Annotated in this window: 50 protein-coding genes (2 of these 50 cut by a window edge); 35 read left to right on the plus strand and 15 right to left on the minus strand. The window is 56.3% G+C overall.

Annotated features, from left to right (window positions below):
- The 15 genes from H7C19_RS22520 to H7C19_RS22590 form a co-directional block, all read left to right on the plus strand.
- Nucleotides 1-703, plus strand: the final stretch of a protein-coding gene (locus H7C19_RS22520; RefSeq protein WP_185671317.1) for a cache domain-containing sensor histidine kinase. It extends 1169 nt beyond the left edge of the window; only the last 703 of its 1872 coding nucleotides appear in the window; its start codon lies beyond the left edge, outside the window; it ends in the stop codon at nt 701-703.
- 72 nt (nt 704-775) lie between these two features.
- A complete protein-coding gene (locus H7C19_RS22525; protein ID WP_185671318.1) occupies nt 776-1750 on the plus strand; it encodes an ABC transporter permease in 975 nt (324 codons plus the stop codon).
- Nucleotides 1751-1767: 17 nt separating this feature from the next.
- Nucleotides 1768-2640, plus strand: coding sequence for a carbohydrate ABC transporter permease (locus H7C19_RS22530; RefSeq protein WP_185671319.1), 873 nt, complete (start codon nt 1768-1770; stop codon nt 2638-2640).
- A 128-nt stretch (nt 2641-2768) separates the two neighbouring features.
- Nucleotides 2769-4319 carry an extracellular solute-binding protein gene (locus H7C19_RS22535; RefSeq protein WP_185671320.1) on the plus strand — a complete coding sequence of 517 codons (1551 nt, stop codon included), beginning with the start codon at nt 2769-2771 and terminating at the stop codon, nt 4317-4319.
- A 144-nt stretch (nt 4320-4463) separates the two neighbouring features.
- Nucleotides 4464-5822 (plus strand): FAD-dependent oxidoreductase, encoded by a 1359-nt coding sequence (locus H7C19_RS22540; protein ID WP_185671321.1) that lies wholly within the window; start codon nt 4464-4466, stop codon nt 5820-5822.
- A 113-nt stretch (nt 5823-5935) separates the two neighbouring features.
- Nucleotides 5936-7063, plus strand: a complete 1128-nt coding sequence (locus H7C19_RS22545; RefSeq protein ID WP_185671322.1) for an ROK family transcriptional regulator — start codon at nt 5936-5938, stop codon at nt 7061-7063.
- Nucleotides 7064-7284: 221 nt separating this feature from the next.
- On the plus strand, nt 7285-8160 hold the full coding sequence (locus tag H7C19_RS22550; RefSeq protein ID WP_221469408.1) for an ROK family protein: 876 nt from the start codon (nt 7285-7287) through the stop codon (nt 8158-8160).
- Nucleotides 8161-8176: 16 nt separating this feature from the next.
- Complete coding sequence (locus H7C19_RS22555; RefSeq protein ID WP_185671324.1) at nt 8177-8902, plus strand: glucosamine-6-phosphate deaminase; 726 nt, start codon at nt 8177-8179, stop codon at nt 8900-8902.
- A 76-nt stretch (nt 8903-8978) separates the two neighbouring features.
- Nucleotides 8979-10310: an ABC transporter substrate-binding protein gene (locus tag H7C19_RS22560; protein WP_185671325.1), complete on the plus strand. Its 1332-nt coding sequence runs from the start codon at nt 8979-8981 to the stop codon at nt 10308-10310.
- Nucleotides 10311-10392: 82 nt separating this feature from the next.
- Nucleotides 10393-11313, plus strand: a complete 921-nt coding sequence (locus H7C19_RS22565) for a carbohydrate ABC transporter permease (protein ID WP_185671326.1) — start codon at nt 10393-10395, stop codon at nt 11311-11313.
- Nucleotides 11314-11322: 9 nt separating this feature from the next.
- Nucleotides 11323-12156 carry a carbohydrate ABC transporter permease gene (locus H7C19_RS22570; RefSeq protein WP_221469409.1) on the plus strand — a complete coding sequence of 278 codons (834 nt, stop codon included), beginning with the start codon at nt 11323-11325 and terminating at the stop codon, nt 12154-12156.
- 22 nt (nt 12157-12178) lie between these two features.
- Complete coding sequence (locus H7C19_RS22575; protein ID WP_185671328.1) at nt 12179-13564, plus strand: family 4 glycosyl hydrolase; 1386 nt, start codon at nt 12179-12181, stop codon at nt 13562-13564.
- A gap of 20 nt (nt 13565-13584) precedes the next feature.
- Nucleotides 13585-15708 (plus strand): glycoside hydrolase family 3 N-terminal domain-containing protein, encoded by a 2124-nt coding sequence (locus tag H7C19_RS22580; RefSeq protein ID WP_185671329.1) that lies wholly within the window; start codon nt 13585-13587, stop codon nt 15706-15708.
- Nucleotides 15709-15847: 139 nt separating this feature from the next.
- Complete coding sequence (locus H7C19_RS22585; RefSeq protein ID WP_221469410.1) at nt 15848-16954, plus strand: ABC transporter permease; 1107 nt, start codon at nt 15848-15850, stop codon at nt 16952-16954.
- Nucleotides 16951-17643 carry an ABC transporter ATP-binding protein gene (locus tag H7C19_RS22590; RefSeq protein WP_185671331.1) on the plus strand — a complete coding sequence of 231 codons (693 nt, stop codon included), beginning with the start codon at nt 16951-16953 and terminating at the stop codon, nt 17641-17643. Before H7C19_RS22585 ends, H7C19_RS22590 begins: the two co-directional genes overlap by 4 nt.
- A gap of 84 nt (nt 17644-17727) precedes the next feature.
- Here the strand turns inward: H7C19_RS22590 and H7C19_RS22595 are convergent, their stop codons facing one another.
- Nucleotides 17728-18930, minus strand: a complete 1203-nt coding sequence (locus H7C19_RS22595) for an ABC transporter substrate-binding protein (RefSeq protein ID WP_246469679.1) — start codon at nt 18928-18930, stop codon at nt 17728-17730.
- On the opposite strand from H7C19_RS22595, the gene H7C19_RS34935 reads away from it, so the two are divergent.
- Complete coding sequence (locus H7C19_RS34935; protein ID WP_246469680.1) at nt 18907-19248, plus strand: hypothetical protein; 342 nt, start codon at nt 18907-18909, stop codon at nt 19246-19248. The genes H7C19_RS22595 and H7C19_RS34935 overlap by 24 nt on opposite strands.
- Nucleotides 19249-19258: 10 nt before the next feature.
- The gene (locus H7C19_RS22600; RefSeq protein ID WP_313731943.1) at nt 19259-20212 is read left to right on the plus strand and encodes an aldo/keto reductase; all 954 of its coding nucleotides are present in this window, start codon (nt 19259-19261) and stop codon (nt 20210-20212) included.
- A 169-nt stretch (nt 20213-20381) separates the two neighbouring features.
- Here H7C19_RS22600 and H7C19_RS22605 read toward each other — a convergent pair whose 3' ends face one another.
- The 3 genes from H7C19_RS22605 to H7C19_RS22615 form a co-directional block, all read right to left on the minus strand.
- Nucleotides 20382-21764, minus strand: coding sequence for an ADP-ribosylglycohydrolase family protein (locus H7C19_RS22605; RefSeq protein WP_185671334.1), 1383 nt, complete (start codon nt 21762-21764; stop codon nt 20382-20384).
- Nucleotides 21765-21982: 218 nt separating this feature from the next.
- Nucleotides 21983-22846, minus strand: coding sequence for an AraC family transcriptional regulator (locus H7C19_RS22610; protein WP_185671335.1), 864 nt, complete (start codon nt 22844-22846; stop codon nt 21983-21985).
- 39 nt (nt 22847-22885) lie between these two features.
- Nucleotides 22886-23068, minus strand: a complete 183-nt coding sequence (locus H7C19_RS22615) for a hypothetical protein (protein WP_185671336.1) — start codon at nt 23066-23068, stop codon at nt 22886-22888.
- A gap of 398 nt (nt 23069-23466) precedes the next feature.
- Here H7C19_RS22615 and H7C19_RS22620 point away from each other — a divergent pair, with 398 nt between their 5' ends.
- Nucleotides 23467-24228, plus strand: coding sequence for a hypothetical protein (locus H7C19_RS22620; RefSeq protein WP_185671337.1), 762 nt, complete (start codon nt 23467-23469; stop codon nt 24226-24228).
- A 369-nt stretch (nt 24229-24597) separates the two neighbouring features.
- On the opposite strand, the gene H7C19_RS22625 is transcribed toward H7C19_RS22620, so the two are convergent.
- Both H7C19_RS22625 and H7C19_RS22630 read right to left on the minus strand, forming a co-directional pair.
- Nucleotides 24598-26094: a putative glycoside hydrolase gene (locus tag H7C19_RS22625; protein WP_185671338.1), complete on the minus strand. Its 1497-nt coding sequence runs from the start codon at nt 26092-26094 to the stop codon at nt 24598-24600.
- Nucleotides 26095-26454: 360 nt separating this feature from the next.
- Nucleotides 26455-27684, minus strand: a complete 1230-nt coding sequence (locus H7C19_RS22630) for a serpin family protein (protein ID WP_185671339.1) — start codon at nt 27682-27684, stop codon at nt 26455-26457.
- 193 nt (nt 27685-27877) lie between these two features.
- Between H7C19_RS22630 and H7C19_RS22635 the strand changes: the two genes are divergently transcribed.
- The gene (locus H7C19_RS22635; RefSeq protein WP_221469411.1) at nt 27878-28687 is read left to right on the plus strand and encodes a hypothetical protein; all 810 of its coding nucleotides are present in this window, start codon (nt 27878-27880) and stop codon (nt 28685-28687) included.
- A gap of 20 nt (nt 28688-28707) precedes the next feature.
- Here the strand turns inward: H7C19_RS22635 and H7C19_RS22640 are convergent, their stop codons facing one another.
- Nucleotides 28708-29619: an ArsR/SmtB family transcription factor gene (locus tag H7C19_RS22640; protein ID WP_185671341.1), complete on the minus strand. Its 912-nt coding sequence runs from the start codon at nt 29617-29619 to the stop codon at nt 28708-28710.
- Between the two features lie 171 nt (nt 29620-29790).
- Entirely contained in the window at nt 29791-31542 is a 1752-nt protein-coding gene (locus tag H7C19_RS22645) for a glycoside hydrolase family 2 protein (protein ID WP_185671342.1), read from the minus strand.
- A gap of 186 nt (nt 31543-31728) precedes the next feature.
- On the opposite strand from H7C19_RS22645, the gene H7C19_RS22650 reads away from it, so the two are divergent.
- Nucleotides 31729-34827: an ATP-binding protein gene (locus tag H7C19_RS22650; protein WP_185671343.1), complete on the plus strand. Its 3099-nt coding sequence runs from the start codon at nt 31729-31731 to the stop codon at nt 34825-34827.
- Nucleotides 34828-35005: 178 nt separating this feature from the next.
- Nucleotides 35006-35986: an AI-2E family transporter gene (locus H7C19_RS22655; RefSeq protein ID WP_246469681.1), complete on the plus strand. Its 981-nt coding sequence runs from the start codon at nt 35006-35008 to the stop codon at nt 35984-35986.
- A 144-nt stretch (nt 35987-36130) separates the two neighbouring features.
- Here the strand turns inward: H7C19_RS22655 and H7C19_RS22660 are convergent, their stop codons facing one another.
- Both H7C19_RS22660 and H7C19_RS22665 read right to left on the minus strand, forming a co-directional pair.
- Complete coding sequence (locus H7C19_RS22660; RefSeq protein WP_185671345.1) at nt 36131-37024, minus strand: SMP-30/gluconolactonase/LRE family protein; 894 nt, start codon at nt 37022-37024, stop codon at nt 36131-36133.
- Between the two features lie 106 nt (nt 37025-37130).
- A complete protein-coding gene (locus H7C19_RS22665) occupies nt 37131-37760 on the minus strand; it encodes a GntR family transcriptional regulator (RefSeq protein ID WP_185671346.1) in 630 nt (209 codons plus the stop codon).
- Nucleotides 37761-37853: 93 nt separating this feature from the next.
- On the opposite strand from H7C19_RS22665, the gene H7C19_RS22670 reads away from it, so the two are divergent.
- From H7C19_RS22670 to H7C19_RS22695, 6 genes are all read left to right on the plus strand, one after another.
- Nucleotides 37854-38483: a GntR family transcriptional regulator gene (locus H7C19_RS22670; RefSeq protein WP_281384934.1), complete on the plus strand. Its 630-nt coding sequence runs from the start codon at nt 37854-37856 to the stop codon at nt 38481-38483.
- A gap of 81 nt (nt 38484-38564) precedes the next feature.
- Nucleotides 38565-39713: a mandelate racemase/muconate lactonizing enzyme family protein gene (locus tag H7C19_RS22675; protein ID WP_185671348.1), complete on the plus strand. Its 1149-nt coding sequence runs from the start codon at nt 38565-38567 to the stop codon at nt 39711-39713.
- Between the two features lie 19 nt (nt 39714-39732).
- Complete coding sequence (locus tag H7C19_RS22680; protein WP_246469682.1) at nt 39733-40737, plus strand: galactitol-1-phosphate 5-dehydrogenase; 1005 nt, start codon at nt 39733-39735, stop codon at nt 40735-40737.
- Between the two features lie 14 nt (nt 40738-40751).
- Nucleotides 40752-41594 (plus strand): fumarylacetoacetate hydrolase family protein, encoded by an 843-nt coding sequence (locus H7C19_RS22685; RefSeq protein WP_185671349.1) that lies wholly within the window; start codon nt 40752-40754, stop codon nt 41592-41594.
- A 16-nt stretch (nt 41595-41610) separates the two neighbouring features.
- A complete protein-coding gene (locus H7C19_RS22690) occupies nt 41611-42378 on the plus strand; it encodes an SDR family NAD(P)-dependent oxidoreductase (RefSeq protein ID WP_185671350.1) in 768 nt (255 codons plus the stop codon).
- 774 nt (nt 42379-43152) lie between these two features.
- Nucleotides 43153-45243, plus strand: a complete 2091-nt coding sequence (locus H7C19_RS22695; RefSeq protein ID WP_185671351.1) for a hypothetical protein — start codon at nt 43153-43155, stop codon at nt 45241-45243.
- 81 nt (nt 45244-45324) lie between these two features.
- Here H7C19_RS22695 and H7C19_RS22700 read toward each other — a convergent pair whose 3' ends face one another.
- The 3 genes from H7C19_RS22700 to H7C19_RS22710 form a co-directional block, all read right to left on the minus strand.
- Complete coding sequence (locus tag H7C19_RS22700) at nt 45325-45729, minus strand: helix-turn-helix domain-containing protein (protein ID WP_246469690.1); 405 nt, start codon at nt 45727-45729, stop codon at nt 45325-45327.
- Between the two features lie 125 nt (nt 45730-45854).
- On the minus strand, nt 45855-46856 hold the full coding sequence (locus H7C19_RS22705) for a hypothetical protein (RefSeq protein WP_185671353.1): 1002 nt from the start codon (nt 46854-46856) through the stop codon (nt 45855-45857).
- A 186-nt stretch (nt 46857-47042) separates the two neighbouring features.
- The gene (locus H7C19_RS22710; protein WP_185671354.1) at nt 47043-47636 is read right to left on the minus strand and encodes a TetR/AcrR family transcriptional regulator; all 594 of its coding nucleotides are present in this window, start codon (nt 47634-47636) and stop codon (nt 47043-47045) included.
- A 224-nt stretch (nt 47637-47860) separates the two neighbouring features.
- Between H7C19_RS22710 and H7C19_RS22715 the strand changes: the two genes are divergently transcribed.
- The 4 genes from H7C19_RS22715 (at nt 47861) to H7C19_RS22730 (ending at nt 50571) form a co-directional block, all read left to right on the plus strand.
- Nucleotides 47861-48598 carry a DUF3153 domain-containing protein gene (locus tag H7C19_RS22715; protein WP_185671355.1) on the plus strand — a complete coding sequence of 246 codons (738 nt, stop codon included), beginning with the start codon at nt 47861-47863 and terminating at the stop codon, nt 48596-48598.
- Nucleotides 48599-48909: 311 nt separating this feature from the next.
- A complete protein-coding gene (locus tag H7C19_RS22720) occupies nt 48910-49317 on the plus strand; it encodes a MarR family transcriptional regulator (protein ID WP_221469417.1) in 408 nt (135 codons plus the stop codon).
- 17 nt (nt 49318-49334) lie between these two features.
- The gene (locus tag H7C19_RS22725; RefSeq protein ID WP_185671357.1) at nt 49335-49727 is read left to right on the plus strand and encodes a DUF6220 domain-containing protein; all 393 of its coding nucleotides are present in this window, start codon (nt 49335-49337) and stop codon (nt 49725-49727) included.
- Nucleotides 49728-49749: 22 nt separating this feature from the next.
- Complete coding sequence (locus H7C19_RS22730) at nt 49750-50571, plus strand: alpha/beta hydrolase (protein ID WP_185671358.1); 822 nt, start codon at nt 49750-49752, stop codon at nt 50569-50571.
- A gap of 130 nt (nt 50572-50701) precedes the next feature.
- On the opposite strand, the gene H7C19_RS22735 is transcribed toward H7C19_RS22730, so the two are convergent.
- Complete coding sequence (locus H7C19_RS22735; RefSeq protein ID WP_185671359.1) at nt 50702-51580, minus strand: LysR family transcriptional regulator; 879 nt, start codon at nt 51578-51580, stop codon at nt 50702-50704.
- A 121-nt stretch (nt 51581-51701) separates the two neighbouring features.
- Here H7C19_RS22735 and zwf point away from each other — a divergent pair, with 121 nt between their 5' ends.
- The 4 genes from zwf to H7C19_RS34410 all read left to right on the plus strand — a co-directional run bounded on the left by zwf (nt 51702) and on the right by H7C19_RS34410 (nt 56228).
- Nucleotides 51702-53234, plus strand: coding sequence for a glucose-6-phosphate dehydrogenase (gene zwf, locus H7C19_RS22740; RefSeq protein WP_185671360.1), 1533 nt, complete (start codon nt 51702-51704; stop codon nt 53232-53234).
- The gene (tkt, locus tag H7C19_RS22745; protein ID WP_185671361.1) at nt 53212-55206 is read left to right on the plus strand and encodes a transketolase; all 1995 of its coding nucleotides are present in this window, start codon (nt 53212-53214) and stop codon (nt 55204-55206) included. The genes zwf and tkt overlap by 23 nt, the downstream gene beginning before the upstream one ends.
- Nucleotides 55207-55241: 35 nt before the next feature.
- Nucleotides 55242-55907 carry a fructose-6-phosphate aldolase gene (gene fsa / locus H7C19_RS22750; protein WP_185671362.1) on the plus strand — a complete coding sequence of 222 codons (666 nt, stop codon included), beginning with the start codon at nt 55242-55244 and terminating at the stop codon, nt 55905-55907.
- Nucleotides 55908-56054: 147 nt separating this feature from the next.
- Nucleotides 56055-56228: a hypothetical protein gene (locus H7C19_RS34410; protein WP_221469414.1), complete on the plus strand. Its 174-nt coding sequence runs from the start codon at nt 56055-56057 to the stop codon at nt 56226-56228.
- A gap of 211 nt (nt 56229-56439) precedes the next feature.
- Here H7C19_RS34410 and H7C19_RS22755 read toward each other — a convergent pair whose 3' ends face one another.
- A protein-coding gene (locus H7C19_RS22755; protein ID WP_185671363.1) for a glycoside hydrolase family 127 protein crosses the window boundary here: on the minus strand, nt 56440-57671 show its 3' portion. The gene runs 751 nt beyond the window's last position; only the last 1232 of its 1983 coding nucleotides appear in the window; its start codon lies beyond the right edge, outside the window; the stop codon is at nt 56440-56442.

The raw sequence follows: 57671 nt of genomic DNA on the forward strand, positions 1-57671 counted from the left end.
GATGGAGGAAACGTACAAAGCGAAGGTTCACGAGCGCGAAGCGCAATTGCGAGCTCTTCAGGCGCAGATCAATCCGCATTTTCTCTACAATGCGCTGGACATGATCAATTGGTCGGCGATCGCCCACGGAGCGGAGGACACCAGCCAGATGATCGAGGCGCTGGCCCGTTATTTCCGCCTCAGCCTGAGCAAGGGGCAGGATACGGTCGGCATTGCCGACGAACTCGAGCTGGCCCAAGTCTACCTGGACATTCAGCAGAATCGCTTTCCCTCCACGTTCGCCTACGAGATCGAAGGAGGCGCGGAGCTGGACGGCTACCGCATTCCCAAGCTGACGTTGCAGCCGCTGGTGGAGAACGCACTCTTGCACGGCATTCGCAAATCCCCGGCCATGACCGGAACCATCCGTATCCGAGCCTGGCTCGACGGAGACGACATCCGGCTTACGGTCGCGGACGACGGGACGGGGATGGACCCGGCCTTCGCCCGGCGGCTGCTAACCGAGCCTCGCCCCGATCGGCGCACGGACGGCTCGGGCACATCCTACGGCCTGTACAACGTGAACGAGCGGATCCGCTTTTTCTGCGGCGACGGGTACGGCCTGTCCATCGAGACCGCTCCGGGGTCGGGTACGACGGTCACGGTTCATTTGAAAGCGATTCCGGCGGACAGCGAAGAAGCAGTAGCCATAGACCAGAAATAGTAGGTTTACCCTCTACAGAGGGCCCGGACAGCTCCGTATAATGAGGCCATAAGCCAGCGGAGGTGTGACCCGATGAATACGGAAGTTCAAGTCATCACGGAAAGCGGCGTCGGCCCGATTGGCCGAAAGCGTGCGAGAAAGCGCGAGGGCAGGTGGAGGTTCGCGTGGCGAAACCGCGATTACTATCTTCTGCTTGTCCCCGGGCTGATCTTCCTGTTCCTGTTCAAATACGCTCCGATGTACGGGATCGTGATCGCCTTTCAGGACTTCAACATCTTCGACGGAGTCCGCGGCAGCGAGTGGGTGGGTCTGGAGCATTTTCAGAAGCTCCTGCATTCCGAGGAATTCGCTACCGTCTTCACCAACACGCTGCTGATCAGCGTCTACAAGATCGTCATTCTCTTCCCGATTCCGATCCTTATCGCGCTCATCCTGAACGAGGTCAGGCTGATGATCTTCAAGCGAACGATCCAGACGATCGTCTACCTTCCCCACTTTCTCTCGTGGGTCATCATTTCCGGCCTGTTCGTCACGATTCTGTCCCCGTCCGGCGGGCTGGTCAACCAGCTGATCGAAGCGCTCGGGGGCAAGCCGGTGAATTTCTTCATGAGCAACGACTACTTCCGCAGCCTGGTCGTCTTCACCGCCGGCTGGAAGGAGGTCGGCTGGAACGCCATCGTCTTCATCGCCGCCATCGCCGGCATCGAGCAGGAGCAGTACGAATCCGCCGCGATCGACGGGGCGGGACGCATCCGCCGGATGATCCACATCACGCTGCCGGGCATCCTGCCCACCATTGCTCTAATGTTCATCCTGCGTCTCGGCTCGGTGCTGGACGCCGGTACGGAGCAGATTCTCACCATGTACAATCCGGTCGTCTACAATACCGGCGACGTCATCGGCACCTACGTCTACCGGGTCGGCCTCGGCAAGATGGACTACAGCTTCAGCACCGCCGTCGGTCTGTTCAATTCGGTGGTCGGCTTCATCCTCGTGGTCGCCGGGAACTTCATCAGCCGCAAGCTGCTGAACCGCGGCATTTGGTAAGGGGGGGCACATTCGACATGAAACGAACCGCCAACGACTGGTTGCTTGATACTTTTGCTTATTTCTTCTTGATCGCGATCGGCCTGATGATGCTTCTGCCGCTCCTGAACGTCTTCTCGAAGGCTGTGAGCGAGGAATGGGCGATCGTTTCCGGTAAAGTCGGGATCTTCCCGGTCGGTTTTCAGCTCGATACGCTGCGCGAGGTCGTCACCTCGTCCACGTTCAGCCACGCCTTCCTGCTGTCCGTCGGCGTCACCATCGTCGGAACGGCGCTGTCGATCCTGTTCACCGCCGTCACCGCGTACCCGTTGTCCAAGCGGTTCTTGCCGGGAATCTCCTTCGTGATGGTGTTGTTCGTCTTCACGATGCTGTTCAGCGGCGGGCTGATTCCGAATTACATGCTCATGCGCCAGCTTCATTTGATCAATAACCTGTGGGTGCTCGTCCTGCCCGGCCTCATCGGCGTCTTCAACCTGCTCGTCATCAAAAGCTACTACGAGAGCCTGCCGGAAGCGCTGGAGGAGTCGGCCCGAATCGACGGCGCCAGAACCTACACCATCCTGTTCCGCATTATTCTCCCGCTGTCCATGCCGGTCATCGCCACGATCGCTCTATTCTACGCGGTCGGTTACTGGAACGATTACTTTGGTCCGATGATCTATATCAACGACACGACGAAGCAGACGCTGCAACTTTATCTGCAAAGCGTAGTCATGGAAGCCAACACCTCGACGGCGCTCACCAAGAGCGTGGAAGATATGATGAACATGTCGCCGGAAGGCATCCGCTCCGCGACCGTCATCGCCTCCACAGTTCCGATTTTGGTCGTCTATCCCTTTTTGCAGAAGTACTTCATTAAAGGCGTTCTGATCGGCTCGGTCAAAGGCTGATTCCGCCCGAGCCGTTTCGCTCGAACGACCGTTTCTCCGATGAACACGCTACCGCGGAGCGTTTCATATATCAGGCAACAGGTAAGATCACCGAACCATATGGAAAGTTACAGGAGGGGTTTAATAAAATGGCAATGGAGAACAAGAAGTGGCTGACCTCGCTGCTGTGCGCCAGTCTGGCAGTCTCCGTAAGCGCTTGCGGACCATCCAAGGGAGCATCCCCGTCCGCCGATCCGTCGGCCTCCATGGGAGCCTCCGCCGCCGCAACTACCGGCGGCAAAGAAGCCAAGCCGCAGCTTCACGCGCTGAACATCTGGATGAAAGACGACTACAACACGTATCCGGTCGCCAAGCTGATCGAAGAAAAGACCGGATACAAGGTCAAGTACGACATGCTGCCCCAGGACAAGGCGAACGACAAGCTCAACCTGCTGATGGCCTCGGGAGAGTCATACGATCTGGTGACGATCGGCGGAGACCGTTCCCTCTACGGCGATTATGCCAAGAAGGGCGCACTCGTGGATCTCGGTCCGCTCATCGAACAATACGGGCCCAACATCCAAGACAAACTTTCGCAGGATTCGCTGGACGCCCTCAAGATCGACGGCAAGATTTACGGCATCGGCAACCGGTCCTCGGCTTTCGCGAGCTACGGGCTGATGATCCGGACCGACTGGCTGGAGAAGGTCGGCATGCAGGCGCCCGCTACGGTCGACGAGTTCACGCAGGTTTTGAAAGCGTTTAAAGAGAAGGACCCGGGCGGCAACGGCGACAAGGGGTACCCCTTCACCATCACCGGCGACAGCCCGATGGTGACGGATCTGATGGGGGCCTTCAACCTGGCCAATTACTGGACGGACATCGACGGAAAGCTGGTTCCGCCGCCGCTCAATCCGGGCTTTGAAGGCTACCTGAACTATATGGCCGGCCTGTACAAGGACGGTCTGTTGGATAAGGAGTTCGCCGTCAACAAGGACGCGACGATGAAGGAGAAATTCACCAGCGGCAAGATCGGCGTGGTGTCGCTCGGCTGGTGGGACATTCCGACCGTGACGGACGCGCTGCAAAAGAACTTCCCCGATGCCAAGATCGCCTATCTGCCGGCCCTCAAAGGACCCGACGGCAAAATGGGACTCGGCATGGGAGGCGGCTTCGACCGAATTTCGTTCATCCCCAAATCCTCCAAGCATCCCGAGGACGCGATCAAATGGATCAACGCGAAGCTGGACGACGATCTGTTCAAGGAAATTGCCATCGGAGAGGAAGGCAAGCATTACACCGTGAAAGACGGCGCCTATAGCCCGATCCTGCCGGCGTTCAACGATGAGCGCAACCAGGCCAACAACTACCTGACCGGGGTCGACGAAAAGAACTACCCGATCTACTGGCAGGCGCGGGTGAAGAAGGACATGCGGCTGTACGAGGGCTTCAATTACCTGAACAATGTGCTTCCCGCCGAAGCCCGGCTGGTCGATCCGCTCGCCCTGGCTCCCTCCATGCCGATCAATTCGAAGAACAGCGCGGCGATGACGCAATTGCTGAACGATTACATGGTCAAGGTCTTCGTCGGCGAGGAGCCGGTCTCGGGACTGCCGGATTTCATCAAGAAGTTCAATGCAACGGGCGGTCAGGAAAACGAGGTCGAAATAAACGCTTGGTATGCCACCGTGAAAAAGTAAGGCAGGATTCCAGCAGATCCAATCAAACGGCTGAAACGCGCTCCCCGGACAGGTACGGCTCACGTCGCCCGCCCGGGGAGCCGATGTTGAAAAGGAAAACCGGATGCCGATGATAGGGAAGCAAATCCATTGGAGGTGGTCAGAATGGCCGATACGGTACCAACGATCCGAATACCGGAGCGCGATATTCCTGTCTACGCGGAAGCGGACGTCGTGGTCGCGGGAGGAGGACCGGCAGGAGTCGGGGCTGCGCTCGCTGCCGCAAGAAACGGGGCATCCGTATTGCTGATTGAGCAAAGAGGGTATTTAGGAGGCATGGCGACGGTCTCGCAGGTTCCCGCATTTTGTCCTTATACCGATCATATCAAGCCGGTGATCCGCGGCATCGGGCTGGAGATTCTGAACGATATGAAGAGCAGAATGGAGAACGCGTTCCAGGACGAATGGCGGGAGCGGCTCGATTGGGTGCCGATCGATGCGGAAATTTTAAAGCGCTTGCTGGACGAGAAAATGGCGGACGCCGGCGTTAAAGTGCTTTATCATACGTTCGTTGGACACGTGCTTCAGCAGGACGGCGCCATCGAAGCGGCGGTCATTCACAACAAGACCGGAACGCAGGCGGTGAAGGCAAATATTTATATCGACGCTACGAGCGATGCGGATTTGACGTATCTTGCGGGGGGGCGGTTCGCCATCGGCGGAGATGAAGGCGAGCTCCAACCGGGTACGATGTGCTTTGTGCTGAACAATCTAGACCGGAACAAATTTCTCTCCAGCTCCGAGATTCACGGCCGCGATCTAAAACATGCGATCAACAAGGCGAAGAGCGAAGGGCGATTGCGCGTGGCAAGAGATTGGGCGGGCATCTCTTGGCTCAACGACCATACGGCGGGCTTCAACTTCGGGCACATCTTCGGGATCGATGGCTCGAATGCGGACGATCTAACCCGCGGAGCGATCGAAGGCCGAGCGCTTGTCGAGCACATTACAGGCTGGCTGCGGGAAACGATCCCCGGCTTCGAGAATGCATTCCTCACGTTGACGGGAGAACAGATCGGCATACGCGAAACCCGCCGAATCGTCGGCGATTATATCATCACCGCGGACGATTTCCTGAAGTGCCGTTCGTTCCCGGACGACATCGCACGCAATGCCTATTTCATCGATATTCATATGGCTAAGCCTACTAGCGGCATGACGATGGTTCATCTGCCGCCCGGAGAGTCGCACGGCATCCCTTATCGCGCGCTGCTTCCGGTCGGAATCAAAAACGTGATCGTGGCCGGGAGAGCGATATCGACCGACAGAGCGACCCAAGGCTCCACTCGGGTGATGCCGAATTGCTTCGCGATGGGCGAAGCCGCCGGCACGGCTGCGGCGATCCTGGCCGAGCGAAGCTCGCGCGAAACGCGCAGCATCGATGTCGCGGCCTTGCAGCGCAGGCTTGTCCGTCAGGGGGCCTGGTTAGGAGATGCGATTAATGAGGGGTATCGGGATTTATAGCGACTCGAATGCAAACGCGTCCGGGGATAACGCTGGTAACGCACCTGCCCATTTGACGAGTTTAATCCCTTCGATTAAATTTAGTTTAAACGAGACGCAGGGAGATTGGGATTGTGAGAAAAGGAAACTTGGAGCTTCTGAAAAAAATAAACCGGGATCTCGTACTGGAAACGATACGCTCCCAGCAGCCGATCAGCCGCGCTAAAGTCGCGCAGCGCTTGAACTTCAGCCGTTCGACCGTCTCGTCCATCGTCGACGAATTGATCGCCAAGAAGTTCGTCGAGGAGACCGGGCTCGGGTCTTCGACCAAGGAAGGCGGGAGAAGGGCGATCGAGCTCGGGTTCAATCCGAGGTCCGGCTTCGGCGTCGGCGTCGAGCTGATGGCGAACGGGCTGCTCATCTGCATCACGGATTTGGACGGGAACGTCGTGTGGAAGGAACGCTCGGACGCCGGCAACGACTTCAAGACGATCTACGAGTGCATCCTTGCGAGCTTGGATAAAGCGTCGATATCGATGGATGCCGTGATCGCGATCGGGTTCTGCATTCCCGGACTCACAGACAGCAAGAAAGGAATCGTCGTGGATGCGCCGGAGTTCGGCTGGAAGGACCTTCCTTTCGTCGATGAGATGAAGAAGTATCTGGCCAAGCCCATCTACGCGAACAACGACGTGAACTGCGCGGCTCTCGGCGAACGTTGGATCGGCGGGGCCAAGGACCTGGAGGACTTCATCTACATCTATATCGGACTGGGCTCCGGCGTCGGGAGCGCGATCGTCGCGAACGGGAACTTGGTGCACGGCAAAGATTTCATGGCCGGAGAAATCGCCTATCTGATCCAAGAGGAAGACGTGTCCCGCAATCAAGTGAACGTGGCCGGACAATTCGGGGTCTTCGAGAAAAAGATTTCGGGCAAATCGCTCGCCGAGAACGATAGCTCGGTGCAAGTTCTTTTTCAGGGATATGCGCAAGAGGAGCCCCGTTCCGTTCAAAAGGTGAACCGCTTCGTCACCCACCTGTCCATCGGGATCGCCAACATGGTCAGCCTGCTAAATCCCGAGAAGGTGATTCTCGGCGGCGAAGTGGCCGAATATCTGAATCCCGTGTTAGAAGAAATCCGATCCAACGTTGGCCGGATGACCCCGATTCAAACGACGGTGGAGATTTCGCGAATGGGGGCGGAAGCGGGTGTCCTCGGGGTGATCGCTTACGCCTTCGATCAGGAACAGAACGTCATTTAGGGTACGGCTCGCTCATTCGATTGATTCATAGCGCGATCGGTTCGTATTTCCAATACGAACCGATCGCGTTTTTATATTGACATCGCTATGAAATCGGTTTATTATTCGATTTAGTTAGTACGTACCACGTACAAACTAACTTCAAAAAGCTGAAATTGGGGTGCCGACGGAGTGATTATACGGTGAAAAGGAACGATGCACAGCCGCTTCCAGCTGAACAGTTGTACGGTGTCGGAGTCGATATCGGCGGAACGAAGATCATGATTCTGATCGCCGATCAAGCCGGCGAAATCATCTTCAGGAAGAAAGTGAACACCTCCGGCGAATTCGACGTCATCTCCGGGCACATTACGGAATGTCTGCGTGCCGCGGCCATTTCGCTGGATCAAGTGGCTGCCATGGGCTTCGGCGTTCCGGGCATCGCCAACAGCGAGGAAGGCACCGTTATAGAAGCGCCTGCGCTTCAGTGGAATCACGTTCCGTTTCGGGAACGAATGCAACGGTACTTCGACAAGCCGATCTTCGTGGACAACGATGTCAATTGCGCGGCCCTGGGCGAGAGATGGATCGGTTCCGCTCGGAACTCGAACGACTTCGTCGTCGTGGCGATCGGAACGGGCGTGGGAAGCGCGATCATGGCGAACGGTTCGCTGGTGAAAGGCAACGATTACATGGCCGGGGAAGTCGCTTATATGGTCGTGGAGCAGGACGTTCTTGACAACCGCGCCAACGCTTTCGGCGACTTTGGGTTGTTCGAGAAAAAAATCTCGGGAGTGGCCTTGTCGCAGCACGGCACGCTGGCTCACGAATTGTTCGAGCAGTACGCTCGCGGGGACGAGAAGTCGATCCCGATCATTCATCAATTCGTAACGGATTTGTCGATCGGCATTGCCAATATGGTGAGTATGCTGAATCCCCAGAAGGTGATCCTCTGCGGAGGCGTCTCTCAATCGTTGTCGGCGGTGCTCGAACTCATTCGCTCGACGGTGGCAAGCTTGACGCCGATTCCCACGACGATCGAATTGACTTCCATCGGGGAGGAAGCAGGGGCGATCGGAGCAGTCGCTCTCGCGTTCGAAAAGGTTGGCGTGATCTAAAAAAGAGGGGGTTGACATGAACACTCACATCGCAAGCAATTACTATGAAATGTCGTTGCAAGCCGCCGAATTGATCATTCGTCAAGTCAGGCAAAAGCCCGACTCGCTGGTGTGCTTCGCAGCGGGAAATACGCCGCTCGGCACGTTCTCCTGCTTGGTGGAAGCGGTTCACGCCGGAAGGATAAGCTTCGATCAGTGCCGCTTCATCAGTCTGGACGAATGGGTCGGCCTCGGCGCTTCGGATGAAGGCAGCTGTCGGCAGACGCTCGACCGCCATTTCTTCGAACCGTGCGGAATTCAGGAGCAGAATATCCACTTCTTCAACGGAACCAGCGACGATCTGGAAGCGGAATGCAAGGCGATGGATGACTTTATCGGGGCTCACGGGACGATCGATCTGCTGCTGCTCGGCGTCGGCATGAACGGCCACTTGGGCTTTAACGAACCCCATGCCGACTTTGAACGGTATTCGCACGTTACGGAGCTCGACTCCGTCACGAAGCAGGTTTCCGTGAAGTACTTTCCGGAACAGAAGAACGTGCAGAAGGGCATTACCCTCGGGATCAAACACTTGATACAGGCGAATATGGCGATTCTGATCGCGGACGGAGAAAAGAAAGCGGACATCATGAGACTAGCGCTGCAACACGAGGTTACGAACGAAGTACCGGTCACGGTCCTGCAACGCCACCCGAACGTCCATGTCTGCATGGACGAAGCGGCGGCGGCGCTCGTTCGCTAAAGCGTTTGCTGCGATCATACATCGAATGCAACGAATCCGAGAATACCTAAATTCGAGATGAGAAGGGGATACTCCCATGTCCAAAGCGAAAGCAGCTCTGTTGTTCGGCAGTTTGTCCGTCATGCTTGTCAGTGTTGTTGGTTGCGGTTCCAATGCGAGTAACGCGGGCGATTCGGCCGGAGCTTCTTCCGGCGCTTCGTCCGGTTCCGGCAAAATCACGCTGACCGTCACTTCCTCCATGACCGACGAAGCCCGCGTCAACATCATGAACGAAACGATCAAGATCTTCAACCAAACGCATCCCAATGTCACCATTCAATACAGCCCGAACCCGTGGTCCGAATACGCCCAAAGCCTGAAGCTGGCGTTCAATTCCGGGTCGGGACAAGATATCGTCTACGTGGACGACACGATGCAGCAGATGCTGCAAAAGAACAACTACCTGATGGATATTACCGAAGACGTGAAGAGCCGGGGCTGGATCGACAAGGAAGTGGACGGAGCGATCGACTTCCAGAACGCCAGAACGCCCGGCAAGTACTACAGCGTTCCATATGCGACGGCTCCCGTCGTCGTCTACTACAACAAGGACATCTTCTCCAAGCTGAATCTGACGGCGCCGAAGACGATGGACGAGTTTAACGCCATTCTGGCCAAGGTTAAGGAAGCCGGCTACGTGCCGATGGAGAACGGCGGCATGTCCAATAATTCGAAGATGTGGTCGGTGTTCCACATGCTGTACAATCAAGCGCCGATGGACGACATCAAAAAGTTTTACTTCCAGCAAGGGATTACGCCCGAATTCGAAAAAGCGTTCGTAGCGGCTCTCAACCAGGTCAACGATTGGCAGAAAAGCGGGTATTACCGGAAGGAAGATGCTTCGATCGACGGCGCCGCGGTGCCGACCTATTATGCGAAGGGTCAGTCCGCGATGGTTCTGGGCGGCAACTGGGACATCCCGACTTACGAGGGCACGAACGTGCCGACCGGCGCGTTCGCGTTCCCGCAACAGGATGCGAACAGCCAGACGCACCCGATCGTCAACGCGACGGACGGCGGCTGGGCGCTGAACGCGAAGCTGAGCGACGAGAAGAAGCAAGCGGCGCTGGACTTCATCGACACGTTCATGAACCCGGATGTCGTCAAGCTCTGGTATGAAGGCGGTTCTACGCCAACGATCAAAGCGGACATGTCGGGGGCCCAAGCTTCAGACTTGAAGAAAGAAGTCGACCAAGCGATTCAAGGCACTCAGATGGGCTTCTTCCTCGACAATGCCGTTCCGGGACTGTTTGATATTATAAACAAGCAGCTGCAAATGATGTTCTTCCAGAAAAACACGCCTGAACAGGCTTGGGAAGAGATCAAGAAAGAATACGACAAGCTGTCCGCGGCCGCCCAGGGACAGTAGGCATCGAATCCAAGGTATGACCGATGTCCTTTAACCCTCTATGGGTTAAAGGACATCCATCCTGTATAATGAGGCGATTCTTGTGAGACAAGCAGCCATACCTCGGCAGAAGCGCACGTTCAAACGAAGGAGCGCGGAGAAGACCAATCCGCTCGCGTACTTGTTCCTTCTTCCGGCGTTTGCGATGTTGGCCTTCTTCATGATATGGCCGGCCCTGCAAACGTTCTATATCAGCATGACGAACTGGGACGGGATCAGTCCGAAGAAGTTCGTCGGATTGCAAAACTATATCCATCTGTTTACCGACGAGCCGATGTTCTTGCAGGCGATCAAGAATACGCTGCTATGGGTCGTCGGCGGCGCGACGATCCCCGTAGGTCTGGGCCTGGTTTTTGCCAATTTTCTCGTTCGCGGCAATATTCGATTCACCAAGTGGTTTCAGATGGGTTTTTTCTTCCCGCAAATTATCTCTTCCGTCATCGCTGCCGTCATCTGGAAGTGGATATACGACCCGAGCTTCGGTCCGCTGTCCGCGATTCTGGATCAGCTGGGCATCGGCCGGCCCGTCGCAGGCTGGCTCGGCAATCCCGATCTTGTCATGTACGCGCTGTTCGTGATTTTCGTGTGGGGCAGCTTCGGCTATACGACGATGCTCTTCACCGCGGCGCTGCAGGGCGTGGATACGCAGCTGTACGACGCCGCCAACATCGACGGCTGCGGCGCATGGGGCCAATTCCGGCACGTCTCGATCCCCGGCCTCAGGCAAACGATCACGACGGTCGTCATCCTGATGACGATCGGTTCCTTCAGCGTATTCGATATCGTCATGGCTACAACCAAGGGCGGTCCGGGATACAGCTCGTACGTCATCTCGTATTATGTCTACACGCAAGGCTTTATCGTCAACCGGCTGGGCTTCGCTGCGGCGGCTTCCATCGTGCTGACGTTGTTCGTTCTTCTCGTTTCGAGAACCATCATATGGATCAGAGAAAGGGATCAATAGCTTATGACCATGACCCGATCTTTGCTCATGCGACGCACGCTCGTTTATGTCATCATGATCTGTACGGTTTTGCTGACGATTTTCCCGTTCCTGCTCGTCATCAACACGTCCCTGAAAACGATGAGCGAAATCAACATCGAAGGTCCCTTGGCTCTGCCGCATATTTTCCACTGGGATAATTATTCGCGCATTTGGGACGTCGGCAATTTTGTGACCTACTATAAGAATAGCGTGATCGTGACCGTTGTCGTCGTCGCGTTCGTCGTCCTGCTATCCCTGCTCGGCGCTTACCCATTCGCATATATGAAGTTCAAGGGCAGAGGGATTTTTTTCCTGATCGTGCTCTGGGGACTTACGGTTCCGTTGGATTTGATCATCATTCCGCTTTTCAACAACTTGAAGTCGATGGGTTTGCTAAATACGATCTGGTCGCTCATCCTGCCGCAAATCGCGCTGAACATCCCGTTCTCGATTTTCCTGCTGAGAGGGTTCATGAAGGATATCCCTTACGCCCTGCTGGAATCGGCTCGGATCGACGGCTCGACCGAAGCGAAAAATTTGTATTATATCATCATGCCGATGTTGTATGCGCCCATGGTGTCCCTCATCGTCTTTACGGCGATCGGCACCTGGAACAACTTTATGCTGCCGACGATCCTGATTCAGAACGACCAATTGAGGACGCTGCCGGTCGGCCTGAACTATTTCCAAACCAAGTTCACGATGGATTATCCTATGATCGCCACGGCGGCCGTCGTCTCGGCATTCCCGGCCGCCCTCGCGTATATCGTCTTCCAGCGGAACATCCTCTCGGGCGTCATGGTAGGGGCATTGAAGGAATAAATCACAAAGGAGTTCGTTAACGATGAAAAAGATGAAGATTGCGTTAATCGGAGCGGGAAGCGTGTCGTTCGCGCTGGGAGCCTTGCAGGATCTCGTGCTATCCCCGCGGCTCCGAAACGAAGCGGAGCTCGAAATCGCGCTCATGGATATCAGCGAAGACAACGTCAACCGGACTTATCGGTATGCGAAGGAAATGTTCGATTCGTTCTCCCATCCGGCCGCCATCTGGCAGTCGACGGACCTGGAGCAATCGCTGCGGGGCGCCGATTTCGCCATCGTCGCAATCGAGGTCGACCGGTACTTCTACTGGTCCCAGGATTTTCACATTCCGCGCCGTTACGGCAGCAAACAAATCTACGGGGAGAACGGCGGGCCGGGATCGATGTTCCATACGCTCCGCAACCTGGGCCCGATGCTCGAGATTGCCCGGACGATGGAGAAGGTGTGCCCGGACGCTTGGTTCATCAACTACACGAATCCCGAAGCGAAGCTGGTCGAGGCCGTGTCCAAGCTGACTTCGATCAAGATCGTGGGCCTCTGTCACGGCTTGGATATGGGCATCCATCAGCTGGGCGAGTTTCTGGAGCGGAAGCCGGAAGAGATCGGCATCGAAGGCGGCGGTTTGAACCATTTCGGCTTCTTCACGAAAGTATGGGACAAAGAGACTGGCGAGGACCTGTACCCGCTGTTCCGCGAGAAGGAGCGGAAGGCCAATCGGCTGGCGCAATTCGACCATATCGGGCTGTCCAGAACGATGTATCAGATCTACGGCTATTATCCGTACCCGGGGACGAACCATTGCGGCGAATACGTCTCGTATGCGGACGATTTTTACGCGGGGCTGTCGCTGCAATACCGCTATGATCCGATCCGGGAGCAGCTGTGGAAGAAAGGCGCGAGAACGCCGGAGTTCGTCTATAGCGCGAGCGGCAACAGCTTGGACAAAGGGCTGTTCGACAGCGTGCAGACGCAAGAGAGCTGGGTCGAGCAGGCCTATGCATTCGATAAAGCGAAGGTTTGCCCCAGCCAGGAATACGCCATTCCGATCATCGAAGCGATCTTCTTCGACGACGAGGTGCAGCTCAACGCCGTCAACTTGCCGAACAAAGGCGCTATCCGGGGGCTGCCCGACGATATGGTGGTGGAGACGCAAGCAATCGTGAATGGCCGGGGGATCGCCTTGAAGCCCATGACCGTCGATTTGCCGACGGCCGTGATCGGCACGATCCATATTCAGGGGACGATTCACAAGCTATTGATCGAAGCCTTCGTCGAGAAGTCGAAGACGAAGCTGCTGCAAGCGATCTTGCTCGACCCTCAGGCACCGACTTACTATCAGGCTTGCGCGATGATCGACGAGATGTGCGAGCTGCAGAAGGATATTTTGCCCGCCCTCGAATGGGTGTAATCCGGAAGAGAGGCCTGACGATGGATAACGATCGATTGCAAGCGTTGCTGGCGTCGATGACGCTGAAGGAGAAGTTCGGACAGCTGACGCAAATTACGGGAGAGCTCTACGTCGGCAAGGTCGATGACGAAATGGTCGAGACCGGCCCTTCGTACCCGGGGCATATTCTGGAAGAGGAGACGCTCTATGCGATCGGCAGCGTCATTGGCGCGTCCAGCGCGAAGATGACCAACCGGATTCAAGCGGAGTATTTGAAGAGGTCCCGGTTGAAGATTCCTTTGCTCTTCATGCACGACGCGATTCACGGCTACAGGACGATTTTCCCGATTCCATTGGGACTGTCCTGCAGCTGGGACGACCGGCTCGTGCAGCGGGTGGCGGAGGAGACGGCGTCCGAGCTGCGGGCGGCCGGCATCCACGTCAATTTCTCGCCTATGACGGATCTGGCGCGGGACGCCCGATGGGGCCGCGTGATGGAATCGTTCGGCGAGGATCATCTGCTGTCCGGCGATCTGGGCAGGGCCATGATCCGGGGCTATCAGAAAATCCGCGAGGGGCAAATCCCGACGGACGGCGTGGCGGCATGCCTGAAGCACTTCGCCGCTTACGGAGCGGGAATCGGCGGGAAAGATTACAACACCGTCGACATGTCGATGCGGGAGTTCTTCGAATACTACGGCAAGCCTTACGAGATCGCGCTGCAGGAACGGCCGAAATTCGTCATGAGCTCGTTCAACGCGTTCAACGGGGTTCCGGTAACGGCCAGTCCGTGGATGCTCAAGGAGATTTTGCGAGACCGTTACGGTTTCGAAGATCTGGTTATCTCCGATTGGGGCGCGGTGACGGAGCTGCAGAGGCACCGCGTGGCCCGGGACGGCCGGGAAGCGGCCGAATTGGCGCTGGGCGCGGGCGTCGACATCGAGATGGTCTCGACCCATTACCTCGAGCATTTCGAGGCAATCATGGATAAGAGGCCGGAATTGCTGGAGGACGTGGACGCGGCCGTTCTGAAAGTGCTGCGGCTCAAAACCGAATTGGGCCTGTTCGAAAATCCGTACGCGGACGAAGCCGCGGAAGATGCGGTTCTAATGAATTCCGCATCCCTGGCGCTTGCCGAAGAGGCGGGCATCCGAAGCTGCGTCTTGCTAAAGAACGAGAACGAGACGCTGCCGCTTCGCCCGGAGCATCGGAACGTCGTTCTCGTCGGGCCGTTCGCCCGCACGCGCGAGCTGCTCGGTAACTGGGCCTGCAAAGGACGCTTCGGAGATGTCGTAATGCTGGAGGAGGGCTTGAAGCAGGCCGACGGCTCGCTATCGGTCGCCGCCTTTGGCAAGCTGGAGGATTGCCCGGAGGACGTGCTGGCCCGGTGCGATTACATTGTCGTCGCCGTCGGCGAGTATTGGGAACAAAGCGGAGAGGGACACAGCAGCGTCAAGCTCGAACTGGATGAAGAGCAGAAGCGGCTGATCCGGGCCGTGAAGGATACCGGCCGGCCGTATGCGTGCGTCTGCTTCTCCGGCCGACCGCTGGCGCTGCAGGATATCGTCGACGACATGCCGGCGTTGCTGTGGTGCTGGTACCCGGGGACGAGGGCGGGGGCGGCCGTCGCGAAGCTGCTTACCGGCCAAGCGACGCCGTCCGGGAAGCTGACGATGTCGTTCCCGCGCGATTCGGCGCAGACGCCGATCTATTACAACGAGTACAGCACGGGCCGGCCGGCCAACGCGTCCAGCTACAGCAGCCGGTATCAGGATTGCGACATCGGCCCGCTGTACCCGTTCGGTCATGGGCTAACCTACGCCGGAGCGACCTACTCGGACTTCGATATATCGGGACGCCGCATCACGGAGACCGAGGATTTGAAGGTGACCTTCCGGATTCATAATCCGAGCCGGTACGACTACTCGGAGATCGTCATCCTTTATATCGAAGATGCGGTATCCAAGGCAGTTCGTCCGGTACGGGAGATGAAAGCTTACCGGGTCGTTCCGGTTTCGGCCTATGGTTCCGTGAACGTCGAGCTGTCCATCTCCTTGGAAGATTTGGAATATTTGGATGCCGATTTGCGGCGGACGGTCGAACCGGGAGAATTCCGGATCTACGTGAACGATCTCGAACGTCCGGTGTTTACGATCGAATATTGAGCCATGAAGCGTCGGAGACGGATTTCTGTCTTTGGCGCTTTTATTTTTGTAATGGGCTATTCACGCGCCGTTCATATTCGCTTCCTAAACTCAAATTATCAAGAGGGAGGGAAGCACCGTGTATTTAGCCATACGAGAAATGAAATTCGCCAAGGCCCGTTATTCGCTGATCGCCATCATTATGCTGCTTGTTGCCTTTTTGGTCCTGTTTGTCACGGGATTGGCGAAGGGACTCGCATATGACAATGCGGCCTCGATTCAGAACATGAACGCTACGCACTTCATGATGGAGAAGGGATCGAATCATCGCTTCACCCGGTCTCAACTCGGCGAAGGTGATCTGGCGCAGGCCGGTTCCATAGTAGGGGAAAAGAATGCGCAGCCGGTTGGCGTCAAAATGACAACGGTGACGACCGGAGGGGCCGCCCACAAGCTAGATGTGACGTTGCTCGCCGTTAGACCGGAGGGCTGGCTGATGCCTTCCGTCACCGAAGGAACGGCAATTACCTCTCAGACGGAAGGAAAAGTGCTCGTCGACGACCAATTGAAGGATTCCGGAATCGGTATCGGTACCGAGATCTTCGATCAAGCTTCGGGGATGAAGTGGATCGTCAGCGGGTTCGTGAGCCATGAATCGTTCAGTCACTCTCCAGCCGTGTTTCTAAACGAGCGGGATTGGCAGCAGCTTCAGTCCAAGTCGTCGGCGTGGAAGGGAGCCAGTGGAACAGCATCCGGCATCTCCTACAGTGCGATCGCCGTAAAGGCGAATAAGGACCAGGCCAAGCAATTGGCCGCAGCACTGCCGGATACCGAAGTCGTTACGAAATCGGAGGCCGTCTCGGCCATACCGGGCTACAAGGAAGAGCAGGGCTCGCTTCTCATGATGATCGTCTTTTTATTTGTCATTTCCGCGTTTGTCTTGGCCGTGTTCTTCTACGTCATCACGATCCAGAAAAGCAGTCAGTTCGGTATTTTGAAGGCCATCGGCACGCGTACGGCCTATCTCGTACGAAGTGTTGCCCTGCAAGTGCTGCTTTTGTCGTCAGGCAGTCTCGTTGTCAGCGTGCTTCTCGTCCAAGGGATGAAGGCGGTCTTGCCAAGCGGGATGCCCTTTCAGCTAGACGTTACTACGCTGGCGAGTACATGCGGAGCTTTTATCGCGATGTCGCTCGTTGGATCGTTGTTTTCGGTTTGGCAAGTGACCAGAATAGACGCGTTGGATGCGATCGGGAGGACGGCGGCATGAGACATAGACTCCTATTGGACCATATTAAGCGCACCTTCGAGGACGGCGGCATGCAGCGGACGATTCTGGACAATCTAAACCTACAGGTAGCGGAAGGCGAGCTGGTTGCCGTTATGGGGCCATCCGGTTCAGGGAAGAGCACGTTCCTATCGATCGCGGGCGCTCTCCTTGAACCAACGAGCGGGGATGTGCTGCTCGATGGGGAATCGATAACCGGCAAAAACAAGAAAGAACTGACGGACATACGGCTGCGTCGACTGGGATTTATATTCCAGAGCGCGAATCTGATCCCTTACTTGAAGGTGGAAGAGCAGCTTGTGCTTGTCGCCAAGATGGGCGGGATGAACAAATCGACGGCGGTCAGACGTGCGAGGGAGCTTCTGAATAAGCTGGGCTTGACCCATCGCCTCCATGCTTATCCGGAGAAACTATCAGGGGGCGAACGCCAGCGCGTCGCCATCGCCAGAGCGCTCATGAACGATCCGGCGGTGCTGCTGGCAGACGAACCGACGGCGAGCCTGGATGCCTCGCGGGGAATGGACGTCGTGCGTTTGCTTGCCGGCGAAGCGAAAGAGAGGGGCAAGAGCGCTGTAATGGTCACGCACGACGAACGCATTCTGTCGCTGTGCGACCGCGTACTCTATTTGGAAGACGGACGGTTGGTCGAAAAACAAATGGTGTTGCGCTAACGTCAACAACAGATTCCATCTTCCGATCCCAAAAAGCCGACGGCCGTTTTCCGGGCGTCGGCTTTTGCGTTGGGTCCATTCCTTTCACGATCCGGTTTGCGCAAGCATCTCTTTCTTGATCCATAATTTCGAGAAGTCGATCCAGCCGAATGAATCAAGCGTTACTCCATGCAGCGCCGGATGATACTGCGTGATCTTGTTCATATGGTAGCCGAACAAGACCCAGTCCTCGTCCCGCATTCTCCGTTCGATTTGGTCCAGGATCCGGGCCCGTTGCTCCGGCGAGATCAACATGGCGAGGCTGCGAATGGACCTGTCCAGCCATGCATGCTGTTCGCGATCCAACAAGCGGCGGATAAAGCACGCTTCGTCCTGAAACAAGCGAAGATATCCCCACTCCGTATCCTCTTCCAACGATTCGCAGATGACCAGCATGTCGGCCTCTTGATCCGCATCGGTCGTATAGTAGTCGGTCAGGTGGACGGGATGGAGGGACAGGCGCAGCCCAACGGCTTCGCCGCGATTCCGTATCCACCGGGCATCGTCATGAAATTCTTTTTTGTTCCAATAATAGAGCTTTAGCTCTTCCGCGGCATATCCGCTTTCTCGCAGCAGCGCCTTTGCCTCTTGTAGCGTTGCTTTCTCCACATCCGTTTGCTTACTGTTCTCGGGAAAAAAGCTGTCGGCAGGAGAAATGCGATTGCCTTTCAATTCTTCGATGATCGCGGCGCGGTCGAAAACAAGCCTCATCGCTTTGCGGAACGAACGATGGCGTTGAACGCCCTCTTTTCGAAAGTTGAAAACGATAAACTGGCAGCCGTCCATGACAGATTCGATTTCGCCGTTGTCGCCGTGACCGTCCAGCTTGGCGGGGTTCGCATCGGGAAGCTGATACAGATCCTTTTCCATGTGTACCGGCATGAACCAAAATTCGACCCGATCCAGAAAGGGTCTCTCCCGGAAGTAATCATCATATGCTTCGAGAACCAGAACCCGATCCGTGAATTCGGCCATGCGAAACGGTCCCGTGCCAATTAAATTTCTTTCCGAAAAGGCCACGTCATGGGGGAGGATAGACATATAGAACGAGCTGAAAAAATGAAGAAACAATCGATTGGGCTGCAGCAAATAAAAGGAGATCGCAAAATCGGAAACGATCTCGACACGTTCAATCTCTTCATATTGCCAACGCGACGGAGAGTTCACGTCTCTCAGCCGCTGCACCGTATACAGGACGTCCTTAGTGGTCAGCGTTCGACCGTGATGAAAGCGCACCCCTTTTCTCAAATAAAAGGTCCAATTGCTGCCGTCCTCGTTGTTTTCCCAAGCTTGGGCAAGCGACGGAAGGTGCGTCTTCTTCCGAGGGTCGAAAACCGTCAACGTATCGCAAATGCGCTGAAGAAGAAAGGCTTCCGTCGAGGTGGATACGAAAGCGGGATCGAGGCAAGCGGACGCGCAGCCCATCGTAACCCGGAGGATGTCCGCCGTGGCGGCGTCCGACCGTTCCCGTTGAAAACCGAACCGATCCTCGAGCAGTTGGCGAAGCTTGTTGCGTTGAGGCAGGGGCAGATTGGGATGATAGAAAAGATCCATGGCTTCATTTAACTTGTTGGTCGTGTCCGAATTAGCTTTGGGCACGATGATGTTCGGAGATCCGACGAGCGAAGAGGAATCGATTCGAATGGTGTATCATTTTCTGGATGCAGGCGGAAACTTCGTCGATACGGCCGACTACTACGGCGAATCCGAGCAGATTGTCGGAAAGGCGATTCAAGGGCGCAGATCGGAGGTCGTCCTGGCGACGAAAGTGGGACTGGCGATTGGTTCGCATCCGAATGACAGAGGCAGCTCCAGGAAGCATATGATGGACGGCATCGAGGCCAGCCTTCGCCGGTTGAATACCGATTACATCGATTTGTATCAGCTGCATTCGTGGGACCAGGTGACGCCGATCGAAGAAACGCTCCGGACGCTTGACGATCTGGTCGCGTCCGGCAAAGTCAGATATGTAGGCTGCAGCAATGATCTGGCTTGGCAATTGATGAAATCGCTGGCCTTTAGCGACGCGAAAAGCTATGTCCGCTTTGTCTCCATCCAACAGCAGTACAGCCTGGTGAGCCGGGAAATGGATCGCGAGCATCTATCGTTGTGCTTGGAAGAGAAGGTGGGCATTCTCCCCTGGGGGCCTCTTGGAGGCGGCTTGTTGACCGGGAAATACAAGACCCAAGAAAAGCCGGAAGCCGGCCGATTCTCTTGGGGTTTGACAGGAGAATTCGACGTGAACGCCAAATTTACGCCGAAAAATTTTGAAATTATTGAGGCGGTTAACGAGATTTCCCGCGAAACGGAAAAAACGCCTTCCCAAGTGGCTTTGAATTGGCTGCTGGAGAAAGAAGGGATCACTTCCCCGATTATCGGCGCCACTTCCCTATCCCAATTGGAACAAAATATGGGGGCGGTCGGTTGGTCGCTGTCGCCGGAGCAATGGGAGCGTTTGGACAGGGTCAGCTGTCTGCCCAGCGAATATCCGGCCCGCATGCAAGAGAGATTCAAACGCCCTCTTTCGTAAGCAGAAGAGGAGGCGGGGCACTGCCTGAATTTGAGAGCGGCAGACGGACGATGATTCTTGAGTCTGGACTGTAGCAGCAGATACGGCGTCGTTTACAGGGCTCAATATTCAATGACAAAGCAGCCTTAGTTCGGTTTTCGACCGGACTAGGCTGCTTTTTTTTAACCCATCAGCGACGCAGGTACGGATTGTGTTCGATGACCGCAGCCGTCCGTTCGGCGAGCTCGGAAATCCGCACGAGTCCGAAGCCGTCCACGCCGGACTTGATGAGGTCGTTCAGCGGAGCGGTCCACTTCTCGGGCAGCGCCGCCGCGCCCCTCAGCATGCCGACGATCGAGCCGGCCGTCGCGCCGTTGCAGTCCGTATCGAACGCCGCGGCCACGGCGATGCCGATCGTGCGTTCGAGGTCGCCTTCGCCGAACAACAGCGCCAGCGCCACGATCATCGCGTTCGAAATCGCATGGCACCAATGATGCGAACTCGATTCGTCGTACCGCCCGTGAATGCGGACGATGCCTTCCTCCCAGGAGATGCCTTCGCGCCGCCAGCCGATGACAAGCTTGACCGCCTCCGCCAGCCGGCTACGCTCCGGGATTTCGTTCAGCCCGTCCAGGACGATCTGCTCGATGTCCGTTTGGACGGCAGCGGAGGCCAGCATGGCCGCTACCCACATCTCGCCGAATATGCCGTTCTTCACGTGAGATATCGCGGCGTCGCGCCAGGCCATCTCGGCGGCTTTCTCCGGATGGCCGGGATTCGCGTAGCCGAACATATCCGCGCGGATCTGCGCCCCGATCCATTCCCGGTAAACATTCCGGAACGAAGCGGAGCGAGGTGGCTCGACGAGATTGACGAGATTCCGGTAAGCGACCCGCTCCGCGGTACAGACATGCAGAATCGGCAAATTCATCAGCCACGATTCCGCGACGTCGTCCGGCGTGAAGTCATAGCCGTACCGCTCGAGCACAGCAAGCCCGACGATCGTATAGTTCGTGTCGTCGTCCTCGACCATATGCCGGACATTGTTGATCCAGTTGATATGCGAGCTGCCGTAAACTTGACCCTCGTTCGTCAGCCCGTAGCGGTCGATGATCGATTGCGGCTGTTCGGACGAAAGATAGTACGAGATCGGGTAATTGTCCGTATCCCGCAGCAAGCCGGTCAGACGTTCCCGCTTCCAACCTTCGACGGGCTGTCCGAGCAGGCAGCCCGCGCAGCGGCCAAGCCAAGCCCCGTACACTTTGTCGTAGACGGTCGCCTTATCGGAAGCATAAGGCCGAGGCGCGTTCCTTGCGGCCGGCCGCGACCGCCGGATGCCGTCCAGATCGGACGGTTCGTCGTAGGCATAGCCGTCCCGCACCGGCAGACGTTCCGTATCGTCCAGCAGTTCAGTCGCCATCCGTTCGCGTTCGGGGTCCCGCTCGCCTAGAGCGACGATGCTGGCTATCCGCCGCTCCAGCCCCTCCACGTTTTTCCCTTCGTCCTCGGCTTGCCGAAGCTCAATGTGCAGGTCCGGCGCATACCGAAACCATGCATGGTTTCCGATTTTCATGCTGGCCTGGCCACTCCTTTTCTTCGATTGGAGTCGTTCCTTCGTTCCGTCTCGCGAAGGACCGCCTCCACATCATAGCCGGACGCCAGCGGCCCGTCTTGCCATAATCCGCTCCCCGTTTGCCAAAATCGGCTGACCCGGTATCCCTAAGCATGCAGCCTCAGGCGAAGAAAAAAACTCCGACCCGGTGAAATCGCGGGCGGAGCCTCCGTCTTGCTCTATTGCGGATGGGCGATCCCGAGGACGCCGGCCATCTCCCTGTAAGCCTGAGGCGCGAGACCGACGATCCGGCGAAAGGCTCGGTAGAACGGCGTGACGCTCTGAAAACCGCTCTGCAGGCACACCTCGATGACGGAGAGCCGCGTCTGAACCAGTAACCGTTTGGCTTCATTGATTCTCAGGTGCAGCAGATGCTCCTTGAAGCCTTCTCCCACGGTTTCCGCAAAAACGTGCGCCGCTCGGGAATGGCTAAGCCGCATGATCGAGGCGATGTTCGCAACCTGCAGATCTTCTCGAAAGTGCCGCTTCATATAGGCAAGCGCGGGCTGAATCCGCTCGTAGCGTGCGTAAGCCCCCGTCAGATCGGCCGTCGGCAAGCCGTCTCCGTAGTGCCGGAAGAGCAGCACGCAAATCTCCAGCAGGAGACTGCGCATCATGGTCTGGTAGCCCGGGCTCCGCTCGCGCTGCTCTTCGAGCAGCGCGGCGACGAGACGTCCTATCCGGGCCGACGTCGCGTCCGAAGCCGGAATCCGGTTCGTAAATCTCGGTGGATGATACAGAAACGGAAGCAGCAACTCCCGGTTTTCCTTCAACAGCACGGCCGGGTCGAAGAATACGAAAGCATATCGGCTGGGGTCATGCTCGTCCGACTGCGCGATATGCCGCTCGAGATTGTTGACGACGAACACGTCCCCCGGCCGGGCCTCATAGGTTTTGTCCCCGAAATGAAACAGCCCCTTTCCCGACAGACAGCAGCCGATCTCCAGCTCCGTATGCCAATGGAAAGGCTCGGGGTAGGGCAGAGGCGTCCATTCGTCCACGGATAGTCCCGCCTCTTGGTCGATGGCGTTCCACGCTCTCATGGCCGCACCTCCTTTCCGCTTGCGCGGATGTTCCTTCCATTATACCCCCTGTTCCGAAAGGTAGGGAAGGGAGGGGGGATGGCGGGTTAACAGCCGGTCCGTCGCGAAATCGTTCTTGATATAGCCGATCCGTATCGTGGCGCCCGGGGAGATGCCCAGCGTCGATAGCGGCACCTTGAGCTCCACGACGGACGCATTCTTGCTGAATTCCAAATTCGTCACGGAGTCGGTCAGCGTTCTTAAGGCTGTCCAGCTCCAACCCGCTCCCGTGTTGCGATAAACGACGTTGTTTTCGATTAAGAAATCGGCGCCGTTGGCTGCCCAGCCGCTAGCGCTATAGCCGGTACCCGTATTGTTGTCGGCGTCGATGAAAATTGTCCTTTGACATTGAGACTGCTTCCTTGGACGAGGAGCTTCAAATCGACGGCATCGTTGGTCGCTTTTAAGATCTGGACGGTGGTGTCGCCGGATGCGCGCAGGGATCCCGGTCCAGTCCGAAGCGCTGCCGTCAAGACTGGCGTCAGTCTTTGCAAACGCAGGTTCTACAAAAATTAGAACTGCTCTGCAGATGAATTTGCTGTTACCTTTGAAGATAAGAAGGAATTAAGGAGGAGACATCATTGATGACAAGATGGTGTCAGGTTGCTGCCTATTCGGCTTCAAAAGTAGCGGCTGCAGGGCTTGTTTTTTGGGGTTTCCTGGTTGTAGCGGGGGGATTTGAACTTTATCAGATGTCCGAGCTAACCCGGCAACTCCCGCTGTGGGGCTATATTTATGGTTATGCCGTACTGTTCTCTGTCTTGGTGGACGCGGTGCTCTACAGGTGCAAAATAAACTTCTCCAAAACGACGCTTACCTTCCTGCTTTATGTGGTAGGAGGGTATGTCCCTTTTCTGGTCTGGTCTTCAGGCCAATGGATCTTTAGTCTGTTTGCCGGTGCCTACGGAGTAGCCTGCGCACTTGCGTTTCTTGCTGCGGCCCATCTGTTTCGAAGGTGGTGGCCCTACAGCACAGCAGCAGCGATACTGCTGCTTGCCGGGGCCGTCTACATTTCTACGGCTGATTTCACAGTGACTAAACATTGGATGGGGACACGCACTGCCGATGGCTATCGCGCAGAATTTACTTATTTTAACGGGAAGAAAGAGATTTCTGTTGATCTAGGAATGGATCAAACGTTGTCTTATCACATCGACTGGCAGATCACCAGCGGCGGATATGGCACGTACTTGGATGCGGAGGGCGGAACGTACACGAACGTTATGCGGGGTGGCGAAGCGTGGGTCGCATATCGGGTGAAGAAACCGTCCACAGTAAGAATCGTCGTCACCGGCGATCGGACACAGGGAGCGTTGACAATCAAGTGGGAGATAACCGGATGAGGAAGGATGGTTTCATCCCTTCGACGAGCTAACGGCGGCCGAATACGAGTATTTAAGAGAAGAAACAAGTCAGTTATTCAAAGTGAGTTTGTCGGAGGACAAGAACATATAGCGTTATAGATCCGCGTATTCGGTTTTTTTCATTTTATCAGAACTCATTTTTGTCAAAGTCAGTGTCAACAATGTATACCGATTGCCGATATAGGACAGAAGACTGCTGTTTATATCGAGGCAACACTTTTCCATCATCTTTTGTTTGCGAAGGCGACCTTCAAAGTACAAGGACATACGTCTCGTATCAAATCAAGCCCTTCAGATCCCTGAAGGGCTTGATTTCGTTATTTCCGATGCTCCTATTGTCCTCAAGCATTAAGGAAGCAACGTGATCGAAGGCAAAGACCCGTTTGCGGCAGGCAGCCGATCCGTCGCGGAATCGTTCTTGATGTAGCCGATCCGTATCGTGGCGCCCGGGGAGATGCCCAGCGTCGATAGCGGCACCTTGAGCTCCACGACGGACGCATTCTTGCTGAATTCCAAATTCGTCCCGGAGTCGGTCAGCGTTCTTAAGGCTGTCCAGCTCCAACCCGCACCCGCGTTGTGATATACGACGTTGTTCTCGATTAAGAAATCGGCGCCATTGGCTGCCCAGCCGCTAGCGCTATAACCGGTTCCCGCATTATTGTCGGCGTCTATGAAAAATTGTCCTTTGACGTTAAGGCTGCTCCCTTGGACGAGGAGCTTCAAATCGGTGGCATCGTTGGTCGCTTTTAAAATTTGGACGGTGGTGCCGCCGGATGCCAGCGTGCTTACGCCGGTCCAATCCGAAGCGCTGCCGTCAATGGTAATGGAAGGATAGGTGTTTCCGCCTCCGCCGGCCGAGAAAGAACCGGTGCCCGTGGACGATCCGTTGCCGTTCACTTGGATGGTACCGGTGTTGGAGGTACGGGTGTTTACGTTCGAATTGTTCTGATGGACGGGATCTCCCGTGAAGGAAGTGCCATAGCCGGTGCTAAGATTATTGTAGTAATAGAGGGTGTTGTTGCTCGCGGAATACCAGAGATCCGTCCACTGGAACGGGAAACCGTACATGGCGGCCGCCCACCAGGCCATTTTATACTTATCCGTCGTATTGTCGGCAGAGGAAGCGCCGCCCGCGGCGTTGGTCGCCAAGGCGGCCGTGATCACGCCTTTCGTGCGGTAATAATTCAGGGCTTTGTCCGCTTTGGCGGACCAGGCGGAAACGGATTGATAGGCATTGCCGGAGACGAGCCAGCTTTCGGCCAAATAATAATCTCCCGACACCGTATTCGGCGGATTGTTCGCGCCGGTCTCGCTCAAGTTGCCCAGGGCATCGTCGATGTTCCAGGCGTTCATAAACGCTTTTAAGCCGACGCTGTGAATGTAGCTCAGCATCGTATTCTGCCTGTCGCGCGTTACGCCGTAGTCGAAGCCGTAATCGTCCAGAAAGATCCCGTAAGCGCCCATGCTTTTCCATTCATCGACATAGGACTTCATGGTCTCGATGCTTAGGTTTTGCGTGCTGACGCCCAAGTCCACGTAACCGAACACTTTTTTTCCGTTGGCTTTGAGGGAGGTCATGATCGTCTTGGTGTTGGCGTTGTCTCCATGTGACGGATGCTCGATGCCGTCTCCGAACACGATCAGGTCGAATTGGTTGAACGTGTTTGTCGCGGTCGTCAGATTGCCTGCGGCTCCGTTCACCAGGGACGGCCAGCCATAATAAATGGCCAAGTGCGGCAAGGGGGAGATGGGGTCGGCGGCCGACGCCTTGGGGGACTCGCCTCCGAACAGAATCGACAACAGAAATGCGCCTGCCAAACTGGATCTGAACCATTTCGTTTTCATTCGTGATCAGCTCCTTCGAATGGATGGATTGCAACGTGTGACTGAACGGGGCTCCGTCGCTAGCCGGGAATCGATTCGCAGCGAAGTATTTTTGGCGCAAACAATGCAAATAAAATTGATAATGACGAAAGGGGGATGCGCCGACGGAGAGATTATATCTTAAAGAATCGGCATTCACAATGGGGGTTAATCGTATGAATTTGCCGCAAATTGTTGATTTGTGGAAATAACATGGAAATTTATAATCATGTCACATCCATTTTTGCGCAAATATTTGCGCAAAAAAACAGAGGCCGACCGGAGATTCCGGTCGGCCAAGCCAATGATGAAGGATGGCACATCCTTCCAAGTCGTGTTCGGTTACGGAGAGTAAATGGATCCGATAAATAGCCACGCTCCGGTCTGCCTGTCTTCAATCGCGATAAAGAAAGGGCGGTCTACGTTCATGCTGAACGGGTCCAAAGGTATTTCCGCCGAGGTGGCTTTCACGGTTACTGAGGTAACCGCAGCAGCCTCCGTACCTTTCTCGTTGACTTCAAGATATGTTTTGTGCATGACGTGGCTGATCACATGGTTGAAGCCGGGAGCGATGAGGGGAAAATCCGCGCGAGCGGGATCGTAGGCAACCGCCATTCCCATCGATTGCAGCGCCTTATCCATCGATTTTTCGTATTCCAGCTTAAAGCTTGGTAGTTGGATTTCTCCGTTTCTTTCCTTGAAAGGCTTCTGCCACCGGGACGCATCGGACCACAAGCGTTCGTGCAGAGCGGGCAGAGAGGAATTCTCATCCGGCAAGATGACGAGCATATCCATTTGGCCCTCGCCGTAAGGAAGCCGGATCGCCTGATAACCGTCCTCCTCCGCGTACTCGTACGTGCCTGTCCTGGACATCATGGAAACTTTTTTGGTAGAACCGTCGGAAAGCCTAAAAGCTTCTACTTTAGTAGAGGAAGGCGAAAATTCATCTTCCCAGCTCCCGTTAAAATAAATGGCGTTAACCAACACCAGGCTATCGCTAGGCTCCAATGGTTTGTTTAGAATAGCGGGAATTTTGCCCTTTGTTTGCTTTTTAACCCATTTGTTTACGGTTTCATGCGCCGTCTTGCTGCTGAAGTCCAACTCCTCCACGCCGGCTTCATAGTCGTTGCGGGCAGTTTGCGCAAATGGGTTTGCAAGACGGATTCCTTTTCTGCTCCAAAGCGAATTGGCCGTATTCAATTCCACGCCTCGGCCGGTTTGTTTAAGCAAATGATTCATCGTTTTGTACCCTTTGTTGAGCTCCTCTAGCGGCATTTCCTCCCAGCCTAGCGTAATGGCCATGGCTTGCCGCGTGTTTCCGGCGCTTCCGTTGTACGTCATGGCGAGCGCCGTCGATAGGCTGGTTGGGGAAAGAAACACATTGGTATCGTTCCCCTCCTGCACCAGATGCCGATGGAGCGTCAGACCAAAAGCATTTTGCGCCTTTACGATTTTCGGATCCAAATGCGATGCGGCCTCGGCTCGTTTTTCATACGAGATTAAGGACGGTTTTCCGCATGACGCTAGAAGCGACGAGAGGAACAGACCGATTAGCACCTGTTTTGCCCGCATCCCGTTCATCCCCTTATGTTTGATCTGCTTTCATTTACATTTATGGACGGAGATGTGCCCGGTAATGTTGCCACAAAATCCCTGATCTTGTATTCTTAGTGCATGGCGAACCTTTGCAGCATCGCGATACTCGCATTTTCGCACATTTCCTCTCTAAGCAGGTGATCATTTGAAAAGAAGATTGGGTATCGTGATGAGTGCGCTTCTCGCGATAAGTCTCGTTCCCGTCGCGGATCGGGTTTCCGAAGCGGCAGCGCCGGCAGTGGCCGCAGGGGAGCTGAAAGAAGGAAAGCTTGCTTTTTCTTATGCGGACAAGACGGGGCAGCGGCTACTCGGATTTGAGAGCTCGAAGCCGAAGCGGTTCGTCAAGGCGGTTTACGATCCGGGCAAATCGCTCGACATCAAGTACGTGAAGCACCAAAAAGTGAGCGACAAAAGCAACGGTCGTCAAACAGCTTGGAATTTCGACCTGGACGAAGGCGAGCTGTATTCGATCGCCAAAGGCCATATCACGCCGAACGATTCTGTGCTGCTGGCGGAGAAAGACGCTTTTGAAGGACACACTTTTTTGAGCTATAAGCCTTTATCCAAAGGCACATTCTCCAAAACGGTCATCGCGCAAATCGAGAAACAGAAAAAGCGCAAGGTCGTGAAGCAAGGGCTGATCGGACAAGCAACGCCGGACGTGCATATCGGGCTCGTTGAATATGCGAAGGCAAAAGGGCAAAAGCCGCTGGCAAGTCTCGTTCTGACGACAAAAAGGGGACCGTTGTTCCTCGATTTCGTCGGCAACGACGATCCGACCTCCACCTGGCGGGTGGACGACGGCGGTACGATAACGCCGGACATGTTCCACATTTTGTTCGTGACCGAGTCCAAGCAAGGTTACAGCTTTGCATACGAGTGGAGCGGGGCCGAAGGCTACTCGCTTGAGGTGCTGCAGCAACAAGGCGGCAAGTTAAGGCGCGTGCTGCAAGGCAGCCGGTACGCCGCTCCGGTGTGATCGCAGCGACCAACTCCCGCTTACGAATCCTCGTACGTGATCGCGACTTCGATGTCTTGATCGTAATTGCCGAAATGTCTGCCGAACAGACTGAGCCCGCCGCAATTCTTAGCCGTTTCGGGAACGGAAAGGCGCAAGCGGATATCTTCGCCGTAGCGGATCGGAACGTCGCGGATCGAAACGTCGGACATGCGCACGCCGTCGATGAATGTCCCCTCGGGCTGAAGCTGGATCGATTTCAGCAATCCGTGCTGCGTGCCGTACTCCCACCAGTCGGGCGTATGAACGCCGCGATTGCGGCCGAAGTCGCCGGGACAAGTCCAATGTCCGATGAAGACCTCGTTCAGATGAAAATGAATATCGGAGGGCCAATTCTCGTTGAATCCGGGCGCTTCCGAACATAACTCGAGAGAGATGGAGACGCTGCGGGTTCTCTGATTAGACAGCAGGTAATTCGGAATCCGATATTCGACGTAACCGCTGCCGAACCATAGGAGGGACGCCTTCATCCGTTCGGGATCGGCGAAATAGCGCGGGTCGTCGATCATGCCGATGATTTTCGAGCGGGAGGCGAGTCCGCAAGTGGGCATGATCCGGTAGTCGGAATATTGCCCGATCGGGATGGAAGTCGTATAGCGGTTCGGGACCGGAGGCGCGGCGGGCGCGCGGAACTGAAGCGTAATGGAATCGAGGCGCAGATGGCAGACCTTCTGCCGGCCGCGCGTGCCGGTGAGGCTCTCCGTTCGTATAATGCCGGCGTCTTCCAGCTTCTGCACGTGTTTGGTCACGACGGCAGAGGAGAATCCCAGCGCATTGGCGAGTTCTTTGACATTCATCGGCCGCTTGTCCAGCAGTTCGATCATCCGTACCCGGCTTTCGGAAGCGAGCGCTTCTAGCAGCATCATCTGCCGCGTGGAGACTAGGATTTTCATGGGTCAACCTCGCTACGTTCGAATCGACATATTCAGGTAATTATATAATCGCGAAATGGACGAATCAACATCAACCGACGTTGTTCGTTTGCGCCGATCGCGGCAAAGAGGGTGTTCCGCACGTCGTCAGAAGACGAAAGCGGGACACCCTCTTGCCGTTCGGGCGTAAGTTTAATCCTCGATCGCGGCGCGCCTGCCGTTGACCGCTTTCAGCCAAGCCAGGTCGAATTTCGGCTGCCGATCATACGTATACAAGCCGTTTACTTCCTGCTCGATATCGTAAAGCTGCGTGTAACAGAACCCGAACATGTTCGGATTGTCGAGCAGCGTGTTCGTCAGTCCTTCGTATCGGGTCATAAATTCTTCTACGCTCTTCGGGCGTTCGCCATATCCCCATCCTTGCTCGTTCGCTTGGCCCGGATCCCACCAGATGCCGCCGTATTCGCTGACGAAGTAAGGCTGGCCGCCGTAGGACTGCCGATCGGGGAACGAGACCCACGGCTCGCCGCCTTCCGCCAGCGGTTGGTAGCGGGCGCGGAACGTCTCCGCGTTCTGATCGTAGTCATGCACGTCGAAAATATCGGTCGCGACATGGAAGTTGCCGCTCGTGTCGATGACCGGACGCGTAGGGTCGAACGCGCGCGTCGTCTCGTAGACGATCCGAAGCACCTCGTTGTCCTGGCGCGTTCCTTTTGACGAATCCCACGTCTCGTTGAACGGGCACCAGCCGACGATGCTCGGGTGATTGTAGTCCCGTTCAACACCTTCGAGCCATTCCGGCAGAAACCGCGCCAATCCGACGCTCGACGTGATGTCGAGCCCCCAGTTGGCATGTTCTCCCCATACGAGATATCCGAGCCGATCGGCCCAATAAAGGAATCGCGGCTCGAACATCTTCTCGTGCAGGCGGGCGCCGTTGAAGCCGGCGGCCAGCGACAGCTCGATGTCACGCTTTAGCGCCTCGTCCGTCGGTGCCGTGTAGATGCCGTCCGGATAAAAACCTTGATCGAGCACGAGCCGCTGGAACACCGAACGGTCATTGATTCGGAACGCCATGCCGTCCAAACGGAGAGAGCGCAGCCCGAAGTAGGATGTCGCGGCGTCTACGGTTTCTCCATCCTTGACGAGCTCGAGGCGCAAATCGTACAAAGCCGGTGCTCCCGGATGCCACAGATGTTTCTCGGACAAAGGGAGGGTCAGCGAAACGGACCGCGAGCCGACGCGAGCCGATTGTTCGCCGACAGATTTGCCCTCGAAGGACGCGGCGCAGCGGAGCGAGATTCCGTCGGTCCGTCCTTCGACGACGGCGCTGACATGCAGGCTGTCGTTATCGGGATCGGGAATCAGACGGAATGAAGCGATGCGCGTCTTCGGCACGAGCTCGAGCCACACCGTCTGCCAGATGCCGGTCGTTCGCGTATAGTCGCAGCCTTGCGAACGGTACGAGCCGCTTTGCTTGCCTCTGGGCTGCAATCCGGAGCGGACATCATCCACTGCATAGACCGTAACGACATTGTCGCCGTCTCGCAGCGCATGGCCGATCGGGAAGGAAAAGGAACTGTAGCCGCCGCGATGCTTGCCGACGGATACGTCGTTCACCCACACCTCCGTTTCGTAATCGACCGCGCCGAAATGAAGCAAGATCTCGCCGCTTTCCCAATCGGCGGGAATCGCGAAGCTGCGTTTGTACCATACCGCAGCCATGAAGTCCGTGTGTCCGATGCCGGACAGCTTGCTTTCCGGACAGAACGGAACGAGAATGTGCCGTCCGAGCGAAGCTCCGGGCGCATGCAGCCCTCTTTCTTTGCCGCTGCGCGAATGGTCGATCTCGAACTGCCATTCGCCATTCAAGTTGATCCAAGACGGGCGTACGAATTGGGGGCGCGGATGCTCCGGCCGAGGGATGGAAGGCGACGGTGTCATGGATGAATTCCTCCAATAGTTAACTTTATAGTTCATAAATAAACTTAATAACAAACTTTTTATATCCCATCTCGGTAGGAAAGTCAATTCGAATGGATCCAGGTGCCGTTCAGGAAAACTTTCAACGCGATTGCGGGAGGAATGAAAAGGAAACTCTACGTATTTTGTCGAATCTGTATCACTATGATGAAAAGAAGAAAAATCGCGGCCATCGTCGGCTTATTCCTTCTCCTGCTAACCGGCGTTCGCCTTGCTTGGATCGACGTACAGAAGACTTCGACGCGGGTCGAAGCCGCAGGCGGCCTGCTGGACCTGCGCAATTGGAACCCCGCTTCGAAATCGATTCTTTCCCTTGTCGGACAATGGGAATTCTTTCCGTCGCAGCTGGTGACGCCCGGTCCCGACGCTGCGTTCGTACCGACGGGCGTCGTCGCCTCGACGGCTACGGTCCCCGGCAGCTGGCAGCGGGATTTCTCTCCGCCGAGCAAGATCACCTTCGGATACGGGACGTATCGACTGCGCGTTTTGATGCCGGCAGGGGGCTTGCCGGAATTGACCGTTCGCGTACCGAGGCTCTCCGCCTCCTCGGCTTTGTACGTGAACGGGAATCTGCTGGGACGCTCGGGACATCCGGCGGAAGGGGCTTCGTCCTACACGGCGAGCAATGCGCCTTATTCCGTCTCGTTTGCCGCCGATCGCGACGTTCTCGATCTCGTGCTGCAAACGGCCAATTACGACGACCGCGTCATGGGCGGCCTTACGGAGCCGGTCAAGCTCGGCTTGCCCAAGGCGATGAACGGGGCTTATTGGTTCTCCGCCGGATCGCAGGCGGCCATGTGTCTGCTGATGATCATGCATGCCATCTATGCCTTTGTCCTCTACTTCATCGGCGCCCGTCAGAGATCGCTCCTGATCTTTTCTTTGCTGGGGATTTGCGGGGCGGCCGCTATCACCGTCGACCATGATCGCATTCTGTCCGCGTGGTTCGGGGTCGATTACGAATCGGCATTAAAGGTTAGCTACCTTTCCTATTTAGGCGTGGCAGCGTTTCTGCTGCAATTTGTTAGAAGCTTGCTGCCCGAGTTCCGGATCCTTCGTCATTCCCGCTGGCACTTCGCCGCTTGCGGTCTCTTCGGGTTGTTCGTATTGGCGCTGCCGGCCAAGCTGTTCACCTATGCCGACGGGCTGCATACGGCGCTGACGCTGGTTTCGTTCGTTACCGCCCCGATCTTCCTCTATTTGGCGGTCCGCAGAGGCGTTCCGGACGCGATCTATTTGCTGCTCGGAGCGGTCGCCATCGCGACGAATCTCGTCTGGGGCATCTTCAATTATTCGCTTTTTCTCGATGGCGGCTATTATCCTTTCGATATGCTGGCTTTGTTTATCTGTTTTGCGCTGTACTGGTTTAAACGGTATTTCCGCAATGCCGAAGAGACGGCAAGACTGGCGGAACGGTTGCAGGCGGCCGACAAACGCAAGGACGAGTTTCTGGTACACACCTCGCACGAGCTGAGAAATCCGCTTCACGGCATGTTGAACATGGCCCAGACCGTGCTCGACAGCAGCCGACGGTCCGACGACGAGGCCAATCGGGAGCGCCTTATGCTGTTGGTCTCGGTGGGCAAACGCATGTCCTTCTTGCTGAGCGACCTGATCGATCTGAACCGGCTGCGGGAGAACCGCCTCCGTCTGAATCCGGCGCCTCTCCGGCTTCAGGCGGAGGCAGCGGGCGCGCTGGACATGGTCCGGTTCATGACGGAAGGAAAGCCGATCCGGCTCGAGAACCGGATCCCGGATTCGCTGCCGCCGGTGATGGCGGACGAGAATCGGCTGCTGCAAATCTTGTTCAACCTGTTGCACAATGCAGTCAAATTTACGAACGAGGGGCGAGTCGCGATCGAAGCGGAGACCGAAGGCGAGAAGGTGGTCGTCCGCATATCGGATACCGGGATCGGGATGGACGAGGCGACGGCGAACCGAATCTTCCAGCCGTACGAACAAGGTACGGAGCAGGCGGAGACGAACGCTGCGGGATTCGGTCTCGGCTTGACGATCGGCAAGCGTATGGTGGAGCTGCATGGCGGAGAACTGTCGGTTAGCTCCATTCCGGGCGCCGGCTCCGTCTTCCGGTTTACCTTGCCCGTCGCGAATTCGACCGAAGTCGAATCGGCGACGAACGCGGTCTCCGCAACCATGCCGTTCGAAAAAGTCGAGATGCTAACCCGCGCAGAGACGGCCGCCGACTCCCTGGTGGAACCCCTCGAGCGAGGAGAGAAATTGCGCATACTAGCCGTTGACGACGATCCGGTGAATCTGCGCGTCCTGACGCATGTGCTTGCCCGAGAACCATACGAGATCGCCTCGGCCACAAGCGGCTTCGAGGCGCTGTCCCTCTTGAATGCGGGAGCATGGGATTTGCTGATCGCGGACGTCATGATGCCGGGAATGTCCGGCTACGAAGTCGCCAGAAGGGTCCGTTCCCGCTTCTCTCGCTCCGAGTTGCCGATTTTGCTGCTCACGGCCCGACATCGGTCGGAAGATATCGAAGCGGGCTTCCGGGCCGGGGCCAACGACTACCTCGTCAAACCCGTAGACGCCCAAGAGCTGAGAATGCGGGTGAGGGCGCTCACGGACGTTACGCGAGCGGCGCGCGAGCAATCGCGTTTGGAAGCAGCGTGGCTGCAGGCTCAAATTCAGCCTCATTTTCTGTTCAATACGCTGAATTCCGTTGCCGCGCTCGGCGGGATCGACATCGACCGCATGCAGAGCCTGCTGCTTGCTTTTGGCGATTACCTGCGGGCCAGCTTCGACTTCGCAAACTCGGACCGATTGGTACCGCTGCGCAAGGAGCTGGAGCTGGTGCGAGCCTATCTGTATATCGAAAAGGAGCGGTTTGGCGCCCGCGTTCAGGTCGAGTGGGAGGCGAACGGCCGTCTCGAGCTGCAAGTTCCTCCGCTGTCCATTCAGCCCCTTGTCGAGAATGCCGTTCGGCACGGCCTGCTTAGGCGAGCCGAGGGCGGCACCGTCCGGATTCGGATTCTCGACGTGGGGGACGGCGCGGAGATATCGGTTCAGGACAACGGGGTCGGCATGGAAGCCGATAGGCTTCAGCGGGCTTTGCGGCAGGAGGAGGAGATCGGCAGAAGAGCGGGAATCGGCCTGGCGAACACCGACCGCCGTTTGAAGCAGCTCTACGGGGAAGGCTTGCAAATTCGCAGCGAGCCCGGACAGGGAACGATCGTCTCCTTCCTCGTCCGAACAGAAAGCGCCAACGTAGTGGAATGAACCGATGATAGCGGCGAGACCCGCCCCGATCTTCTTCGGATTCGGTTTCCGGGTAGGAACGCGAATATAAGGCAAGTAGAAACTTTTCCGGAGGTTGCCCGTACTAAAGTTGAGGGTAAAAAGACTGCGTAGAAGAGGGAAATCCATGGGGATGCTTAGGGAGTTATTTGCTTCACCGATGGCTAGAAGAGTGACCGTACTGCTGTTATTCGTCCTGTTCTTATACAGCATAAAAGACATGCTGAACATGCTTCTCCTGTTATTCCTAGTTACCTACGTCATGAATAGTCTGCAACGCTTCTTAACGAAGAAGATCAATAAGCTGTTCCCCATTCATCCCAATGTCGTAGCCATTCTGCTGTACGTGATCATCGTAACCGCCATGGTTGTCGGAATTACGAATTACGTTCCGAAGATTATTACGCAGGTATCGGAGATGATCAACAACATCATCCGATTCCTCAATTCCAATCAGGGAGACCAGGTAGCCGCGCAATTGTCCGAAGTTTTGAACAAAGTCGACTACAAGACATACGTCGATCAAGCGCTGCATTACATTTCCAAACTGGGCAAGTGGCTAGAGATTATTCTCATCGTCATCATCCTCAGCCTCTTCTTCCTGCTCCAGAAAACGCAAGTCGGCTATTTCACGCGCAAGTTCAAGAAGAGCAAAATCGGCTGGATTTATGACGAATTGGAATACTTCGGACAGAAATTCGTGGCATCCTTCGGCAAGGTGATCGAAGTTCAGCTGACGATCGCGGTGTTCAACACGGCGCTGACGATGCTAGGACTTTGGATCCTCGGATTCCCCTACCTGTTCGCCTTAAGCGTTCTCGTACTCGTGCTCAGCCTCATTCCCGTTGCGGGAGTGGTTCTATCCTTTATCCCCATCGGTCTCATCGGCTACCAGAGCGGCGGATTGACTCTGGTCATCTGGACCGTCGTCATGATCCTTCTGATCCACGCGGTAGAGACGTATCTGTTGAATCCGCGGCTGATGGCTCACAAGACCAAGCTTCCGATGTTTTATACGTTCGTCATCCTCGTCTTCTCCCAGCACTTCTTCGGCATCTGGGGGCTGATCATTGGGATTCCGATCTTCATGTTCCTGATGGACATTCTGGATGTCGACCCTGGGGACGAGAAAACGGCATAATGAATGCTATCGGGAAAAAGCCGCACCGTATGTCGACTTCCATGACATTCGGGCGGCTTCTTTCTTTATCCTAGGAAAGGTGAATTTAGGAACCTCTAAATGGGGTCTTGACCAATGCGGAAGGCTGGCGATGATAGGAACGCTTCAGCCTCGGAACGGAACGGCAGGAAGCCCTCGCACGCCGATCTCCGCGCAGAACAAGCCGCCCGCTAGAGGCTGGTCCGCAAGTTTGGCTTCATCAAGTCCGACGCGGGCCGTCGTAATATACAGCTTGTCCAAATCCGGGCCGCCGAACGCGCAGGAAGTGACCTGCGAGGCAGGAACCGGAATGGAGAGCAGCTTCTCCCCGGTCGCCGGATCCCAACGCGACACTTGCCATCCTCCCCAATGCGCAACCCACAGCATCCCCTCCGAATCGATGGTCATCCCGTCGGGCGAGCCTTGTCCTTCGGGGATCTCCACCGCGATACGTCGATTGCTTACCGCTCCCGCTGCCAGTTCATAGTCGAAGGCGACGACTTGCCGCGTCGGCGTATCGATGTAGTATAGCGTTCCGCCATCCGCCGACCACGCCATCCCGTTCGAAACGCTGACCTCGGTCACGAGCGGTTTGACCGTAAGGTCGGCGTCTAAGCTGTACAAGGTGCCCATGGAAGGCTGGTCAATCATCGACATCGTCCCCGCCAAGTAGCGCCCAACAGGATCGCATTTGCCATCGTTGAAGCGATTGCCGGGCACGGAGGCTTCGACTTCCGCAAGCAGCTTCAGTTCGGCGGAAGTCGAATCGTAAGCGTAAAATCCGTTCTGCAACGTAAGCGCAATGCCGCCGGAGAGCCTCGGGATGACGGAGCTTACATAGGGGCTAAGCTCGATAGCGCTTTCGGACAACGGCTGCTTGGGATCGTGAATATGCACGCGATGGGCCAGAATATCTACCCAAAATAGACGTTCGCTGCGAGTATCCCATACGGGGCCTTCGCCTAGTTCCGCCCGCGCGTCGTAAACAAGCTTGAGTTCGAAGAATGGATCCTGCGGCATGATGAACAGCCCCCTTTTTCCAACCTATTCGATTGATGAGTAAGGATGCTCTTAACGTATCACGATCAAAGCCGAATGCTCAAGACGTCTCGCATGTATACATGAGCTACAGCCACGTTAGCTTAAGCGTATGCAAATAGTCGAATAACGCTTCCCGGAATGATTCCGAATCCGATGCGACCGAGCGAATCAGCTTCTCGACTTGCTCGGAGGTTTGACCGGTATAAGGCGCGCGCCAGCGACTCCCATTTCGATTCCAAAACAATCGGGAGGCCGAGGTTCGATAGGCCTTGGCCATCTCGCTATTATTGCAGAGTTGGATGAGCCGTCGGAGCAGCTCATATTCGAACAAGACGAGGGCGCGCGAATCTTCCGGACCGGCGATGATCAAGGTGCGGTAGGCATCGGCCATTTCACGGGACAACTCCGCTAGCTCAACTTGCTTGGAAGAACGCGCAGCGCTTACGGCGAATAGCGCCATCGAAGCGATCATCTCGAGCAAATCGCCGACCCTCTGGGAAGAAGAGTCCAGGATGAGGACGCCGTGCTTGGCGGCGACACGGACATACCCCTCCAGCTCCAGTTGCTGAAGCGCGGCCCGGACGGGCGTTCGGCTCATGTCGAGCATTTGGCTAAGCTGGACTTCCGAGGTTACGGAGCCTTTCGGGAACTCCCCGTTCTCGATTTTGGCGAGAATATGCGCATACGCCTGCTGACGCAAGGATGGATTGCCCATTCGTTCGGTCCTTCCCTCTCGATTATTTCAAATAATCGCGTATGATAATCATAGAACAAGAAGCAACGGAAAGGAAGATCGCGAAGGATGTCGATGAGCGGAACGACGTTAAGAGAAGCGGCTTTTCAACAAATGAAGAGAAGTATCGTGCAGGGGGAATGGGAGGGAGGGACGTTTCTCTCGGAGAAGTCGCTGAGCGAGCGGCTGCAAATGAGCAAAACTCCCGTACGGTCGGCTTTGGATCGACTGGAAATGATGGGGCTGGTCAAGCTGGTGCCGAATCAAGGGTTCGTCGTTCAGGAGATTTCTTTGAAGAAGATTATGGACATCTATGAATTGCGGTTATCGCTCGAGACATTCGCGGTCTGCCGTCTGACGGGGAAGATGGATCGGGCCTTCTTCGAGCAGCTCGATGCCAACCTGGAGAAGCAAGCGGCGGCGGTCGCGCAAGAGGATATCGTCGGCTACGTGGAGCTGGACCGGCAATTCCATGAAGCGATCATCGCGGGGATGGACAATGAGGAATACGCGGACGCGGTGTCCAGAATGCAGGATAAGTTCCTGATGGCCGTGCGTACGACCTTCTATAAGAACAAGAATCGGCTATGGGGCAGCCTGGAAGAGCACAAGCAAATCCGCGACGCGCTCGCGGGAAGCGATCCGGCGCTCAGCGAAAGGTTGATCCGCAATCATATCGAATTCGTAAAGCAAATCATGCTCTGATGTATACAAGTGAGACATCTTGAGCGTCTAATCTTCCTCATGCTACGTTTAACCCATCCTTATTAACGGAGGTTACGCGGCATGAAGATTACGGACGTTCGCACCTATATCGTAGGGAACCCTTGGAAAAATTGGCTGTTCGTCCAGGTGGATACGGACGAAGGGGTGACCGGATTGGGCGAAGGAACGCTGAACGGATTGGCCAAGACGGTCGAGACGGCGATTCACGAGTTGAAGCATCTCGTGCTGGGCATGGATCCGTTCGACGTGGAGACGATCTCCCTAAAGCTGATTCGCGATGTCTACTCGGACGGCGGCCAAGTTCAAGGCTCGGCGCTAGCGGCGATCGAGACGGCGTGCTGGGATATTATGGGCAAGGCGACCGGACAGCCTCTCTATAAGCTGCTTGGCGGCAAGTGTCACGACAAGCTGCGCTGCTACGCCAACGGTTGGTACCGGGGCGGCGCGAACGAAGAGAGCTTCTTCAACCAGGCGAAAGAGGTTGTCGAGAAGGGCTACACGGCACTGAAGTTCGATCCGTTCGGAGCTGCTTGGCGAACCGTCGAGCGGGCCGATTTTGCGAGCGCGATCCGGAATATCGCCGCCGTACGCGAAGCGGTCGGACCGGATGTGGACATTCTGATCGAAGGCCACAACCGCTTCAGCGTGCATACCGCCTTGCAATTCGCCGAAGCCATGACCCCATACAGTCCTAGCTGGTTCGAAGCGCCGGTTCCGCCTTACCGGGTCTCGTCGGTCGTCGAAGTGGCGAAGCGCAGTCCGGTGCCGATCGCTTGCGGAGAAGATTACTATAATCGCGAGCAATTCGCGGAGCTGCTGAAGCACGACGCCGTCCATATTATCCAGCTGGAGCCGCAGTTCCTGGGACTTGGCGCATCGAAGCAAATATGCGGAATGGTCCACGCGCACAACGGCGTGACCGCGCCGCACAGCGCGCAAGGGCCGATCTGTTCGATCGTCTGCTCTCACCTGAACATGGCGACGCCGAACTTCTTCTTGCATGAGATTTTCGACGACTTCAACCATTCGTGGGCGCAGGACATCTTCTCCCCGCCCTTCAAGGTAGTCGATGGTTATTTACAGCCGCCGGAGCGTCCCGGTCTCGGCGTCGAGATCAACCTGGAGGAAGCGGCCAAGTACCCGTACCATCCGGGACACTGGCTGCCGTTGTTTAAGCAAGGATGGGAAAAGCGGGAACGGGTCGAATAGAAGAGGAGGAGAGGAGCGGATGAGCATGCAAGCTTTGGTCTATGAAGGGCCGCGTACGATGAATATGCGGGAAGTTCCGGTTCCCGATCTGAAGCCCGACGAGGTTCTTATCCGAGTGGAGCGGGCGGGGATCTGCGGCTCCGAGCTTAGCGGGTATCTAGGGCATAATTCGCTTCGCAAGCCGCCCCTGATCATGGGGCATGAGTTCGCGGGCGTGATCGAGCGGATCGGCGAGCAGGCGAGCGGCATCCAAGCGGGGGAACGCGTGACGGCCAATCCCTTGGTCACCTGCGGGTCGTGCCGGTACTGCCGCAACGGGGAGTCGCAATTGTGCGGCTCTAGAAATCTGCTAGGGGCTCACCGGCCGGGCGCGTTCGCGCAGTTCGTTGCGGTGCCGGTCCGAAATGTATATCGTTTGGAAGACTACGTATCGTTCGAGGAGGGCGCGCTGGCCGAACCGTTCGCCTGCGCAATCCATGTTTGCCGCTTGCTTGGATTAACGCCGACAAGCCGGCTTCTGATCTATGGCGCGGGTCCGATCGGCCTGTTCGCGCTTCAGGCGGCGATGGTTTATGGCATCCATGATGCGGTCATCGTGGATTTGAATGAATCGAGGCTGGAGATTGCTAGAGAGCTCGGCGGCATCGCCGTTTCGAACTTGAACGAGCTTCCCGAAGGAAGCGGGAGCGGGTTCGACGCCGTTATCGACGCCGTCGGCGCGGAAGCGACGAGGCAGCGCAGCGTGGCCGCCGTTCGCCCGGGAGGCAAGGTCGTCTTCACGGGCCTGCACGAAGCGGATAGCAAGCTGCCGATCAACGACATGATCCGCAGCGAGATCGGCGCCAAGGGCGCGTTCGCCTATTCGCAGGAAGACTTCGAGACGGCCTTGCTCTGGATCGGGCAAGGGAGAATCCGCCTGCTGCCTTGGGTGGAGACTTCTCCGATGAGCGAAGGCGGCGCATCGTTCGAGAAGCTGATCGGCGGTCCGGGGAAAATCGCGAAAATCTTTCTAACATTTGAATAGGAGGCGCGTCAAAGATGAAGCTCGTGCAATTTTATCAACTGCAGGATCAAGACCGTAAGCTCCAGGTGGGTGTGCTAAAAGAAGATTCCGAGATCGTAGCCTTGAATGCGGCAGGAACGATGCGGGATGTGATTCGGAGCGCCAACGTTCATGCCTTGGAGGAGGGAGCTTCTTATCGTCTGGAGGACGTGAAGCTGCTGTCTCCGCTGACGGATCCGGAGAAGATTATCTGCATCGGTCTGAACTATTACGATCACGTGATGGAATCCAATATGCAGGTGCCGAAGGTGCCGGTGCTGTTCCCGAAGTACAACAATTGCTTGGTCGGACAAGACGATGAGGTGGTCATTCCGGCCGAAGTGACGCAATGCGATTACGAAGTGGAGCTTGCGGTCGTCATCGGCAAGACGGCCAAGCGGGTATCGTTGGAATCGGCGATGGATTACGTGTTCGGCTACACCGTACTGAACGACGTGAGCGCGCGGGACATCCAATTGAACGAGCCCCAGTGGACGCGCGGCAAAGCGATCGACGGCTTCGCCCCGACGGGACCATGGATCGTCACGGCCGACGAGATCGCGAACCCCGGCGATCTCGGCATCTCCCTCGCGTTAAACGGAGAGACGATGCAGAACTCGAACACAAAGGAATTGATCTTCGACGTTCCTTATCTGGTCTCGTTCCTCTCGAACACGATGACGCTTCAGCCCGGCGATATCATCAGCACCGGCACGCCGCCGGGCGTCGGGATGGGGAGGAAGCCGCAACTGTGGCTGAAGCCTGGCGATGTCGTGGAAGCGACGGTAGAAGGGATCGGCACGCTGCGCAATACGTTCGTGGCCGAACCTATTGAATAGACTTCGAGGTGCGGCGATGAGCTGGGAGAATAAAGTCGTTATCGTAACGGGAGGCGGAGGCGGCATCGGCCGCGCGATCGCCCAACGATTCGCGCGGGCGGGGGCGTCTGTCGTCGTAGTCGGCCGCACGCTCGGCAAGGTACAATCCGTGGCCGACGAGATTGCGGCCGAAGGCGGTCGCGCCGTCGCCATGGGAGCTGACGTCTCGTCCGAGGAGGACGTGGCGCGGGTGATCCGCGATACGCGGAGCTTGTTCGGCCGAATCGACGTCATGGTGAACAATGCGGCAGTATGTCCGCAAGTCCGGCTAACCGATATGAGCCTGGACGAATGGAATGGCGTCATTACGAACAACCTGACGTCCGTGTTCTTGTTCAGCCGGGGCGTCATTCCGTCGATGCTGGAGCAGGGGGGAGGCGTAATCGTGAACGTCAGCTCCGTACATGCGCTGGCGACGCTCGACGGCTATTCCGCCTACTCGGCTTCTAAGGCGGGCATCGTCGGGCTCACGCGGGCCATCGCCCTTGATTACGCGAAGCAGAATATTCGGGCGAATACGGTATTGCCGGGCGCCGTGCGCACGCCTATGCTCGAGAGCAGCGTGAAGAACCTGAACACGCCGCAGGAAGAGATCATGAAGCAGTGGGACGATTCGCAGCCGATCGGCCGAGTCGGACAGCCGGAGGAGATCGCGTCCGTCGTGATGTTCGCCGCAAGCCCGGACAATTCGTTTATGACCGGAGCGACGTTGGTAGCGGACGGCGGGATGACGGCGGAGTTGTAGGTTAGAATCCTATCGCGGATGAGCGACTATTGAGGGATGGCAACGTTTACCGCGTTGGCATCCTTTTGTGCGCTTGGCAGTGCGTCGACTAAGGCGTGGAAGTCTCCAGCATACCGCGAGGTGGCGGAAGTGCACCGCTTGGATATGTTCCTTGACAAGGTGATTCTTATCGTCCCCTTTACGCTTTCGGTAGGCGTAGCAACCGCTTCTACAGACTTGGAGCAGCTCGCACAGCTCCGTCACCGTGAAGCCGGTCGCTGCACGCTCAATAATTTGATACTTGGTTTTGACACCTCCTGATTCCAGAGTTTCAAACCCTTTTTTAGGGCTTCATTCTCCCGTTTGAGCCTGTTCATGTATCGATCCGGATCGCAATATTCATCCTTACGTCCACGTTGATCCAACGGTCCAAAGTCCCCGAGTTTCCGGTATTTGCGCATCCATTTCTTCACTCGGTCCTTATCTTGAATGTCCATTTTTCCAATGTCTATTCTAAGGGGTGCACCTCACTATAGCCGGGGTCTTTTTTTTTTGTTTTGGATGAAGCGGACAATCTTCTTTTATATTGATCCTAATAAACTGACAATCGACGACATGAATCGACAAATCGATCTCTGTTTGAAGAAAATATTGTCAAATGCAGCGAGAATTTTAATTCAAAATTGAAAATAAATGTATAAATTTCAGATTTATGAATATGACAGTTATGCAAGCGCTAACAGTTGTGACTAACCGTATCGATCGTGTCCATGATTGCTTTGGAGGAGGTTTCATATGGACAAATGGAATCAACGGTGTCTAGGTGATGCGTTTAAACGGTTTCTAGCTATCATGTTGCTATGGGCATTCATCCCTATCCCTGCGGGAGGAGCGTTCGCTGAAGGCACGCTGCTTAAGACCGGGAACTATTACTACAGCCTAGCCCCGGATGCAGGCCTGTCTCCCGACAAAGGCGCAACCGGCCTGATATCGTCGGAGAGCGGCGTGCTCCAGGACGGCTTGACGACGACCTATGCCGGATGGATGGGAAGCGCCTCCTCCAAAGGGACGGTCCAGGTGGTGTTTGATCTGTTGAAGGACTACCCGCTGGACAGCATTAACCTTGTATTGAATTCACCCAACAGCTTTTGGGGCTTTAAGGAGCTTACGGTCAAGTACCGCGCCGAGTCTACAACGGATTATTACTATCTTGCCGGAAAGCATGTAAGGTCGGGAACCGCCTTGAACTATTCGGTCCAAATACCGATGAATAACAAGACGGCTAGATTTATCGTAATCGATATTAAGCGTTCGCATGCCTATCAGCATATCCCCCTTACGGAAGTTCAAATCTCCAAAGGCGCAGGCGATGAAGGGCAGAATCCGGCGCCCGCGTATACCGTAGAGCAAATGCAGGCTGAGCTTGGCAAAGACGCCATGATGGCGGATAAATACGGACAGTGGATCTATGAGACCTGGACGGATAAGGTTGCATCCGACGAGCAGCTGCAGCAGGAATATGCAAGGGAGGCAAGCGCGCTGAACAAGGTGGCGTTAAACCGCGGCAAGTATGATCAGTACGGCGGGATGAAAAGCGAGGGACGGTATAACGACACCGGATTCTTCCGACTTCAGCAAATCGATCATAAATGGTGGTTCATCACTCCGGACGGTTATAAATTCTTTTTAAAGGGCGTGGACGCGACAAGTATATGGGAGTGGGGATACGGCACGCCTTACCGTAAAGCGAACGGCACTCCAAGGAGAGTGTTCGAGGAGCTTCCCGATCCGAGCGCTTATGCTCCCGCCTACACCAATGATTCCAATGGCGAGAGAGTCAGCTTCGTCGTTGCCAACGTCATGAAAAAATACGGCAGCGGCTTTGAAGCGAAGTGGGAGGAAATCACCAAGAAGAGGTTGATCAATTGGGGCTTTAATGCCTTCAGCAAATGGACCAAACCTAATCATATTCCGAAGTTTCCTTATATACAGGTCCTGCAGGATCCGCCCCAACTGAAAAGAATTCAATGGACGTACGACGTGTTCGATCCGCAGGCTGAATCCATCATCGACAGCGCCTTGCGCGCGCAGCTTCAAACGGCGAGGGGGGACCAATGGCTGATCGGCTACACGTATGATAATGAAGCCGGATGGACCTCCGATATTGTAAAAGAGATTTTGACCTATAATTCGGCTTCGGCAGCGAAGGGCGCTTTTGTAGATTTTCTTGCGCCAAGATACAACAATGACATTACAGTCGTCAACCAGCTCCTCGGCACTAGCGCCGAATCGTTCGACGCCTTGACGAATACGCCAATCGCGATCGTGAACGTTCCGGCTGCGGATGTATCGGACTACATCAAGTTGGCATCCCGAACGTACTTCTCGACGATACGCAATGTGATCAAAAAGTATGATAAGAACCATTTGTTTTTAGGCTCCTCTATCGTTCCCACCTGGCGGACCAGCCTGGAATGGGATTCGGCAGCCATGGATTATGTGGACGCTTTTTCCGTGGATAATTATACGAAAAATGCAGGCTGGCTCTCCCGGTATGAAGCTTTCGGCAAACCTCTGTTGAATCTGGAATTTACATTCAGCTTCAGCGGGCGCGGGTTATCTCCCGTTAATGCGGATACGAATGTAGCCAGCATAGCGGAAAGAGGAGCGGCCTTCAAAGCTTTTGTCGAGAGCCAGGCAGCACATCCTTTGTTTGTCGGTTCGGGCTGGTTCTCGTACTACGATCAGGCGGTTACCGGACGCAGAGACAGCGAGAATTTCAATATAGGCCTGGTGAATCAGCAGGATCAACCTTATACGGATATGGTCAATCTCATGAAAAACGTCAATGCCGGGTTGGAAGCTATTCATAAGAACGGCAACTAGAGTCGTAACGAAGTCGAGCAGGTGACCATGCAGATTGCAGGGGATCTTGACCCTGCAGTCGGCTTTTGTTCGTTCGGGTGCCTATACGCGATGCAGCTTGCGATGGGCCGAAGGCGTCATACCCAGCTTGGAGCTGAACACCCGGCTCAGGTAGAAGCCGTTCTCGTACCCGCATTGCTGCGCGATCCAATCGAGCGGCTTCGTCGTCTCCTCGAGCAGTCGGCACGCGCGGCCAAGCCGCAGGCCGATCACGAAATCGGAAGGCGTCGTCCGGTACGCCGCTCGAAAACGCCGAGTAAGCTGCACCGGACTACTGCCGAGCGCATCATCCGAGAGCTCCCGCATCGCCAGCGGTTCATAGGCATGCTTGAGCAGCCAGCGGCGCGCCTCTTGCATGTCCGGTCCGGGCTTGCCGGCTGTCGGATGAGCATCCGGGTCGGTCCGGCTGCTCTCCAGCTCGAAAAGCCGCCACAGATCTTCCACCATATGCTTCAAACGGCGAAGAGGCGGGCAAACGCGACCGGCAACGGCGCTAGCTCCTCGTCGCCGGCGCATTTTGACTGGTTCAATTATGAAGTCATGGAGTAGAGGCAAACTTGTGTGATTCTTACTCATTTCAGAATATCAAACGCATCTACGAAATGAGGGGTGTCAATAATGACATGCGGGACGATCACATGATACGCCCACATATGCACCCAAGGGTTGCCGGTTCGATCCGTAAGAACCGATTTCACGACGCCGGGCATGAAATATTGCAAAAACAACGCGCTGAGTGACGCGAGAAGAGCTCCGGAACTGCGAAAGACCATCCAACTGTCGAAAAAATGCAGCGCGGTGTAAGTGAGCCCTCCGAGTACGATCGGGACGATGGCGCTGTTCGTGACTGCCTTAAACCGCGGGTACAGGATGGCGAATAGAAAAACGGCGGTAGGGATGGCCGTCCCGAACAAATTAAAACTAAAGGCTGCGAAGCCCCCAATGAGAATCTGTCTGGGAGACAGATCGAGCAGCGCGTCGGACAGGCCTTCAAGCTGCACGATGGATTCGATGATTAGAATAGCGAGAATGACTATCGTATCGCGAAGCACGTTCTTGTTCGAGACGAGGTTGAGCTGCGAGAGCGTATAGCCTTTCTTGCGCATCAAATAGACAACGGGCAGAACCGCATACACGATGAAGTTATAGCTCGCCCATACGAGCATTTCCGTCAGCTTCAGGTGCTCGTGATTGCCATAGATGCTTCCCGCCAAGTGGAAGCTGATCGCGTGAAAGCCGAACGCCTTGCCAAGCCCAAGCCCCGCCAACTGGGCGAATGCCATATACCCCAGCAGGAGGGAAAGCTCTTTTTTGGACGTTTCCCTGGAGGGCATCCGCATCTCCCTGTTGCGATATCCGCGTGTAATCAAGAAGATTAGGCCGATGAGCACGAATCCCCACAAGGAAGCGGCCTGAAAATCCCAAAATCGCTCCGTTGCCGATGCGTGTTCGACAAGAGGCTGGTGAGCGACAAAGGGGGCGCCGAATTTCATGAGAATGAAGTAGCTTATCGCAGATACACCGATGTAGCCAACAATCGCATATGCCACATGTTTGCTTGTTCTTTTTTGCATATGAACGCTCCTTCTTTGTTCTTCCTCGCTGCAGCGAAGGTATGAACCCTTAATAACACGGTCGTACTAATTAGATTTAGCACAACTGTATCATAACCCGGTCGCTGCAGCAAGCGTTAAAAACACCGCCCTCAATGGACGGTGTTTGTTGCATTACCATGGCATCAACCGAAGGTTCATCATCATTCAGTGCTTGAACAGGGATTGCAAATGGTAAATGACCACGGCTCGCATCTGCTCTGGCCCAAGCCGTTTCGGGTGCATAATCGCATGAATGGCCAGCCCATCGATTAAGGCGAAAAGTCGATCCGTCTCCAGCTTCGCATCGAGGCGGCTGCCTGCTGGATGCTGTTCGATAAGCTGCCCTACTTTTTTGGCAAAAAAGCCCTTCATGTCGTCGTAGACATAGAGGCTTAAGGCTTGCAAAGTCGGATCGACGAGCGCTTTGGAAATAAACGCAAACCACACCTCCATTTCTGTGCTTCGTTCCTCGTCCATCGGCAGCATCTCGCATAACACATCGAGGACGTCCTCGATCGCGTCTCCGGCGGGGACAAATCTTCGGAGACGGTCACATATGCGTTCGGAAACGAGCTGCATGGAAAAGGCAAGGAGATCCGATTGCGTCGAAAAATAATAACGCATGGAGCCGACCGCCAGCCCGGCTTCCTCTGCGATATTCCGTACAGACGCGCGTTCCAAGCCGTCTCTACAGATAACCCGCCAGGCGGCTTCCGCCAGTTTCTCTTTTTGTTTGTTATGATCCACGATTTTCGGCATGGCAACAGTATAGCACGGTTTGAATTGTTAATACAGTTGTGCTAATTTACGCGGGTCAATAATCCAAAGTAGAAGGACGGAAGGGGGGGGCTAGCCTCCCCTTTTCGGTTGAATAGACAAAGGAAAATCGAACAGCCTAATAGAAGTTATTTGTAGTAGAGCAGTCATTCTTCAACATTCATGTGACTGAGCGCCTCAAAAGAACAGAGAGAGGAAGGGGGCCGATGGTTCGTAATCGATCGATTAAGCGTCACGCGCCTTTCCTGGCCGGGGCATGGCTGCTCATGACGATGCTGCTGACTTCATGCGCGCAAGGTCAAGCGCATCTCACGGTTCACCTCAACGGCACGGCCGATCTGGAACTGAACGCCTCGGCGAGAAAAAAGATGCTGAAGCTCATCGGTCAGTCCGACCTGCCCCGGCAGTTGGCTGACGAATTGCAGAACAACGGACTAGACGCGAGCGTCGAGGAGACGGAGAACAGCAGCGGGATACGGGCGTCGCGTCATTTGAATCTGAAGGAGCTGCAAAATCGGCCGAGCCGCTTGCCGGAAGGCGTGAAAATGACCTTGACGGAAGATAAGAAGTTCTTTTATACCCGCTACCATATCATCGTGGATGCGGATCCGAACCAAGCGCTATCGAAGCTCGAAGGAGATACGGGCCGGCAGCTCGCCACGATGCCGGCACTCGCCAAGCAATTGGCGCAGAGTCAGATTCATTTCGATCTCTTGCTGACGTCACCGATCCCGCTGAGGGACCACAATGCCGACGAAACGCGGGACGGAGGGAGGACGCTGGTTTGGCATGTGAGCTTGGTGGACGTCAATCATTTCGAGCTGAGCTTCCCCGTGCCCCAGGTCCGTCATATCGCTTATGTTGGGGTGCCCGCCATTCTTTTGCTGGGATTCATCGTGGTGGGTACCGTCTTTTTCATGCGCAAGCGTCGACGCCATGCCTGATGCGGCTCGCGGCCTGAGCGCTTGCAGAACGAAGAACGAAGCTGGCCCCATGACGGAGCCGGCTTCGACGCGTTTAGGGGCGAGCAGCGGGCCGGTCTGGCCGACGACGCGGTACTTGACCTCCGTTCGTATTCGGCGTGGCGTACGAGTTGAAACGCGTTCTGTTCGATTTTTGTTGAATTAGGAAACAAAAATCGGTTATGATTATATTGTTTCCTGAGTAAACAATAGTGAGGTGTCTGATGACCAAGGATGAGGATTTAAGCCGAATATTTAATCGCGTCTCGGAAAGACATAACTTGATCAAATCGATGGAACAGAAACAATATAAGTTTATGAGAGAGAACACGTTTTTGGAAGTTCACTGCATCGATTTGATCGAGAAGATGCAAGATGCCAACGTATCCAAATTGGCCAAAGCTTTTCAAGTAACCAGAGGCGCGATCAGTAAAGTCACTAAAGGATTAATCGAGACGGGAGCTATTGAACGATACCAAAAGCCTGACAATAAGAAGGAAATCTACTTCAAGCTTACCGAGGTTGGCAGAGAGATCTATGGGGAACACGAAAAAATGCATCAGACTAGAATCGAAAAAGACGGCGACTTTTTCAGTCCGTTAAGCGAAGAGGAAAAGAATCAGCTTATTGGGATGTTAAACAAAATTTACGGCCAGATCGCCAAAGAACTAAAAAATTTGGGCATGGACAATTACATCTGAGAAAAGGAGCTTAAAAAATGACGGCTGAAGCGAATAAAACGGAACCTTCCCGGGTGAGAAACGGCAGGTTGGCGTTTTTCATTCTCTCTTGGGTGTTACTGATTTGCATCATCGTACAAGTATTCCTAGCCGGAATGGCATTGTTCGATAACTCGGAAGCTTGGAAATGGCATCGGACGTTTGTTCATTGGTTTGAGTATATTTCGATTATCCTGTTTATCCTCGGCTGGATCGGGAAGCTTTCCCGGAAGTTGATTTGGGGGAGCCTCGGTTTATTTGTCCTTTTCAATATTCAATATTATACGGCGCATGGCTTTGTAGGCGCGCTTCATCCCGTTCTGGCACTTGCCTTGTTTTGGGGAGCTCTTGCGTTGGCGAGGGGTTCTTATCCGTTTTTGAAGAGAAAATAGATAGAAGCAGGAGGGAACCCGCATGGTACAATCGGGACGCGTAAAAACCGAAGGGGATGAACTCTATTACGAAGTTCGGGGAGAAGGAGATCCGCTCTTAATGATTTCAGGCGGAAATGGAGATGCCGGATTTTATTCATATGTGGCCGATATTCTTGCAGAAGAATACCAGGTGATCACGTACGACCGCCGCGGCAATTCACGCAGCACCAGAAGCGACCCGCAAAATTTTGAAGTGAGCCAACAGGCCAGAGATGCAGTTGCAGTATTACAAGCAGTCGGTCATCCGTCAGCCTATGTATTTGGGAATAGCGGAGGCGCCATTTTCGCGCTGGAGATGGCGGCAAGACATCCTCAAGCAGTCAAAGCGATGGTTATTCACGAACCGCCTGTAGTAAGGGTGCTTCCGGATGCTGAAAAATGGCAGCGATTTTTTGCGGGTATTTATCGGACGTCATTTCGATTCGGCGTTCAAATGGCCAGCTTCAGGTTCAATTTGTCCCTTTCCATCCCGTTCAGCGCTTTTAAGAGCGTTCCAAAAGATTTTCAAAAACGTGTCACGGAAGCGAATAATGAGCGCTTCTTGATCAGGCACGAAATGCTTCCCAGCGTGAATTATATGCCCGATATCGAGAGGATTAAGCAAAGCGGAGTGAAAATGATTGCGGCAGCAGGCAAGATGACGCTGGATAAGCGGAAATACTATGGACGAACAGCGCCCATCTTGGCCGCGAAGCTGGGTTGCGAAATGGTCACTTTTCCAGGTCATCACCTTTCCTTTTTTGATATGCCGCAGGAATGGGCGGCCGTCTTGCGGGATGCCCTTCATCGGATGTCGCGTTAATCTTTCATCTCCATTCGCGAGTGGATTCGCTGAATCCGTCGTGTAACGGGAATGTGCGGAATCGAAAGATCCTCGGCATACAGCCTCCCTCTCCGCCAGGCGGAGAGGGAGGCTGTCGTCGTTGCGGGGATTATCGAACCAGCTGAATAAACGCGCGAGCCGCGCTGGACAGCGGCATATTGCGCATCGTCAAGATCCCTACGCGGGAAGGGGGGAGCGAGACGTCGAGCCGCACCTCGAAGAGGGAGCCCTCCTCCAGCTCCTTGGATACGAACTCCCGGGTCACATAGGAGATGCCGAGTCCTCTCCGCGCGAACTCGATCAGCAGATCCACGCTCCCGACCTCGATCTCCGGCTTGATGGAGTAGCCGTAGCCTTGGAACAGTTCGGTGATCGTCATGCGCGCCCGGCTATTGCGGGAGAACAGGATGATCGGATACTGCAGCAGCTTGTCCAGCGACATGACCCCGCCTTTCAGCTCCGCATAACGGGCTCCCGCCACGAAGCAGTCCTGGAGCTGAAAGCTCTCCGTCACCTGAAGCTGCTGATCGACGATCGGCATGCGCACGACGCCCAGGTCGATCCGGCCTTCTTTGAGGAAGGTGATCACCTCCGGCGTCGTGCCGTGGTTCAGGTGAAGCTTGACGCCCGGATGACGCTCGTGGAACTGCTCCAGGTACGGCAGCACGTAATGCTTGAACAGCGAGTCGCTGCCGCCGATCCGCAGCTCGCCGCTGTCGAGATTTTTGAGCGCCGCCATCTTCTCCTCCGCGAGCGAAAGGAGGATCTGCGACTGCTCGATGTATTCGTATAAGACGGCGCCCTCTTGCGTCAGCTCGACGCCTTTGGAGGTTCGGTAGAACAGGGCGACGCCGAAGCCTTCTTCGAGCTGCTTGATGGCATGGCTCACGCTCGGCTGCGTGAGATACAGCGCTTTGGCCGCTTGCGACAAGCTCCCGGTCTTCGCCGCCCAGTAGAACACCTTGTACCATTCGTAATTAATCGCCATAGATACAGTCTATATCTCCTGTGAAATATATTAATTACTTGTATGGCTGTCATTCGTATTATAGTGGAATTACGCAAAACAAACCAGAGCGGCTCCTACGCTCGAAGGGAAGGTGAAGTTCATGGAGCCGTGCACCTTTATCTTGTTCGGCGCGACCGGCGACTTGGCCAAACGCAAAATCTACCCCGCCCTATACAACCTGTTCGTTCGCGGCATGCTGCCGCGGAACTTCTCCGTCGTCGGCCTCGGTCGAAGGGAGTGGACGGCCGATGTCTACCAAGCCGCCGTCGAACGCTCGCTGTATCAATTTTCGAGGCGGAAGCCCGACGACGCCGAGCAGTTGAATCGATTCTTGCAGTTCTTCGCTTACCGCGTGCTCGACATCGGCCGCGAGGAGGACTATCGCAGCCTGCTCGCGCTGGTGGAAGCGCGCGAGCGGACGCTGGCGCTGCCGCAGAACCGGCTGTACTATCTGTCCGTCGGACCCGAATACTTCGAGACGATCGCAGACCGCATCCGCAGCAGCGGCTTGGGCGCGGCGGACGGGTGGAAGCGTCTCGTCATCGAGAAGCCGTTCGGCCGCGATCTGCATTCGGCCCGCGCGCTGAATCGCAGGCTCGCGGAGTCGTTCGCGGAGGAGGAGATCTTCCGGATCGACCACTACCTCGGCAAGCCGGTCGTGCAGCGTCTCGAATCGCTGCAGCAGGCCAATCCGATCATCCAGGCGCTGTGGACCAACCGCTACATCGCCAATGTGCAGATCACGGCGAGCGAGACGGTCGGGGTCGAGGAGCGGGCGGGATACTACGACCATGTAGGCGCCCTCCGAGACATGTTCCAGAACCATCTGCTGCAGCTGCTGATGATGACGGCGATCCGTCTGCCCTACGACAGCAGCTCCGAGAAGGTCCGTTTCCAGAAAAAGCAGGTCATGGAGGCGCTCGAGCCCGTACACCAAGAAAATGTAGGCGTCCACCTGGTCCGCGCCCAGTACGCGGAAGGCAGCGTCGGCGGACAGCCGGTCGTCGGCTATGCGTCCGAGCCGGGCATTCCGCCGGCGTCCGCGAACGAGACGTTCGTCGCGGCTAGACTGCGCATCGACAACGGCGACTGGCGCGGCATTCCGTTCTATATCCGAACGGGCAAGCGCATGAAGAAGAAGTCTACGCGCATCGTGGTCGAGTTCAGGGAGCCGCTGAAGCAAGCGCGGCCCGAGGACGAGTACGGCGCGCTGCCGAATCTGCTCGTCATCGAGATCGGGCCCGAAGAGAGCATCTCCCTGCGGCTCAATACGAAGGAACCGGGCACGCCCGAGACGTTCAAGCCGATCCGGATCGATCTTCATCTGACGCCGCCTACTTCGCCGGAAGCCTATGAGAATCTGATCGGCGACGCGCTCCGGGGAGATGCCGCGTTCTTCGCGCACTGGGACGAGGTCGAGCTGTCCTGGCAGTGGGTCCAGCCGGTGCTGGACGCATTCGCGAACGATCGGGTCCCGCTCCGAAGCTACGCGGCCGGCACGTATGGACCTGCCGAATCCGACGCGCTGCTCGCGGAGGACGGCTATCGCTGGTGGTTCGACGACGACGAGCCGCCATCATCCCAATCAGAGTCAACGGAAGGAGATCACTATGCCCGCCACGCACACCCTTGAGCAGCGCGCGATCGATACGATCCGCACGCTGTCGATCGACGCTATCAACGCCGCCAATTCCGGTCATCCCGGGCTCCCGATGGGGGCGGCTCCCATGGCTTACGCCCTATGGGCCGGCCATCTGAAGCACAATTCCGCGCATGCCAAGTGGTTCAATCGCGACCGGTTCGTCCTGTCCGCAGGTCACGGGTCCGCGTTGCTGTACAGCCTGCTTCATCTGTTCGGCTACGACGTGAAGATCGAGGACCTGAAGCAGTTCCGCAAGCTGAACAGCCGCACGCCCGGGCATCCCGAATACGGGCACACGGACGGGGTGGACGCCACCACGGGTCCGCTCGGTCAAGGGATCGCCAATGCGGTAGGGATGGCGATGGCCGAAGCGCATCTCGCCGCGAAGTTCAACCGCGAGAACTATCCGGTCGTCGATCATCATACGTATGCGCTCGTCGGAGACGGATGCCTGATGGAAGGCATCTCCTACGAGGCCATGTCGATGGCGGGCCACATGAAGCTGGGCAAGCTCATCGTGCTGTACGATTCGAATGACATCTCGCTGGACGGGGCGCTTAACCTTAGCTTCGGCGAGCAGGTGCGCCTGCGCGCGGAATCCGCGAACTGGCACTATCTGCGCGTCGAAGACGGCAACGACCTGGCGGCCATCTCGGCGGCGATCGCGGCCGCCAAGCAGAACGCGGAGCAGCCGACGCTCATCGAGATCCGCACGATCATCGGCTACGGCAGCAAGGCGGCCGGCACGAACAAGGTGCACGGCAATCCGCTCGGCCTGGAGGAAGCGAAGGCGACCAAGCAGGTATACGGGTGGGAATACGAGGAAGACTTTACCGTACCGGATGAAGTTCGCGCGCACTTCGAACAGCTGGCCCGGCAAGGTGCCGCGGCTGAAGAGGCATGGAACGGGCTGCTCGCGTCCTATGCCGATCGGCATCCGGCGCTCGGAGAGGAGCTCGCCCGCGCCATCGCAGGCGACGTGTCGATCGATGCGGCCGACATCCTGACGTTCGACGCGGCCAAGTCGATCTCGACCCGCGTCGCGAGCGGCGAGGCGATCAACCATTACTTGAAGCGCGTTCCCTCGCTCTTCGGAGGCAGCGCGGATCTGTCGCACTCGACGATGACGGATATGAAGGGAGAGCCCGTATTCGCCGTCGAGTCCTATGCCGGCCGCAACGTCTACTTCGGCGTCCGCGAGCATGCGATGGGCGCGGCGGGCAACGGCATGGCGCTGCATGGCGGCGTTCACGCGTTCGTCAGCACCTTCTTCGTGTTCAGCGACTATCTGCGTCCGTCCATCCGGTTGGCCGCGCTCCAGAAGCTGCCCGTCATCTATGTCTTCACGCACGATTCGATCGCCGTCGGGGAAGACGGGCCGACGCATGAGCCCGTCGAGCATCTGGCCGCGCTGCGCACGATCCCGGGGCTGACGGTCATCCGGCCGTCCGACGCCAACGAGACCGCGAGCGCCTGGGCTTATGCGCTCTCGCAAAAGGAGGGGCCGGTCGCGCTCATCCTGAGCCGGCAGAACCTGCCGGTCTACGAGGAGACGCGCGCGAACCGCAAGCAGGTAGCCAAGGGCGCCTATGTGCTAACGGAGACCGATGCGCAGCCGGACGTCATCCTGATCGCAACGGGCTCGGAGGTGTCTCTGGCCGTGAGCGCGAAGGCAGAGCTGGAGAAGGATGACGTCTCCGTGCGCATCGTAGCGATGCCGAGCCGGGAGCTGTTCGATCGCCAGCCCGAAGCTTACAAGCAAAGCGTGCTGCCCGATGCCGCCGCGAAGCGGGTCGCCATCGAAGCCGGCATCTCCCTCGGCTGGGAACGCTATGTCGGGCCGGGCGGCAAGGTGCTGTCCATCGATACGTTCGGCGCCTCGGGCGCGGGCGGCGCGGTTATGGAGCACTTCGGCTTCACTGCCGCCAATGTCGTCCGCATCGCCAAGGAATTGTTGAAGTAACCCACAATCGACCCTACCTATAGGAGGTTATGAACATGAAATTCTTTATCGATACCGCCAACCTGGCCGACATCCAAAAAGCGTACCAAGTCGGCGTCCTGTCCGGCGTGACGACGAATCCTTCCCTCGTAGCCAAAGAAGGCGTCAAATTCGAGGACCGCATCGAAGAGATCCTGAAGGAAGTGCCCGACGTCGAGTCGGTATCCGCCGAAGTGACGCCCGACGCGGTCACGGCGCAGGAGATGATCGCGCAGGCCGATGAGCTGATCAAGATCAACAACAACGACAAAAAGATAACGATCAAGCTTCCCATGACGCTCGCTGGCTTGGAGGCATGCCGCTATCTGACCAAGAAAGGCGTCAAGACGAACGTCACCCTCGTCTTCACGGTCAACCAAGCGCTCCTCGCCGCCCGAGCCGGCGCAACCTACGTATCCCCGTTCCTCGGCCGCCTGGACGATATCTCGGAGGACGGCGTCCTGCTGGTGGCGAAGATCGCGGAGCTGTTCCGCGTGCACAGCCTGGAGACGCAGATCATCGCCGCTTCGGTCCGCCATCCGGATCATGTGACCCGCGTCGCGATGGCCGGCGCGCATATCGCCACCGTTCCGTTCGCCGTCATCGAGCAGCTCGCCAAGCATCCGCTCACGGAGCAGGGGCTGGAAAAGTTCGCCGCCGATTGGAAAAAGACCGTATCCTAAAAGGGTACTTCCGGATGCTTCGGCAGCTATGCGTCGCGGACACCAACCCAAACCGCCTGCTTCCTACGGGAACAGGCGGTTTTCGTCTTTCTTGCCGGTTTCAAAATCGAATGAAATGGATCCGACCGGTTGATAGCGGAGCCCTCTTTGTATAAACCGCTTGCTTTCATCGGAGGTATAGTCAGTGCAGCGTCGTTTATTATACTTGCTTATGCCATCGGTGATTTCAACAAGGAGATCGGAAAAGTCATTGTCATGGATATCATTGCTCTCGGTTGTCTGCTGCCGGCGATCGTTTTGCGTCTGTACTCGAACCGCTAATGCCAATCGAGCGAAGTCGAAGCGGGAAAGATCCGTTCGGCAAAGTCAAGCGACCGCAGAAAAGTAAATCGAACGGGATCATGCTTCAAGCAAGCCGTCGAGAAAGAAATGGACGAGATGGACGATGAGCAAATGACATTCAATTGATCAACCGATTGTTGTTCCGAATAGAAGCGACCATCGAATGGCGATGGTCGCTTCGGCTTTAACGTTAGGACTGCTCGCGAATCCAGACGAGCATCTCGCCGGGCTCCCGATTGCCCCAGAGCGAATAGGGTACGGCAAGGAGCCGTTGGGGCGCCGGTTCGGGCGGCTCGGTGCGGTAGAGGGCTGCTGCTTCGGATGGCGCCTCCGAGTAAGCGAGCCGCACGCCTTCCGTCTCCAGCAGGACGACGCCGGCCAGCCGGCCTTCGCCTGCGACCGGACGCAGCTCCGCTTCGGCGCGCAGCGCAAGCGAAACCAGCGGGGCGCCGTTATCCGTCTCCTCGAGACAATAGACGAGCGGACCGCGCTGTAGGGCGACACGGCCGGCATTCGCCCGCACGTTGGGGTGCGCATAGATCCGCCGCGGCTGCATGTCCAGCGCCAACGTCAGCACATCGCCCGCGCGCCAGTCCCGGCTCACGTAGGCGTAGCCGTCCCGGATCTCGGGCGCTAACGGCACGCCGTTCAACGCAAAGGAGGTCCGCTTGGACCAGGACGGAACTCGCACCGCCAGCGCGAATGCGCCGCTGCCCGACGCTTCGGTCAGGGTGAGGGAGACGGCGCCTTCCCAAGGGAGATCGCTTGCCGTTCGCAGCGCGACCTGCCTGCCGGCCAGGGTCAGCTTGGCTTCGCCGCTGACGAACAAGTGCGTATAAAGGGTTTGCTCGTCCGCTGCGAACACGTATTGACCGAGCGAGGAGAGGAGCCGCGCGACGTTCGGCGGACAGCAGGCGCAGCCGTACCATTTCTGGCGCACGGCCTTCACATGATGCTTGCCGGGATTGCCGGCGCTGGCCGCCGGCCACACCTCCATCGGATTCACGTAGAAGTAGTGCTTGCCGTCGGCAGCCATGCCCGCCGTGACCGTATTGTACAGCGCCCGCTCCAGGATATCTCCGTACTCTCCCTTGGGCTCGGCTTGCAGCATGCGCCGGGCGAAAAAGATCAGGCCGATCGAAGCGCAGGTCTCCGAATAATTCGTGTCGTTCGGCAAGTCGTAATCGAAGGTGAACGCCTCGCCGTGATGCGTCGATCCGATGCTGCCGTTGATGTACAATTGCTTGTCCGCGACGTTGCGCCACAGTCGCTTGCACGCGGCCAATAACGAAGCGTCCCCCTTGTGCAGGGCCAGGTCGGCCATGGCCGTATACATATAAACTGCCCGCACGGCGTGACCCGTCGCGACCTCCTGCTCGCGCACCGGCTTGTGGGCCTGGAGGTAATCCAGCGCGGGAGGTC

This window comes from Cohnella nanjingensis, from assembly GCF_014212125.1.
Lineage (GTDB): Bacteria > Bacillota > Bacilli > Paenibacillales > Paenibacillaceae > Cohnella > Cohnella nanjingensis.

Bases quoted from the DNA above. Each gene is read 5' to 3' on its own strand.
- H7C19_RS22525 (WP_185671318.1), top strand. From the start codon at position 776: ATGAATACGGAAGTTCAAGTCATCACGGAAAGCGGCGTCGGCCCGATT.
- H7C19_RS22695 (WP_185671351.1), top strand. From the start codon at position 43,153: ATGGACAAATGGAATCAACGGTGTCTAGGTGATGCGTTTAAACGGTTT.
- zwf (WP_185671360.1), top strand. From the start codon at position 51,702: ATGGAGCCGTGCACCTTTATCTTGTTCGGCGCGACCGGCGACTTGGCC.
- H7C19_RS22720 (WP_221469417.1), top strand. From the start codon at position 48,910: ATGGAACAGAAACAATATAAGTTTATGAGAGAGAACACGTTTTTGGAA.
- H7C19_RS22645 (WP_185671342.1), bottom strand. From the start codon at position 31,542: ATGACACCGTCGCCTTCCATCCCTCGGCCGGAGCATCCGCGCCCCCAA.
- H7C19_RS22530 (WP_185671319.1), top strand. From the start codon at position 1,768: ATGAAACGAACCGCCAACGACTGGTTGCTTGATACTTTTGCTTATTTC.
- H7C19_RS22570 (WP_221469409.1), top strand. From the start codon at position 11,323: ATGACCCGATCTTTGCTCATGCGACGCACGCTCGTTTATGTCATCATG.
- H7C19_RS22655 (WP_246469681.1), top strand. From the start codon at position 35,006: ATGGCTAGAAGAGTGACCGTACTGCTGTTATTCGTCCTGTTCTTATAC.
- H7C19_RS34935 (WP_246469680.1), top strand. From the start codon at position 18,907: ATGAAAGCGCACCCCTTTTCTCAAATAAAAGGTCCAATTGCTGCCGTC.
- H7C19_RS22605 (WP_185671334.1), bottom strand. From the start codon at position 21,764: ATGAAAATCGGAAACCATGCATGGTTTCGGTATGCGCCGGACCTGCAC.
- H7C19_RS22690 (WP_185671350.1), top strand. From the start codon at position 41,611: ATGAGCTGGGAGAATAAAGTCGTTATCGTAACGGGAGGCGGAGGCGGC.
- H7C19_RS22555 (WP_185671324.1), top strand. From the start codon at position 8,177: ATGAACACTCACATCGCAAGCAATTACTATGAAATGTCGTTGCAAGCC.
- H7C19_RS22585 (WP_221469410.1), top strand. From the start codon at position 15,848: ATGAAATTCGCCAAGGCCCGTTATTCGCTGATCGCCATCATTATGCTG.
- H7C19_RS22670 (WP_281384934.1), top strand. From the start codon at position 37,854: ATGAGCGGAACGACGTTAAGAGAAGCGGCTTTTCAACAAATGAAGAGA.
- H7C19_RS22560 (WP_185671325.1), top strand. From the start codon at position 8,979: ATGTCCAAAGCGAAAGCAGCTCTGTTGTTCGGCAGTTTGTCCGTCATG.
- H7C19_RS22705 (WP_185671353.1), bottom strand. From the start codon at position 46,856: ATGCAAAAAAGAACAAGCAAACATGTGGCATATGCGATTGTTGGCTAC.
- H7C19_RS22650 (WP_185671343.1), top strand. From the start codon at position 31,729: ATGAAAAGAAGAAAAATCGCGGCCATCGTCGGCTTATTCCTTCTCCTG.
- H7C19_RS22730 (WP_185671358.1), top strand. From the start codon at position 49,750: ATGGTACAATCGGGACGCGTAAAAACCGAAGGGGATGAACTCTATTAC.
- H7C19_RS22685 (WP_185671349.1), top strand. From the start codon at position 40,752: ATGAAGCTCGTGCAATTTTATCAACTGCAGGATCAAGACCGTAAGCTC.
- H7C19_RS22735 (WP_185671359.1), bottom strand. From the start codon at position 51,580: ATGGCGATTAATTACGAATGGTACAAGGTGTTCTACTGGGCGGCGAAG.
- H7C19_RS22610 (WP_185671335.1), bottom strand. From the start codon at position 22,846: ATGAGAGCGTGGAACGCCATCGACCAAGAGGCGGGACTATCCGTGGAC.
- fsa (WP_185671362.1), top strand. From the start codon at position 55,242: ATGAAATTCTTTATCGATACCGCCAACCTGGCCGACATCCAAAAAGCG.
- tkt (WP_185671361.1), top strand. From the start codon at position 53,212: ATGCCCGCCACGCACACCCTTGAGCAGCGCGCGATCGATACGATCCGC.
- H7C19_RS22680 (WP_246469682.1), top strand. From the start codon at position 39,733: ATGAGCATGCAAGCTTTGGTCTATGAAGGGCCGCGTACGATGAATATG.
- H7C19_RS22540 (WP_185671321.1), top strand. From the start codon at position 4,464: ATGGCCGATACGGTACCAACGATCCGAATACCGGAGCGCGATATTCCT.
- H7C19_RS22535 (WP_185671320.1), top strand. From the start codon at position 2,769: ATGGCAATGGAGAACAAGAAGTGGCTGACCTCGCTGCTGTGCGCCAGT.
- H7C19_RS22700 (WP_246469690.1), bottom strand. From the start codon at position 45,729: ATGGTGGAAGATCTGTGGCGGCTTTTCGAGCTGGAGAGCAGCCGGACC.
- H7C19_RS22715 (WP_185671355.1), top strand. From the start codon at position 47,861: ATGGTTCGTAATCGATCGATTAAGCGTCACGCGCCTTTCCTGGCCGGG.
- H7C19_RS22710 (WP_185671354.1), bottom strand. From the start codon at position 47,636: ATGCCGAAAATCGTGGATCATAACAAACAAAAAGAGAAACTGGCGGAA.
- H7C19_RS22625 (WP_185671338.1), bottom strand. From the start codon at position 26,094: ATGAAAACGAAATGGTTCAGATCCAGTTTGGCAGGCGCATTTCTGTTG.
- H7C19_RS22575 (WP_185671328.1), top strand. From the start codon at position 12,179: ATGAAAAAGATGAAGATTGCGTTAATCGGAGCGGGAAGCGTGTCGTTC.
- H7C19_RS22630 (WP_185671339.1), bottom strand. From the start codon at position 27,684: ATGCGGGCAAAACAGGTGCTAATCGGTCTGTTCCTCTCGTCGCTTCTA.
- H7C19_RS22635 (WP_221469411.1), top strand. From the start codon at position 27,878: ATGAGTGCGCTTCTCGCGATAAGTCTCGTTCCCGTCGCGGATCGGGTT.
- H7C19_RS22675 (WP_185671348.1), top strand. From the start codon at position 38,565: ATGAAGATTACGGACGTTCGCACCTATATCGTAGGGAACCCTTGGAAA.
- H7C19_RS22725 (WP_185671357.1), top strand. From the start codon at position 49,335: ATGACGGCTGAAGCGAATAAAACGGAACCTTCCCGGGTGAGAAACGGC.
- H7C19_RS22640 (WP_185671341.1), bottom strand. From the start codon at position 29,619: ATGAAAATCCTAGTCTCCACGCGGCAGATGATGCTGCTAGAAGCGCTC.
- H7C19_RS22580 (WP_185671329.1), top strand. From the start codon at position 13,585: ATGGATAACGATCGATTGCAAGCGTTGCTGGCGTCGATGACGCTGAAG.
- H7C19_RS22665 (WP_185671346.1), bottom strand. From the start codon at position 37,760: ATGGGCAATCCATCCTTGCGTCAGCAGGCGTATGCGCATATTCTCGCC.
- H7C19_RS22660 (WP_185671345.1), bottom strand. From the start codon at position 37,024: ATGCCGCAGGATCCATTCTTCGAACTCAAGCTTGTTTACGACGCGCGG.
- H7C19_RS22590 (WP_185671331.1), top strand. From the start codon at position 16,951: ATGAGACATAGACTCCTATTGGACCATATTAAGCGCACCTTCGAGGAC.